Raw genomic sequence first — 57,671 nt, 5'->3', positions numbered from 1 at the left:
AGGCCGACGATGTCGCGGCGCCAGCCGGTCGCGGTGACCTCGTCGCCCCGATGCAGCTTGTCGAAGAGCGGCCCGGAGTCGCTGAACTGCACGACCCTCTGCCAGGAGTCGTCGCCCTTGTCCTTGAGGGTCGCCTTGTAGACCCTGACCTTTCCTGTGAACGTGGACTCAGTCCTCGTGACAGTGAAGTGCCAGGTGGTGAGGCAGTCCTTCGCAGCCACCTCCTGCGGGGTCGCCTGCTCGGAGCATGGCTCGGCAGCCCGGTAGTGCTCGTAGCGCTCCTGTTGGCCTGGCATCCACACCGTGAACGCCAGGTAGCTCAGCACCGCCCCTATCAGAGACAGCACGATCAGCGCCACGCCCGTGAGCCGCGCCCGGCCCGGCGACTTCCGGTCGGGACTGTCCTTCTTGCCCGCCGTGGCCCACGCCCGCTCTGCCATCGCCGGCCCCCTCCACCGATTCTTCATGAGCTGAAGCAGATATAGCACTGGGCCGGAGGGCAGTCGGTGCGAGGGTTACACGTTTTACCTGGTGATGAGACGCAGCCCCGCGTCGAGCACCGCGTCGAGGACGGCCAGGCCGCCCACCTCGCGATTACCGGTAACCGTCATGTCGTCTTTCGGAACGTGAACGTGAACTCGGCCGGTGCGACCTGCAGCCGTTATCGCCGCAGTACCCTTGGGCCCGCACGACTGCGAACCGATGCTCTGCTGAGTGTGGTTGGACCCACGCGGTGCCGCCGGGCGTCAGATCCGCGAGGCGGTGTGCCGCGTCGAGCTGTTCGGAGGTCCAGCGGCGCGACGAGCGAGCGGAAATGCGGTGGTTACTGGTTCGGCAGTCGTCTTCGGTGCCGAAGGGCGACCGGGGAGTCGCTGTACGACCTGTCCAAGCCCTGGCCGCCGGACATCCCGGTGGAGTTGGGCAACGTCAGCTGACCCGTCATTCTGTACGAACGGACATGGTCGAGGGCGGCCCCCGGAACCTCCGGGGCCACCAAGCCGGTGAATCAGTGGACAGAAGGTAACGATGGTCATCGCGCTTGTTCTATGGCTACTGCTGCCCGTCGCCTGGGCGGCGCTGCCCTGGCTGTCTCCGAACCGGACGTTCGGCTGCTTCGTGGCAGCGGCGCAGCTGATGCTGTCCGTGGCGGCCCTCTTCGTCGGAATGCCGGCGGAGAATCTGCCGGCATGGTTCCTCATTCCAGGGTTGGTCTCCTCTGTGGCGCGACTGGCGTCTGTGCCCTTGATGCGCCCGAGGAAAGGATGAGCGACGCCCTCCGGCGATGATCTCGACCGGAGGAGAATCCGAACTGCGACAGAGCCACTCGCGAAACCCGGTGACAGCCGGACAGAGCCGGAGCCTCCCCGCCGTGACCTCGGGTCGGTCCGGCGCTTGTGCGTTCGCTACGCCGCTCTCGCCACGGTGCGGTGACCTGCAAAAAGGGCACTCCCGAGGAGGGCCTGACATGGTGTGGACCGTGTGCCCCCGGCAGGACTCGAGCCTGCGGCCAAGCGCTCAGGCGGCGCGCTGTCCGTCCGGGAGGCCGTCCGGCTCCGGGGCGAGCCGGAGCGAGACGACGTACGCGACCACGACCGAGACGATCACCAGCGGCATGACGGTGAGACCGGGAGATCCCAACAGCAGAGTGGCCAGCAGCACCGAGGTCATCGGCAGTCTGAGCATCGCCACGCACATGGCACCGATGCCCATCGCGAAGCCGGACGTCACGTTCAGCCCGGGCAGATGGGAGAGCGCGATGCCGCCCGCCGCTCCCACGAACATCGCGGGGAAGACGGGGCCTCCCCGGAAACAACTCAAGGACGCGCAGTACGCCAGCCCCTTGCAGACGACAAGCACCAGGAGCGTGCCCACCGTGTATCCGGCGTTCTCGGTAAGCAAGGGGTCCAGCGCGTTCTGCCCCGAGTACAGCACCCCGGAGGCGGCGTTCCCCGTGGCTTCCGCATACGCCAGCGCGAGGACCCCGACGACCAGCCCCATCAGCACGGTGCCCACCACCGTCCGTCGCTCGACCCGCGCCTGCAGGAACAGGGCGAGCCGCCGGATCCCTTCGCCGACGACGGCCGCCGCCAGCCCGACGACGACCGCCCAGCCGAACTGGGCGAGGTCCGGCTCATCGGCCGGCGGCACGTGGTGAAGTGCCAGGGAGTACGTTCCCAGACCGGTCCACGAACCCAGCCCCACGAAGATGAGCGAACCCACACCTGAGGCGAGCAGGCCCGGCACAAGGACCATCCCGAGCACGGCCCCGCCGAGGCCCGACGCCTCCATCAGCAGGAACGCCCCGAGAAGCGGCGACCCCAGCAGCGCGCTGACGGCGGCGAAGCTGCCGGCGGCTCCCACGACGGCACTCGCGTTCGGCTCGATGTCCCGCTTCACCAGGCGCACGGTCCACACGGCAAGCCCGCCGCCGAGGGCGATGAGCGGCGCCTCGGGCCCGAGCACGGCACCGATGCCGAGCGAGGCCAGGGCGGCGATTACGATTCCGGGCAGCTCCACCGCCGTCGGGGCCCCCGTCGTCTTCATGCCTTCGGCCGGCTTGTGCCCGCCTGCGCCGGGCAGGTAACGGATCGTCAGCCCGACCAGCAGGCCGGCAACGACGAGCAGCGGCACCGGCCACCACGTCGGCGTGGAGTGGAAGCCCAGCGCCCTCGGGAGGTCGGAGTAGGTCAGCGACTGGAGTTCGTGGGTGAGTGCGAGGAAACCGAAGGCCACCGCCGAGATCGGAACCCCGAGAAGCGCCGCCACCACCAGCAGTCCCGTGTAACCACGGGTACGGACGAGTGCGAAGGGGTCCCGGGGCGCCGTGGCGGACGCCCCGACGGGCTTGGCCGACATGCTCATTGTCTCCTCAGCGTCGGAGCCCTCAGGCAGGCGCCGGCCCGCGAGCGTTCAGAATGTGATACCACGCGAGGGCGATGCGCCCGGGATGCTGGACCGGCCCCGTGCGGTGGGTCCCGTACTTCCACCCCCATGGACCCGGTCCGGTGTACGGATCACCGCCGGTCGCCGTCCGGCTCGGACGCGGAGAGCCGGCCCGCGCGTACCGCCTCGACCAGAGCCCGATGGTCCCGCTCGTTCAGATCGGCGTACGCCTCGGCGAACGTATGGAGCGCATGGTCGAACGCGTCGCCGCGGCCCAGATACGCGGCGATGGCGATGCGGTCGCCGGATCTCGCGTGGGCACGGGCCAGCGTGGTGCCGCAGACCTCGCCGAACGTCCTCAGGCCGGCCGGCGTCATCAACTCCGGATCGAGGCCGCCCTTCCAGTCGCGCAACTGGCGTACGTAGAAGTCGCGGCGCCGCCCGTCGATCCCGTCCGCCCGCGTCCAGCCCAGGAAGATGTCGCTCGTGGCCTGCATCAGTCGCTGCCCCGCAACCACCCGCTCGCCCTCGCTGCGGTACTCGCCGGCACCGACGTGCGCAGCGAGCACCGATGGGCAGGCCTCCTTGGCCTGCAGGAAGAGCGGGTCGCGGCCGTCCCTGCCGGTCAGGAGGATGATCCAGCATCGGGTGCCGACGCTGCCCACCCCGACCACCTTGCGGGCGGCATCCACGAACCGGAAAGTCCCGAGGAGGGAACGCCGGTCCGACTGGAGACTCCGGGCGTAGCCCCTGATCAGCCCGCGCAGCCGCTCTTCCAGTGCGTCGCGCTCGACCTCGGGAAGCAGATCCGTGAGCGGTACGAGCAGTGGCGGGTCCGCGGCGATCCGGACCTGCCCGTCGACCGTTTCGGTGAGCTTGGCGAAGGCCTGCAGGCTGTCCCGGGTACGGGCCTTGTCCATGGCCCGGTCCAGGTTGCTTCGGCCGCCATCGGTCAACCCTCGGGACGCCATCGCCGCAAGGCGGTCCGCGTCGATCCTCGCGTACCAGACACCGAGGTTGGTCATGCCCGCGAACCGGATCATCGCCTCGCGGTACGACCGCACCGCCGCCGGTACGACGCGGGCGCGCTCCCGGTCCGTGAAGCCGTTCGCTCGTCCCGCGACGGCGAGACTGGCCGCCAGCCGCTTCACGTCCCATTCCCAGGGGCCGGGCAGCGACTCGTCGAAGTCGTTGATGTCGAACATCAGCTGCCGTTCCGGGGAGGCGAGCAGCCCGAAGTTCAAGAGGTGCGCGTCTCCGCACAGTTGGACCCTGATCCCGGAGTTCTGGGTGGTGGCCAGGTCGGCGGCCATGATCGCGGCGGCGCCCCGGTAGAAACGGAACGGCGACTCGGCCATCCGGCTGTAGCGGATCGGGACGAGCTCGGGAACCCTGGTGGCGGACTGGGCGTCGAGGATGTCCATCGGGTCCGGCCGGTCCGACGACGGTGCGAACCCGGCGTGGCTGGAACGGGGTGTGCGGCGGCGGGCGGCCTTCCCCCGGGCGGCCCGCTCCGAGGGCGTCGGGGGCCGTCCGGCACCGAGCGTCGACGCACTGTCCCGGCTCATCGAAGACCCTCCTGACCGCTTCCTTCCCCGATCATCGCGGGTCGTGCAGGTTCCGGCATCATCTGGCGGGCCCGGCCCCGGGTAGCTGCGAAGGGCGCAAGGCCCGAGACCCGCCGCCGATCACTTCCGTCCGTCGTCCCAGGGAGTCCCCAGCCAGCTGTCGAAGCTGCGCAGAAGCGCCACCAGCGCCGCGCCCAGCCGCCAGTCGCACCACTGCGCGTGCAGAAATACGTGATCGTCCTGGAACTCCAGCGCGGTCTCCTTGCCGGTGCGCCAGAAGATCCGGCGCGGCCCACGTGCGACATCGCCACTACCACTGACCATGGCGCCCACGGCGATGGCCACCTGGACGGGGAACAGCAGCCACCACACGAACCACCAGAAAGTCCGGCCCTTGTAGCCGACGGCCTCGGGGCAGCCGGTCTGGGTGACCGTCCAACGTGTCCGCAGACCGCTGCCGGAGAGCGCCTTCTCGCGGACGAACGTGCCCAGTGGTTCGCCCTGCGCGCCGAGCACCTGGTACGTCGCCACACCGTCGGCCGCGGACGTGGTCACCAGTGTGGCCAGCCGAGTCCGACGTTGCGGATCGGCCCACAGGACGAAGGAGCGCGCGCCGCCCTTTCGCGCCTCCAGGTACGCCGGTACGCCGCCCGGCGGCAGTGCGCGCTCCGGATACGCGACGTTCCGGGCCGTACCTCCGGGCGAGTCGGCGTACGTGATGACGTGCCCGACCGGATCGATACCGTCCGGTGCGATGTCCTTCTTCTTGTCCTGAGGGACCGGCTCCATTGTCAGCGCGCTGCTCACCCGCGAACTCCTCCGCCGTCTTCCGCTGTCTGCAGTTCGGAAGTCGCAGAGTAGACCGGAGACTTGAGAAGATCGATTCGTGGAGTTTTCTGAACCGTTGCCCGGGTCCGACATCGAGCCCCTGCCCGGGGCCGGACGGGCCGTGGGCCGCCGGCTGGTCCGTTGCCGCCTCTGCGGCCGCCCGCTCACCGGTACGGACTCGCGCCGCACCGGTCTGGGCCCCGCCTGCGACGCCAAACTGCACCCCGCCGCACCGGACATCCGCACCCGCCGCCACGAGGTCGAACAGGACCCGCTGCCCGGTACCTGAGCGGCGATGGCGGCTATGTGCCGAGGCGGCGGAACAACCCCTCCTGCACCACGGACACCAGCAGATTGCCGCCGCGGTCATATATTCGGCCGCGCGCCAGTCCCCGTCCACCCGTCGCGACCGGTGACTCCTGGTCGTACAGGAACCACTCGTCGGTACGGAACGGCCGGTGGAACCACATCGCATGGTCCAGCGACGCCATGTCGAAGCCGCGCGGCCCCCACAGCGGCTCCACCGGGATGCGGACCGCATCGAGGAGCGTCATGTCGCTCGCGTACGTCAGCGCGCAGGTGTGCACGAGCGGGTCGTCGCCCAGCGGGCCGACCGCGCGCATCCAGACGGCGCTGCGCGGGTCCGCGTCCTTGGTCTCCTCGTGCGTCCAGCGCAGCCGGTCGACGTACCGGATGTCGAACGGCTGGCGCCGGGCCATCCGCTCCAGCGCGTCCGGCAGCGCCCCGAGGTGCTCGCGGACCTCGTCGGCGACCGTCGGCAGCTGCTCGGGGTCCGGGACGGTCCGGGCGGGCGGCAGCTGGTGTTCGAAGCCCGCCTCCTCCGGCCGGTGGAAGGACGCCGTCAGATTGAAGATCGTCCGGCCCTGCTGGACGGCGGTGACCCGGCGGGTGGTGAACGACCGCCCGTCCCGCACCCGTTCCACCTCGTAGACGATCGGGACTCCGGGCCTGCCCGGCCGCAGGAAGTACGCGTGCAGCGAATGGACCGGCCGGTCCCCGTCGGTGGTGCGGCCGGCCGCCACCAGCGCCTGCCCGGCGACCTGGCCGCCGAAGACCCGCTGCAGGGACTCCTCGGGGCTGCGCCCGCGGAAGATGTTGACCTCGATCCGCTCCAGGTCGAGCAGGTCGACCAGGCGCTCGGCGGGGTTCGTCATGCGGTTCGTCTCCACTCTCGCAGCGGTGCCGTGTGTATGGCGAGCGCGGTCACAGCTGGCCGACCGAGGTGACCCTGACGACCGCCCGGCCCTCTTCGTCGGAGGCTGCCAGATCGATCTCCGCGCTGATGCCCCAGTCGTGGTCGCCGTTCGGGTCGGCGAATGTCTGCCGCACCCGCCACAGTCCGTGCGCGGCGTCCTCGTCGATCTTCAGCAGCTTCGGCCCACGGGCGTCCGGACCGGTGCCCAGATCCTCGTACTCGTCCCAGTACGCGTCCATCGCCTCGCCCCACGCGTCCTCGTCCCAGCCCGCGTCGCCGTCCAGGTCGCCGAGCTCGGCGACCTTGTCCAGCGCGGCCAGCTCCACCCGGCGGAACATCGCGTTGCGGACCAGCACCCGGAAGGCGCGGGCGTTGGCGGTGACCGGCTTGACCTCGTCGGCCCGCTCCTGCGCCTCCTCGGCTGTCTCCACCTCCGGGTTGGCGAGCTGCTCCCACTCGTCGAGGAGACTGGAGTCCACCTGCCGCACCATCTCGCCGAGCCAGGCGATCAGATCCTCCAGGTCCTCGGACTTCAGGTCGTCCGGGATGGTGTGCTCAAGAGCCTTGTACGCGCTCGCCAGGTACCGCAGCACGATGCCCTCGGTACGGGCCAGCTCGTAGTTCGAGGTGAACTCCGTGAACGTCATGGCGCGTTCGTACATGTCCCGGATCACGGATTTCGGCGAGACCGGATGGTCGCCCACCCACGGGTGGCTCTTGCGGTACACGTCGTACGCATGCCACAGCAACTCGCTCAGCGGCTTCGGGTACGTGACGTCCTGGAGCAGTTCCATCCGCTCCTCGTACTCGACACCGTCCGCCTTCATCCGGCCGACCGCTTCGCCACGCGCCTTGTTCTGCTGGGCGGCCAGGATCTGCCGCGGGTCGTCGAGCGTCGACTCGACGACGGAGACCATGTCCAGCGCGTACGACGGCGACTCGCCGTCCAGCAGGTCGAACGCGGCCAGCGCGAACGTGGACAGCGGCTGGCTCAGCGCGAAGTCCTGCTGGAGATCGACGGTGAGCCGCACGATGCGGCCCTCCGCGTCCGGCTTGTCGAGCTGTTCCACCACGCCGCCGTCCAGCAGCGAGCGGTAGATCGCGATGGCCCGGCGGATGTGGCGCAGCTGCGCCTTGCGCGGCTCGTGGTTGTCCTCCAGCAGATGCCGCATCGCCGCGAAGGCGTTCCCGGGACGCGCGATCACGGACAGCAACATCGTGTGCGTGACCCGGAAGCGGGAGCTCAGCGGTTCCGGATCGGACTGGATCAGCTTGTCGAACGTGGTCTCCGACCAGGCGACGAAGCCCTCGGGGGCCTTCTTGCGGACCACCTTGCGCTTCTTCTTGGGGTCGTCGCCCGCCTTCTTGACGGCCTTCTCGTTCTCGATGACATGCTCCGGCGCCTGCGCGACGACGAATCCCGCCGTGTCGAAGCCGGCCCGGCCCGCGCGGCCGGCGATCTGGTGGAACTCACGGGCGCGCAGCGTACGGACCCGGGTGCCGTCGTACTTGGTGAGCGCCGTGAAGAGCACCGTACGGATCGGGACGTTGACGCCGACGCCGAGGGTGTCCGTACCGCAGATCACCTTCAGCAGACCGGCCTGAGCGAGCTTCTCCACCAGCCGCCGGTACTTCGGGAGCATGCCCGCGTGATGCACCCCGATGCCGTGCCGCACATAGCGGGAGAGGTTCTGGCCGAACTTCGTGGTGAAGCGGAAGTTCCCGATCAGGTCGGCGATCTTCTCCTTCTCCTCCTTGGTGCACATGTTGATGCTCATCAGCGACTGCGCCCGCTCGACGGCTGCGGCCTGCGTGAAGTGCACGATGTAGACCGGCGACTGCCTGGTCTCCAGGAGTTCGGTGAGGGTCTCGGTGATCGGAGTCAGCCGGTACTCGTAACTGAGCGGGACCGGCCGGGTCGCGGAGCGCACGACGGTAGTGGGGCGGCCGGTGCGGCGGGTCAGGTCCTGCTCGAACATCTTGACGTCACCGAGCGTGGCCGACATCAGGATGAACTGGGCCTGCGGCAGCTCCAGGAGCGGGATCTGCCAGGCCCAGCCGCGGTCCTGCTCCGCATAGAAGTGGAACTCGTCCATCACGACCTGGCCGATGTCGGCGTGCTTGCCGTCGCGCAGCGCGATGGACGCGAGCACCTCGGCGGTGCAGCAGATCACCGGGGCGTCCGCGTTGACCGAGGCGTCGCCGGTGAGCATCCCGACGTTCTCCGTACCGAACAGTTTGCACAGGTCGAAGAACTTCTCCGAGACCAGTGCCTTGATCGGTGCGGTGTAGAAGGTGACCTTGTCCTGGGCCAGCGCCGTGAAGTGCGCACCCGCCGCGACCAGGCTCTTTCCGGAGCCGGTGGGGGTGGACAGGATCACGTTCGCCCCGGAGACCACCTCGATCAGCGCCTCCTCCTGAGCAGGGTAGAGGGTGATGCCCTGGGTCTCGGTCCATGACGAGAAGGCCTCGAAGAGGGCGTCCGGGTCGTCGGTCGGGGGCAGCTGATCGATAAGGGTCACGCCCCCATCTTGCCTGCCTTCTGCCCGGATGAGGGAACCGGACGACCGGACGAAGATCACGGACGATACGCTGCCCACTCAACTCGGCCGCATCGCAACGGCGATGGCGGCCGGACAACTTTGGGGGCGGAAGAACCATGATGGGACCGGCACACTCACTGTCCGGGGCGGCGGCCTGGCTGGGGGTGGGCGCGGCAGCGGCTGCCGCGGGCCATACGATGCCGTGGCCCGTCCTGGTCGTCGGTGCACTGATCACCGCGGGCGCCGCGCTCGCCCCGGACCTCGATCACAAGTCCGCGACCATCTCGCGCGCCTTCGGACCGGTCTCCCGCGGACTCTGCGAGATCGTCGACAAGCTCTCGCACGCCGTCTACAACGCGACCCGGGGTCCCGGTGACCCGCGCAGGAACGGTGGCCACCGGACCCTGACGCACACCTGGCTCTGGGCCGTCCTGATCGGTGCCGGGGCCTCCGCCGCAGCGATCGCCGGCGGCCGATGGGCGGTCCTGGCGATCCTCTTCGTGCATCTGGTGCTCGCCGTCGAAGGACTGATGTGGCGGGCCGCCCGGATGTCCAGCGACGTCCTGGTGTGGCTGCTCGGCGCGACCAGCGCCTGGATCCTGGCGGGCGTCCTGGACAAGCCGGGCAACGGCTCGGACTGGCTCTTCAGCGCGCCCGGCCAGGAGTATCTCTGGCTCGGGCTGCCGATCGTCCTCGGCGCCCTCGTCCACGACATCGGCGACGCGCTGACCGTCTCCGGCTGCCCGATCCTGTGGCCGATCCCGCTGGGCCGCAAGCGCTGGTACCCGGTGGGGCCGCCGAAGGCCATACGGTTCCGGGCCGGCAGCTGGGTGGAGCTGAAGGTGCTGATGCCGGCGTTCATGGTGCTCGGGGGAGCGGGCGCGGCGGCCGCCCTCAACTTCATCTGACCGCCGTGCCGTCCGCGAGCCGATGAGCACCCCGTCGATGACCTGCAGTAGTCGCAGTTTGCACTGAGTTACCGAGATGAAGCGCCGGTCCGACGCAACCGGCTGTCCTTCGGTCCGGACGCACGCGTCCGGAGCGTTCCTTCGCGGCAGTCGTGAGCGGGACGTTCGGTCGGGCCGGTGTCAGCAGGGGAAGTCGTCGGTTGCGCGGGACGGTTCCCAGACCGCGCAGTCGTGCGCGAAGAGCACACGTCGCGGGTCGAAGTCGGCGAGCCTCTCCAGCCACGGTCGATAGGTGGGCAGCGGCCTTCCCAGACCTTCGAGCTCGGCGCGGCGGGCCAGCTGATCCGCTGCGAAGTGAGAGGCGAAGTCGTGTGCCTGACCGGCGAGGACGACGGTGCCGTCGCTCTGCCGTACCACCAGCGACTGATGACCGTCGGTGTGGCCAGGAGTGGGGATGATCCATACTCCTGGCCACACCTCGGCTTCGCCGCTGATCTCCTCGTAGGTCGCGTCAGGGAAGTCGACGAGTTCGTCGATGGTGTAGCCGCCCCGGCGCGCTGCTGCCAGCTCCACGTCCTGCACCAGGATCGGCGTGCCGCCCAGCAACCTGTTGCCCCCGCAGTGGTCGAAGTGGAGGTGGCAGTTCACCACCAAGGAGACATCCGAGAGAGCAACTCCGGCGTCGGCGAGGGCGCTCTCCAGCCCTCGGCGCCGGGGGCGGTAGTGAGCTTCGGTTCCGGGATCGGCGGCACCGATGCCGGTGTCGAAGAGGATCAGTCCTTCGTGGCGCCGCACCACGTAGGCGAGTACGGGTTCGACCCGCGGCTGCGGGCCGCCGGTCTCCGACGCGGGTCGGACGAAGTAGCCCAGGTCGAGGCGGTGGATCGCCGTGTTGTTGGCCATCCGGTCATGGTGGCAGCCGGCCGCTCCCCTCTCCTTCATGTTTCGCTGTCCGGAGAAGCCGGGCGATCCGGCGAAGCCGCCGGACACGCCGGTCAGCCGTGCCAGGACCTCCACAGCGCCGCATAGGCGCCGTCCGCCGCCACCAGCTCGTCATGGCTGCCCAGTTCGCTGATCCGGCCGTTCTCGACCACCGCGATCACATCCGCGTCGTGCGCGGTGTGCAGCCGGTGCGCGATCGCCACGACCGTACGGCCGTCCAGCACCCGTGCCAGTGAGCGTTCCAGATGCCGGGCCGCCCGCGGGTCCAGCAGCGAGGTCGCCTCGTCCAGCACCAGCGTGTGCGGATCGGCCAGCACCAGCCGGGCCAGCGCGACCTGCTGCGCCTGCGCCGGGGTCAGTGACAGACCGCCCGAACCGACCTCGGTGTCCAGCCCCCCGTCCAGCGCCTTCGCCCAGCCGTCCGCGTCGACCGCGGCGAGCGACGCCCACAGCTCGGCGTCCTCGGCACCCGTACGGGCCAGCAACAGATTGTCGCGCAGCGAACCGACGAACACATGGTGTTCCTGGTTGACCAGCGCCACATGCGTACGTACCCGCTCCGCCGTCATCCGGGACAACTCCGCACCACCCAGCGTGACTTCACCGGTGCGTGGGGCGTAGATCCCGGCCAGCAGCCGGCCGAGAGTGGACTTGCCCGCACCGGACGGCCCGACCAGCGCCAGGCGCGTGCCCGGGGCGACGTCCAGCGACACCTTGTGCAGGACGTCGACCCCCTCGCGGTAGCCGAAGTGCACATCACCCGCCCGGACGGCCCGGCCGTCCGGGGCGACCTCCGTCTCGCCCGCGTCCGGCTCGATGCCCCGGACGCCGACCAGCCGGGCCAGCGACACCTGCGCGACCTGCAACTCGTCGTACCAGCGCAGGATCAGACCGATCGGATCGACCATCATCTGTGCGAGCAGCGCACCGGTCGTCAGCTGTCCGACGGTGAGCCACCCCTCGATGACGAACCAGCCGCCGAGCATCAGGACCGCGCCGAGGATCGTCACGTACGTGACGTTGATGACGGGGAACAGCACCGAACGCAGGAACAGCGTGTACCGCTCCCACGCCGTCCACTCCTTGATCCGCCGGTCCGACAGCGCCACCCGGCGGGCGCCGAGCCGGTGCGCCTCCACCGTCCGCCCTGCGTCCACGGTCTCCGCCAGCATCGCCGCGACCGCCGCGTATCCGGCGGCCTCCGAGCGGTACGCGGACGGCGCCCGGCGAAAGTACCAGCGGCAGCCGAGGACCAGCACCGGCAGCGCCAGCAGCACGGAGAGCGCCAGCGGCGGAGCCGTCACGGTGAGCGCACCGAGCAGCAGACCCGCCCACACCACACCGATCGCCAGCTGCGGCACCGCCTCACGCATCGCGTTGGCCAGCCGGTCGATGTCCGTGGTGATCCGGGACAGCAGATCACCGGTCCCGGCCCGCTCCAGTACCCCCGGCGGCAGTCCGACCGACCGGACGAGGAAGTCCTCGCGCAGATCGGCCAGCATCTCCTCGCCGAGCATGGCGCTGCGCAGCCGCATCATCCGTGTGAACACGGTCTGTACCACGAGCGCGATCGCGAACACCGCGGCGGTGCGCTCCAGATGGAGGTCGGCAACCCCGTTCGACAGGTCCTCGACCAGCCCGCCCAGCAGATACGGCCCGACGATCGAGGCGATCACCGCGACTGCGTTGACCGAGATGAGTACGGCGAACGGCTTGCGGTGGCGCCGCATCAGCTCCCGTACATAAGCCCGTACGGTGGCGGGGGTGCCGACCGGAAGGGTCGTCGCCGACTCCGGGGCGGCCGGGTCGTACGCCGGTTGTGCGACGCCGATCATGCCCTCTCCTCGATTTCTTCGATCGATTCGATCTCGTCGATCTTGTCCAGTGCGGTCAGGGCCACGATTTCGTCTTCGGTCTCACGGGTGACGACCGCCCGGTAACGCGGTTCGGTGTGCAGCAGTTCGCGGTGCGCACCGACCGCGACGACTGTGCCGTCGTGCACCAGCACCACCCGGTCCGCGAGGTCGAGCAGCAGGGGCGACGAAGCGAACGCCACCGTCGTACGACCGGTGCGCAGCGCCTTGATTCCGGCGGCGACCCGGGCCTCGGTGTGCGAGTCGACGGCGGACGTCGGCTCGTCCAGAACCAGCGCCTCAGGGTCGGTGACCAGCGAACGGGCCAGCGCGAGTCGCTGGCGCTGGCCGCCGGAGAGCGACCGGCCGCGCTCGGTGATCCTGGTGGTCATCGGGTCGCCGTCGGTGGCGACCGAGGCCTGCGCCAGCGCGTCCAGCACATCACCGCACTGGGCGGCGGACAGCGCGTCCTCGGCGGTCACCAGACCGGACGACGGCACATCGAGCAGCTCCCGCAGTGTCCCGGAGAGCAGCACCGGGTCCTTGTCCTGGACCAGCACGGCGGTCCGGGCGGCCGCCAGCGGAAGCTCGTCCAGAGGCACGCCACCGAGCAGGACGGACGGGGTCCTGTCCGGCGGGCCCTCGCGGGCGTCGTCCGCAGTGTCCGGTTCCGCGCCCACCTCGGCGTGTCCGCCGAGCCGTTCGGCCAGCCGGCCCGCCTCGTCCGGATCGCCGCAGACCACCGCGGTGAACAGACCCGACGGTGCCATCAGCCCGGTGACCGGGTCGTACAGGTCACCGGCCGGCACCGCGTCGACGGTCGAAGGCTCGGCGGTGCGGTGCAGCGAAAGCACCCGGACGGCCCGCTGCGCGGACGGCCGGGAGAAGGAGTACGCCATCGCGATCTCCTCGAAGTGCCGCAGCGGGAACAGCATCAGTGTCGCCGCGCTGTACACCGTGACCAGCTGACCGACCTCGATCCGGCCGTCGTGGGCCAGCGTCGCCCCGTACACGACCAGCGAGATCAGCAGCACGCCAGGCAGCAGCACCTGGATCGCGGAGATCAGCGACCACATCTGCGCGCTGCGCACCGCGGCCTTGCGGACCTCCTGCGAGGCGCGCCGGTAGCGACCGAGAAACAGCTCCTCGCCGCCGATACCGCGCAGCACCCGCAGCCCGGCGACGGTGTCCGACGCCAGCTCGGTGGCCTTGCCGGCCTTCTCGCGCTGGAGGTCGGCGCGCCGGGTGGCGCGGGGGAGCAGCGGCAGTACCGCCAGCGCCAGGAGCGGCATGGCGAGCACCACCAGGATGCCCAGCGACGGCAGATAGAGGACGAGCCCGACGCAGATCAGTACGAGAGCGGCGGCTGCGGCGGCGAAGCGGGAGAGCGCCTCGACGAACCAGCCGATCTTCTCGACGTCGCCGGTGGACACTGCGACGACCTCGCCCGCGGCGACCCGGCGGGTCAGCGCGGCGCCGAGCTCCGCCGTCTTACGGGCCAGCAGCTGCTGGACGCGGGCGGCGGCAGTGATCCAGTTGGTGACGGCGGTCCGGTGGAGCATGGTGTCGCCGACCGCGATCAGCACACCGAGGACCGCGATGAGCCCGCCCGCCAGCGCAAGCCGGCCGCCTGAACGGTCGATCACCGCCTGCACGGCGAAGCCGACGGCCAGTGGCAGCCCGGCGATGGAGCACTGGTGCAGCAGGCCCCAGGACATGGACTTGAGCTGGCCACGGATCTGGTTGCGGCCGAGCCAGAGCAGGAAGCGTGGGCCTGACCGGACATCAGGATCGCCAGGATCTGAATACGGAAGATCGCGAATCTGCATGACGTCCCATGGTTCGGAAGGGCGGAGATCTGTCGAAGACCTCGAGGAACGGGTGGGGGGACCAAACCGTGCAAGGTTCGCGTCCTGCCAGGGGCCGAGGCAAACGGTTTTTCGCTCGACGGTAAAGATTCGGCTCGTATTCGCGGCGGGTCCAGGCGGTGAGCCTGGCCGCTCGGCCGTGGTGCGAATATGGGCGGATGCGAATAACCCGTCCGGTACGAATGGCTGTCGCGGCAGCGGTCTGTGGTCTCATGCTCACTCCTCTGACCGCGTGCGGCAGCTCGCACGAGGGGCAGCAGGACGACACGAAATCCGGCAGCGCGACGAACCGGAAGGCGCCGACCGCCGACCTGAAGCGCATTCCCGACGTGGGCGACCGGCTGTACGCGCAGATACCCGAGAACTCGCGTCAGGTCGTCGCGGTCTACGGCGTGGGCAAGAACTCGGCCGACTCCACCGTCGTGCTGTACACGAAGCACGGCGCCACCTGGGACGCCACCGGCAGCTGGAAGGCCCACAACGGCAGGAAGGGCTGGACCACCGACCATCACGAGGACGACAAGCGCAGTCCGGTCGGCGTATTCACGCTGACCGACGCGGGCGGTGCCCTGGCCGACCCGGGTGCCCTCCTCCCGTACACACAGTCGGCGTCGATCCAGGCACCGCGCTACTGGACGAAGCCGTACTGGCACGACTTCGACTACGTCATCGCCATCGACTACAACCGCGTCAAGGGCACTGCGCCCAACGACCCCACGCGCCCGCTGGGACAGTCGAAGGGTGGCAGCATCTGGCTGCACATGGACCACGGCAGTGGTACGTCGGCCTGTGTGAGCCTGCCGAAATCGGCCATGCAGCTGCTGCTGCGCACCCTCGACCCGAAGCAGCACCCGGTCGTGGTGATGGGCGACAAGGCCACGCTCCGGGCGGCCTGATCACGCCACCCCTCTCGCCCGGCCACTCCTGCGAGAGGGCGCGGATCGCCGCGGGCGTGGGCATGTACGCGGTCGTGCGGGAAGGCGTCAGGGCCGCGTCGCTCGCTCCAGCTCCATCAGGACCGAGTGGTACTCGCGCCCGGTGGCCCGGTCCATGCCGATCTCGCACATCCGGTTGGCGGAGAGATACACGTCGTACTCACGGGAGTTCACCTCGGCAGCCTCCTTCGCCGTCGCCGACGCCGTCAGCTCCTTGTGCAGCATCCCGCGGTCGCCCGCGAACGCGCAGCACCCGGCGTCGTCCGGGAGGACGACCTCCTCCGCACACGCCTCGGCGACCGTACGCAACTGCTCCACGTCACCCAGGTGCTGCATCGAACACGTCGGGTGCAGGACCGCCGAACCGGTCCTGCGCAGGATCGTCAGCTCCGGCAGCAGCTCGTCGGCCGCCCAGACGAGGGAGTCGACGACGGTCAGCTCCCGGTGCAGCTCCCGGTTGTCCTCGGTGAGATACGGCACCACCTCATGGGCGATACCCAGCGTGCACGACGAGGCGTCGACGACCAGCGGAAGCTTGCCGCCCGCCGTCCAGCCCCAGGCGGCCTCGACGATGCGGTTGGCCATCACCGCATTGCCCTCGTCGTACCCCTTGGAGTGCCAGATCGTCGCGCAGCAGGTTCCCGCGACATCCTCCGGGATCCACACCGGCTTTCCGGCACGGGCCGAGACGGAGACGACGGCCTGCGGCAGCGAAGGGCCGTGATGACCGTCGGGGCCGCCGAAGATCCGGTTGACGCAGGCCGGGTAGTAGACGGCGCTCGCTCCGACCCGCGAGGTGCGGGGCAGCTTGCGGGCGGCGGCGCCGGGGATCTCCGGCAGCCACTCGGGCACCAGATCGGGGCGTACGGCCTTGCGGGCGAGCCCGGTGACGGTCTCCAGCAGCCGGTCGCCGATCCTGTCCGCTGCGGCGACCGCCAGCCGCGCCGAGGCCTCCACCGCCTTGAAGTTCTTCGCCGTGAGCGCAGCGATCCGCTCTTCGCGCGGCGAGTGCCGCTGGTGGCGGAAGTCCTTCATCATCGCGCCGGTGTCGATGCCGACCGGGCAGGCGAGCTTGCAGGTGGAGTCGCCCGCGCAGGTGTCGACGGCGTCGTACCCGTACGCGTCGAGCAGTGCGGTCTCCACCGGCGAATCGTTCGGCTGCCGCATCATCTCCCGCCGCAGCACGATCCGCTGGCGCGGAGTGGTGGTCAAGTCCTCGCTGGGACAGGTAGGTTCGCAGAAGCCGCACTCGATGCACGGATCGGCGATCAACTCGACCTCGGGGATGGTCTTCAGTCCGCGCAGATGGGCCTTCGGGTCGCGGTCGAGGACGATCCGGGGCGCCAGCACCCCGTCGGGGTCGATGACCTGCTTCGTGCGCCACATCAGCTCGGTCGCCTTGGGGCCCCACTCCAGCTCCAGGAACGGAGCGATGTTGCGGCCGGTGGCGTGCTCCGCCTTGAGCGAGCCGTCGAAGCGTTCCACGGTCAGTCGGCAGAAGTCGTCCATGAACGCGGCGTACCGGTCGACGTCGGACGGCTTCGCCGCGTCGAAGGCGAGCAGGAAGTGCAGATTGCCGTGTGCGGCGTGACCCGCGACGGCCGCGTCGAAGCCGTGCTCCGCCTGGAGGCGGAGGAGGGATTCGCAGGCGTCGGCGAGCAGCGACGGAGGGACCGCGAAGTCCTCCGTGATCAGCGTCGTACCCGACGGGCGGGAGCCGCCGACTGCGGTGACGAAGGCCTTGCGGGCCTTCCAGTAACCGGAGATGGCCTTGGCCTCGCGGGTGAACTCATTGGTCACCGAGGCGACCGGCGCGACAAGATCCAGCCCCTCGACGGCCGCGGCCGCCGCCCGCTCGTACGCCTCCTGCCCCGGCTCGTCCGGAGCTCGGAACTCCACCAGCAGCGCCGCAGTCTCCTTGGGCAGCTCGGCCCAGTCGGCCGGCACGCCCTGGACGCTCACCGAAGCGCGCAGCGTATTGCCGTCCATCAGCTCGACGGCGATCGCCCCCGCCTCGTTGAAGCGGGGCACGGCAGCCGCCGCGGCGGTCAGCGAGGGGAAGAAGAGCAGCGCGCTGGAGACCTTCCGGTCCAGCGGCAGGGTGTCGAAGACGACCTCGGAGATGAACCCGAAGGTGCCCTCCGAGCCGACCATCAGCCCGCGCAGGATCCGTACGGGCGTCGAGCCGTCCAGGAAGGCGTCGAGCCGGTACCCGTTGGTGTTCTTGATCTCGTACTTCGCGCGGATCCTGGCGGTGAGCTCCGCATCCGCCTCGATCTCCGCCTTGAGGGCCAGCAGTCCCTCGCACAGCCGCGGCTCGGCGTGCGCCAGCAGCTCGTCCGCCGCCGGATCGGCTGTGTCGACGACCGTGCCGCTCGGCAGCACAAAGGTGAGCGAGGAGACGGTGCGATACGAATTACGGGTGGTGCCGGCGGTCATTCCGGAGGCGTTGTTGGCGACGACCCCGCCGATCGTGCACGCGATGGCGCTGGCCGGGTCGGGGCCCAGCAGCCTGCCGTACCGGGCGAGGGTGGCATTGGCGCGCATGACCGTGGTCCCGGGGCGGATACGGGCCTGCGCGCCGTCGTCCAGGACTTCGATGCCCGTCCAGTGATGGCGGACGTCGACAAGGATGTCCTCGCCCTGCGCCTGGCCGTTCAGACTGGTACCGGCGGCCCGGAAGACGACTTCGCGGCCCTTGCCGTGCGCGTACGACAGGATCGCCGAGATGTCGTCGATGTCCTCGGGGACCACGACGACCTGCGGGACGAACCGGTAGGGGCTGGCATCGGAGGCGTACTTCACCAGGTCGGAGACCTTCCACAGCACCTTCTCCGGCCCCAGCAGCTCGGTCAGCTCGCCGCGCAGCGGTTCGGGTGTGCCCGCCGCCCGGCCGTCGAGGACGCGATCGTGGGACGCGGAGCGCGCCGCACCAGGACGGAGGGCTTCGGGCTTCGGCTCCAGCAGCGGCATGGCGATGGTCCCCTCAGCGGATCGGTGCGGTACTCCCACCTTTCTACCAGCGAAGATCCGCACCGCTCACGCTCGGTTCATGATAGGTGCGACGATCGGTACGGCTCGCAGGCATCGGTGGGCCCGCAGCCATCGGTGTGGCTAACAGCGGCGCTCCGGCATTCCGGCGACGAGAGCGGACAGCAGTCCGCCCAGCACCTCGCGCTGATCGGCCGTCAATGGAGCCAGGATCTCCTCTGCGGCGGCCCGGCGCGCGTCGCGCAGCGACCGGAGCGTGGCACGGCCCTCGTCGGTGAGCTCGATCCGGACCACCCGGCGGCTGTCCGGATCAGGGGTGCGGCGCACCCGGCCGCTCGCCTCCAGTGCATCGACCAGGCTCGTGACGGCGCGCGGCACGACATCCAGGCGCTGTGCGAGATCCGCCATCCGGGGTGGTCCGTCGTAGTGGGCGACCGTGCGCAGCAGCCGGAACTGGGCCGGGGTGATGCCTATCGGCTCCAGCTGGCGGCTCTGGATGCGGTGCAGCCGGCGGGTCAGCCGCAGCAGCTGCTCGGCCAGCAGGCCGTCGGAGTCGGGGGAGTCCATGCGGGAACAATATCAGGACTCCGCTCATTGTGAGTATAGGTAACAATGAGCTATGCTCTCCAAAGTTTGACTGCTGCCCGCGGCCGTCACCCTCTGTCACGCCTGTCGAAGGAGCCCATGAAACCCGACGAACCCACGTGGACGCCCCCACCCAGGGACGGCACGCAGCCGCCCGCCGAGCTGCGCCGGATCTTCCGCCTCTTCCACCCTTACCGCGGCCGGCTCACGCTGGTCGGACTGCTCGTCGGCGCCTCGTCACTGGTCTCGGTGGCCTCGCCGTTCCTGCTGCGCGAGATTCTCGACACCGCCATCCCTCAGGGCCGTACGGGACTGCTGTCGCTGCTCGCCCTCGGCATGATCCTCACCGCCGTGGTGAACAGCGTCTTCGGCGTCCTGCAGACGCTGATCTCGACCACGGTCGGCCAGCGCGTCATGCACGACCTGCGCACGGCGGTCTACGCCCAGCTGCAGCGGATGCCTCTCGCCTTCTTCACCAGGACCCGCACGGGCGAGGTGCAGTCTCGCATCGCCAACGACATCGGCGGGATGCAGGCGACCGTCACCTCCACCGCCACCTCGCTGGTCTCCAACCTCACGGCGGTCATCGCCACTGTCGTCGCGATGCTGGCGCTGGACTGGCGGCTCACCCTGGTCTCGCTGGCACTGCTGCCGGTCTTCGTCTGGATCAGCCGCCGGGTCGGCCGGGAGCGCAAGAAGATCACCACCCAGCGGCAGAAGCAGATGGCCGCCATGGCGGCGACGGTCACCGAGTCCCTCTCCGTCAGCGGCATCCTGCTCGGCCGGACCATGGGCCGGGCGGACTCCCTCACCGAGGGCTTCGCCGAGGAGTCCGAGCGCCTGGTCGACCTCGAAGTGCGCTCAAGCATGGCCGGGCGGTGGCGGATGTCGACGATCGGCATCGTCATGGCCGCCATGCCTGCCGTCATCTACTGGGCCGCGGGCCTCGCCCTGCAGTCCGGCGGCCCCGCCGTCTCCATCGGAACGCTCGTCGCCTTCGTCTCGCTCCAGCAGGGCCTCTTCCGGCCCGCCGTGAGCCTGCTCTCCACCGGAGTGCAGATGCAGACATCCCTCGCGCTCTTCCAGCGGATCTTCGAGTACCTCGACCTCAGGGTGGACATCACCGAGCCCGAGAATCCCGTGCGGCTGGAGAAGATCCGTGGCGAGATCCGCTTCGAGGACGTCGACTTCAGCTACGACGAGAAGAGCGGTCCGACCCTCAGCGGTGTCGATGTCGTCGTGCCGGCCGGCGGCAGCCTCGCCGTCGTCGGACCCACCGGCTCCGGGAAGTCCACGCTCAGCTACCTGGTACCGCGGCTCTACGACGTCACCGGCGGCCGGGTCACACTCGACGGCGTCGACGTACGCGATCTGGACTTCGACACGCTCGCCCGGGCCGTCGGCGTGGTCTCCCAGGAGACATACCTTTTCCACGCCTCGGTCGCCGAGAACCTGCGCTTCGCCAAGCCGGACGCGACCGACGCCGAGATCGAGGCAGCCGCCCGCGCGGCACAGATCCACGACCACATCGCCTCGCTGCCCGACGGCTACGACACCCTCGTCGGCGAGCGCGGCTACCGCTTCTCGGGCGGTGAGAAACAGCGCCTTGCCATCGCCCGCACGATTCTGCGCGACCCGCCCGTCCTCGTTCTCGACGAGGCGACCAGCGCCCTCGACACCCGCACCGAGTTCGCCGTGCAGGAGGCGATCGACGCACTGTCCGCCGGGCGCACCACCATCACGATCGCGCACCGCCTCTCCACCGTGCGCGACGCGGACCAGATCGTTGTCCTGGACGGCGGCCGGACCGCCGAGCGCGGCAGCCACGAGGAACTGCTCCAGCTGGACGGCCGCTATGCGGCGCTCCTCCGCCGGGACACCCAACTCGCCCCCGTAGCAAGCTGATCGGGAGTTCCGGACGCACTCCACCCAGGGGTGCGGGGCCGGTTCTCCGTACGGCATGGTCCCCGCCCATGAGGGCTGTGATCGGGGTGGAACTACCCGGATACCGGCCCGTGGACAACGACACATGGGCGAACGACGACGGCGATGTGCTGTCGGTGCACTTCTTCGAGCTGCCGCCGGATCTGCCGGCCGGACTCGACGACCGCCCGACGCTGCGCCACGCCCTCACCCACTGCACAGCACAGGCGGGCGGCGGGCTGATCGAGGCATCGGTGAAGACCCTGGGCGGGCTGCCCGCACTGCGCCAGATACTCAAGCTGCCCCTGCCAGGCCGGCCGAACGGGCAGGCGTCCATCGGCAGTTTCACCGTGCCGCGTGCCGGGCGCAGCACCGTGGTGAAGATCCAGGCGGCCGAGCACGGCATGACGGGGATGCGGGAAGCGGTGGTGCTCGCGAAGGTCGGCGTGGAGCAGTACTTCAAGCCGCACCCCTACGCCCCCGACGTCCAGGGCGGACTGCCGTTCCATGCGGCGGACCATGAACGGTGGGACGCGGAGTTCCCCGACCACCCCGTGACCCGGGTCCGCCGCACCCTCGGCGCGCTCGCGGGGGCGGCCAGCGTGGCACCCGCGTTCGCCGCCCTGCCCGAGTTCACCGGGCCGGGGAGCCGGGGCTGACGCCGGGCACACCTGACTGACGCCGGGCACACGACGGCGCCGCCGCTCCCGTGGGACGGGGAGCGACGGCGCCGGGTGAAGCAATGGTCAGACGAGCCAACCCACGAAGTGGACGATGCCGGCGAGCAGGTTGGTGATGAGGTTCATTCGGTGTTTCTCCTCGTACGTGGTGCATATGTGGGACTGCGCAGTCGCGGTCTGCAGCCAGTCGTTTGCGCTCTGTAATCATCCGGTGCGGCAGAGGAGTTGAGCAACGAATGGCCATACGATCAGGCGTTCCAGCGAACATCCGATCCCCTGTTCGTGTGTTCTGTCGCGCCGTGCGGGGTCCGTGTCGTCCGCGCCGGGGCGTCGGCGCCCGGATACCGTGCCCGCATGGTGAACGAGTCCCCGGACACCCGGCGCCCCCACCGGAGCCGGCCGACCGGTCGCGGGCGTCCGGCGCTGCTCGCAGGCGTCGTTCTCGTCCTCGGTGTCGCGGCAGCCGTCCTCGCACTGCTACTGACCAGGGAGGGGATGGTCGGCCCGCCGCCACGCACCCTTGTCATCCCCGAGGGCCGGCGAGCCTCCCAGGTGTATGCGGCCGTGGACAGGTCCCTCGGTGTGCCGCCCGGCACGACCGAGAAGGCCGCCGGTACGGCGGACCTCGCACTGCCGCCCGAGGTGAAGGGCAACCCGGAGGGCTATCTGTTCCCGGCGACGTACCCCCTCACCTCCGGCACCACTCCGACGAGCCTGCTGACGTACATGGTCGACACGGCGCGGCATCGATTCGGCGCGGACCACATCGCCGCAGGGGCCAGGCGCAATCACGTATCCGTCCATCAGGCCGTGACGATCGCCAGCATCGTGCAGGCCGAGGCGGGCACCACAGCCGACATGGGCAAGGTGTCCCGTGTCATTTACAACCGGCTGTCCAGGGGTATGCCGCTCCAGATGGACTCCATGCTCAACTACGCGCTGAAACGCAGCACTCTGGACACCACCGCCGACGACACCAGGATCGACAGCGCGTACAACAGCTACGAGCACAAGGGCCTGCCGCCCACTCCCATCGGTAATCCGGGGGAGCAGGCGATGGAAGCGGCCATCACGCCGACGCCGGGCCGATGGCTGTACTTCGTGACGGTCGCGCCCGGGGACACCCGGTTCACCGACAGCTACGCCGAGCAGCAGCGGAACGTCCAGGAATTCAACCGCAACCGGTTTGAGGCGAGCGGCAATTGAAGGGCGGCGGACATCCCCGCGGCGGCACGCAGGCCAGCGTCACACCAGCGTGGCGGCGGGTTCGCCGCCACGCTCCACTGCCCTGTCCGCGGCTCTCCTGTCCGCAGTGGCTCTGTCCTCGGGGGCCTTGAGCAGACGGCTGATCGCGCGCACCGCCGCCCGCCCCGCCCGGTTGGCCCCGATGGTGCTCGCGGAGGGCCCGTACCCGACGAGGTGGATACGCGCGTCCCGTACGGCCTGTGTGCCCTCGACCCGGATACCGCCGCCGGGCTCGCGCAGCCTCAACGGTGCGAGATGGTCGATGGCGGCCCGGAACCCGGTCGCCCAGAGGATGACATCGGCCTCCACCGACCGGCCGTCGTCCCAGGTCACCCCGGTCGGAGTGATCCGGTCGAACATCGGCAACCGGTCGAGCACCCCCTCCGCGCGGGCCCGCCGGACGGCGTCGGTGAGCGGCAGTCCGGTCACACTCACCACACTCTGCGGCGGCAGCCCCCGCCGTACGTGCTCCTCCACCATGGCCACGGCGGCCCGTCCCTGATCCTCGCCGAACGGCCCCTCCCGGAAGACCGGTGGCCGGCGCGTCACCCAGAAGGTCTCCGCCGCCACCTCGGCGATCTCCATCAGATGCTGCGTGCCGGAGGCCCCGCCGCCGACCACGATCACCCGCTGCCCGGCGAACTCCTGCGGACCCGGGTAGTTCGCGGTGTGCAGCTGGCGGCCCCGGAAGGTCTCCTGGCCCGGATAGCGTGGCCAGAACGGCCGGTCCCAGGTGCCCGTGGCATTGATCAGGGCGCGGGTGGCGTACGTACCCTCGGAGGTCTCGACCGACAACCGCCCGCCGTCGCCCTCGCGTACGGCGCTCACCTCGACCGGCCGGTGAACCCGCAGGCCGAAGGTGCGCTCGTAGGCGTCGAAGTACTCGCCGATCACCTCGGACGACGCCCGGCTGTCATCGGCGCCGGTCAGTTCCATGCCGGGCAGCGCGTGCATCCCGTGGACCTTGCCGTACGTCAGTGACGGCCACCGGAACTGCCATGCGCCGCCCGGCCGGGGCGCGTGGTCGAGCACGACGAAGTCGCGGTCCGGCTCCAGGCCGACGCGCCGCAGATGATAGGCGCCGGACAGACCTGCCTGTCCGGCGCCTATCACGACCACGTCCACTTCGCGTGCTTCGCCGGCCCCAGAGTTGTTCACGCTTCTACCAACTGCGTGGGGGTCCGGGATCTTCCCGGTCAGCGACCCCCGGCGATCAGCAGCGGTGCCCCGCCCGGCGCGGACGCCGGGCGCCCGTTCGCGGCAGGTACCCCTAGCAGCGGCGAAGCCGGAACGGTGGACAGCAGTCCGCGCGCCGCCAGCTCCGGCGTGACCCCCTCACCGAACCAGTACGCCTCCTCCAGATGCGGGTAGCCGGAGAGCACGAAGTGCTCCACACCCAGCGCGTGGTACTCCTCGATCCGGTCCGCGACATCCGCATGACTGCCGACCAGCGCCGTGCCCGCACCGCCCCGCACCAGACCGACACCCGCCCACAGGTTCGGCGAGATCTCCAGCTTGTCGCGCGAGCCGCCGTGCAGGGCCAGCATCCGCTGCTGTCCCACCGACTCGCTCCGCCCCAGCGCCTGCTGTGCAGCGGCGATCGTCTCCGGATCGAGATCGCCGAGCAGTCGGTCCGCCGTCGCCCACGCCTCCTTCGCCGAGTCGCGCGAGATGGTGTGCAGCCGGATCCCGAACCGGACATCGCGACCCTGCTCCTCCGCGAGCCCGCGGATCCAGTCGATCTTCTGCTTCGCATCCGCCGGCGGCTCGCCCCAGGTCAGATACACATCGGCGTGTGCGGCGGCCACGGGCCCGGCCGCCGCCGACGACCCGCCGAAGAAGATCTCCGGCAGCGGGTCCGGCGGCAGCGCCGTCAGCCCGCCCTCCACCTGATAGTGCTCACCGTCGAAGTCGTACGGCTGCCCGCTCCACACACCCCGGACCACCGAGAGGAACTCGGCGGTCCGCGCGTAACGCCGGTCGTGGTCCAGATGGTCGCCGAACCGCCGCTGCTCGGTCGAGTCGCCGCCCGTCACCACATTGAGCAGCAGCCGGCCCCGGGTGATCCGCTGATACGTCGAGGCCATCTGCGCCGCGAGCACCGGCGAGATCACCCCCGGCCGGAACGCCACCAGGAACTTCAGCCGCTCGGTGTGCTGCGCCAGCGCCACCGTCGTCAGCCAGGCGTCCTCGCACCAGGTGCCGGTCGGTGTCAGCACCGCCTCGAAGCCCAGCTGCTCGGCCGCCTTGGCGATCTGTGCCAGATACTCGATATCGGGCGCCCGGACCCCGCTCACCGGAGTGATCCGGTCCCGTTTGATCCCGCCGTCGGTGTACGCGTGGCGGTCGACGAGCGTGCGGCCGTCGCCGCCCGTGGGCAGGAACCAGTGCAGATGAACGTTCATGACGTGGCCTTTCCGTACGAGCGGGGGGCTGCCGAGGACGCGGGCAGATCGCGGTTGAACCGGGTGTCGACGTAGTCCTTGAAGGTGAACCGGCGCGGAATGAGTTTCAGATCGGCGAAGGTGTCGGCGATCGCCTGCTCGGACGCGATCGCCGCCGGGTCGACGGCAACGGGCACCCGCGTCCCGTAACTGCGCTTCACGGCGTCCAGAGCGACGGCGTACGGCAGCCCGGTCTCCTTCGCCCAGACCTTCGCCCACGCCTCTGGATGCTTGAACACCCAGCTCTGCGCCCGCTCCAGACGGACCAACAGGTCACCGATCGCCTTGGACTTCCTGGCGTCCTTCAGAGCCGCGGGAGAGGCGACCTGGAAGCTCAGGCCGTTGACGATCCCCTCCCCCGTGGTCAGCACCCGCGCCTGTCCACTGCGCAGAATTTGTGAGGTGTACGGATCCCAGATCGCCCAGGCATCGACCTTGCCCCGGCTGAACGCGGCCAGTGCATCGGCCGGCTGAAGGAAGTTCAGCTTTACGTCCGAGAGGCTCAGCCCCGCCTTCTTCAGCGAGGCGACGAGCTGGAAGTGGGCGGAGCTTCCCTGGGCCACCGCAATGGACTTGCCCTTCAGCTGTGCGGGCGTCTTCAGCTCGGAGCCCTTCGGGACCACGATCGCCTCGCCCGCCGACGATCCATGGGAGGCGCCCACCACCACGATCTTCGAGTCGGAACCCGCGGCGAAGACCGGCGGTGTGTTGCCGACACCGCCGATGTCCACAGCCTTGGCGTTCACCGCCTCCAGAAGGGGCGGCCCGGAGGTGAAGGTCGACCATTTGATCCGGTAGTCGAGGTCGTCGAGCTCTCCCGAGGTCCGCAGGATCGCCTCGTAACCTCCTTTCTGGTCACCGACGTTGAGTGTGATGTCGCCCTGGCCGTCGGTGCTGTCCGTGGTGGACGCGGACGAGGCACCACCGCAGGCGGTGAGCAGCAGGGCGAGCGGCAGAAGCAGGGTGGGCAGGGTGCGGCGTCTCATGACATGCCTCTTTCCGAAGGTCGAACACACAGGGAAGGTGCGTTGGTCAGGGGTCGTCCGGTCAGGCGGCCTCGGCCGGAGCGGCGTCCTCCGTGACACCCAGCTCGGTCAGCAGCCGGGAGCGCAGCGCGGCGAACTCGGGACTGCCCACGGTGCGCGGCCGGTCCAGATCAACGGGTGTCCCGTACGCGATGGCGCCGTCCCGCATCACCAGCGCACGGTCGGCGAGCAGCAGCGCCTCGTCCACGTCATGTGTGACGAGCAGTACCGCGCAGCCGCGCCGCTGCCAGAGCTCGGCGACCAGCTGCTGCGCCTTGATCCGGGTCAGCGCGTCGAGCGCACCGAACGGCTCGTCGAGCAGCAGCAGATCGGGTTCGCGCACCAGGGCCCGCGCCAGCGAAGCCCGCTGCGCCTCACCACCTGAGAGCGTCTTGGGCCACGCCCCGGCTCGCTCGCCGAGCCCGACCTCCTCCAACGCCCGCTCGGCCACCGCCCGTTCGGGCTTGCCCGGCAACCCGAGCAGCACATTGCGCCAGACCCGCTTCCACGGCATCAGCCGAGGCGCCTGGAAGGCAACGGCCCGTCGCTTGGGCACCATCACCGTGCCAGTGATGTCGCGGTCGAGCCCGGCCAGCACCCGCAGCAGAGTCGACTTCCCGCAGCCGCTGCGCCCGAGCAGCGCGGTGAACTCCCCGGCGCGGAGGGTGAGATCGAGCCCATCGACGACGGCGCGTCCGTCGAAGGAACGGGTCAGTCCCTCCACCCGCACGGCGGTGTCGTAGAGCCGGGCACTCACTGGCCCGTGAAGGTCGGTCGCCATTGCAGCAGCAGCCTTTCGAGTATCCGGACAATGACATCGGCGGTGAGGCCGAGGAATGCGTAGACGATCAGGCAGACGACGATGACGTCGGTACGGAAGAACTCCCGGGCCTGGTTCATCAGGAAGCCGATCCCGGCGTCGGCGTTGACGGACTCGCCGAAGACCAGCGCCAGCCAGGCGGTGGCGAGCGAATAGCGCAGCCCCGTCATGGCCCCTGGGAGGGCGCCCGGCAGCACCACATGCCGGATGAGCCCCCAACGCCCGAGCCCCAACGACTGTCCCGCTTCGATGAGTTGCTCGTCGACGCCCCGGATGCCGGCGTACACATTGAGGTAGAGATGGAAGGCCACGCCGAGTGCGATCAGCGCCACCTTCGGGGCCTCACCGATCCCCAGCCAGATGATGAACAGCGGGATCAGCCCCACCCAGGGGACGGTCCGCAGCATCTGCACGGTTGCGTCCACAAGATCTTCGCCGAGCCGGGACAGTCCGGACATCAACGCCAGCGCGGTCCCGACGACGCCACCGAGGACCAGGCCCACGGCAACCCGCTGGAGCGAGATCCCCATCGCAGACGGCAGGGTCCCGTCGGCGATCAGATCCGATCCGGCCCGGGCGATGGTTCCGGGCGACGCGAGCAGATCGGGATGCAGGACACCCGTCGCACTGAGTGCCTGCCACAGGGCGAGAAGCAGCACCGGACCGATGGCTCGCCGCAGTGGGCGGGGTACGGACCGCAGCCGTGAGCCGCGGGCGGACTGGGGCACGACGGGCTCGAGTTCGACTGCCGTACAAGGATCGGGTGTATCGATTTCCTCTGATATATCCGGCGGGGCGAGGGCATGGCCAAGGGTCATGAAAGCTCCACGAGCAGTCCACGGACGGGGAGAAGGCACGCCTCGACAGCCCGACGGCGGACCCGCTACGGCACGGGAGCTACGACAGGGGCAGGGCGAGATGGCGTACGACGAGGCGCCTACGGCAACAGAGGGGTGCGCAGGCCAGGTGCGGGCCGAAAGACCCCTTGTTCACCTGCGGAATACGTGCTGAAGGAACGTCAGCAACCGCGACAACACGCGGCGGAGGCCACCCGCAGCAGGTCGATGTGACCGCGCGAAGTGAGCAGAGCTGAACGGAACATGTCGCCGAACGTAGCGACGCACCTCGGAACCGGTCAATGCCGTCTCGGCACGTGGACGCACCATCTCGTGCCAGGAGCGAGAAGATGGGGGCATGCCCGATGCCTTCACCACCAGCGTTCTGCACCTCACGACCGGTGACACCGAGACGGTCACCGACCTGACGGACGACTGCGAACGGTTCCTCACCCGCGCCGCCGTCGGCCGGGACGGCCTCCTCAATATTTTCGTGCCCCACGCAACCGCCGGAATCGCCATCCTGGAAACCGGCGCAGGCAGCGACGACGACCTTCTCGCCACCCTCCACACACTGCTGCCCGCGGACGACCGCTACCAACACCGCCACGGCAGCCCCGGCCACGGCCGCGACCACGTCCTGCCGGCCCTCATCGCACCGCACGCCACTTTGCCGGTGATCGGCGGACGGCTGAAACTGGGTATGTGGCAGTCGGTGTGCCTGGTCGACACGAACGTCGATAATGCGGACCGGCAGGTGCGCTTGAGCTTCTTCGGCTAGCGAGTCGCTTCGGTGGGACTGTAGAGGGGAAGTCCGGCCACGCCAACTGACTGGTGCGCTTGGTCGGGGAGGTGGTCGTCTTGCGACAGTCCACGTGGTCCGCGACCGCGCTGCTGTCCGTCGTGTGGGTGTGGGCTTCGGTGGTCAGTGGCGGCGGTGGGCCAGAGTCTCCGGGCTGACGGTCAGGTAGGTCTCTGGGGTGGTGGCTTCGAGATCGCTGGGCGACAGAGTGAAGTCCAGGCCCGCTTCCAACCTTGCGGTCCATGGCAGTTCTGCTGCCGATACGAAGGCATCGCGGCTCAGGTCGACCATGACACTGGAGTGGCGCCGCCAGGACCCGTTGGTCTGAACAGCCCTGGCCCCGAATTGATTCGGGGCCAGGGCTGTCTTGCGTGGTGCGGGCGAGGATCTCGATGAGCTCGCCCGCGCCGGTTTTCCGCCGGCGTCGTCAGCGTCTGCGGGAAGGGCGGCCGGCTCCGATTCCCGCGACGTGCAGGGCAAGAAGTGCCAGGCCCAGGAGCATGAGGTTCACGGAGGAGAAGACGTCATTGGTGGTGATTTCTGCTGCGTTGATCAGGAAAGCGATGACGAACAGGACGGCTGCGGCTATGCCGAGCATGGGGTGCTCCTCTCGAAGGGGGTGAGGTGCGTGTGCCCGGACATCCCACAGACAGACCTCGTTTCCGCTTCGGCTTCGGGACGTTGGCCGGGCTGCGTGCCGGGGTTGCGGGGGTGTTCCTCGAAGGCGGGGGTAGAAGGGGTGAGGAGTGCCGAGTGAGGGAGTGGCAATGGCGAAGGACACGTCGCTGCGCGCAATGGGATGGGCCCAGTCGTTTCCGGTGTCGCAAGGCGTGCGGGCCGGCCGTCGGTGGACGCGTGAGCACCTGGCGTCCCTGGAGTGGACCAGGGATGCCCCCGAAATAGTGGACGCGATACTGCTCAGTGTTTCCGAACTGGTCACCAACGCGCACGTGCACGCGCACAGTGACGCCCAGCTGGTTCTGACCTGGGACAGCCACTGCCTGCATGTGAGTGTCCACGACTCCGACCCCCTGCCCCCTGCCAGGCAGCCCGAAGACCTCACGACGACCGGGGGGCGCGGACTGGCTCTCGTCGACGCACTCGCCGACGGCTGGGCCACGCATCCGCAGGCGTCGGGCAAGACCGTCACCGCGTGCTTCGTACCACCGGGCGCTCCAAAACCTCGGCATGGCGGGGACGTCAGCTGAGTTCCGGGGCGGAAGCGACCCGTAGCTGGAGGGCGGTGTCCCGGTCCGACCCGTCGCACGCCTTATGCCGGTGCTGCCCTACATGCCTGTGGCCCGGCCGTGCCGGGCCACAGGCATCGCGGAGAGAGTGCGCCGCGCTCTCAGGAGTCAGTGCTACGTCGAGATCCGCGCGCGGTCCGTCCGTGCGCAGGTGCCGGGCGACGTGCAAGGCGGCGTCCTTGCCCGCGTGGATGCGGACGCGGACATCGAGGAGCCTCGTGTGTGTGGCGCACCAGCGCGTGACTGTCCGCCACGCCGACGGATGCCCGGCACGGCGGCGTTCTCGGTCCGGTGTCCCGTCGAGTGCACCTGCCACTCGGGCTCGAGGGCCCGGTCGATTTCGTCTCGCTGGAACAGACGTCAGCGAACCGGCATGTCCTCGCCTGTGCAGTAATCAGCATCGTGTTCTGTCACCGTGTCGGTCCGTCGACGGATGCTGCCGCCAGCGCCTGCCGGAGTTCGCCGAGATCCGGGACCCCGGCCAGGCCGTGTGGCGTGCGGTAGACCCGACAGGCCAGCCCCGGCGAGCGGCCGGGCTCCGCGAACGGGTCTTGGCCGTCGATGTGGATAGTTGGGGAGCCGGTGAAACCGGCCTGCTCGGCCTCGGCCTGCTCGACAATCACACGGGTGTCCCACGCGGTGTCGTGCAGGCCGATGTCGTCGAGGGCTTGCCGCAACTGTTCGGCGGCAGGCTTCTCGTTCGGGCAGTTCGGGACGACCAACAACTCGATGTCCATGTCTCCAGGATCGCGTACTCGCCGTTCAGCGAGAGCCGGTGGGAAGGCGCAGCACTGCGGCGGTCGTCCTGGCCGACGATCCCGGCGGGAACGTGGTCGGCCGACAGCTGTGACCGCCTGCCGCAATCACCATCTGCGCCTGGTCAGGCGCCGGGTCATGAGGACGCGCTGAGTGATGGCCGGCCACGTGCCTTGTTGCCGTTGGTGGTTGGGGCAGCTGTTCCATGGTGTTCCTGGCCAGGTGTGGAGCTCGATTCGCGAACGCGCAGGTCTGAGGCCCTCAGCCGCCGCACTGTTCGATCCTGGATTTCGCTTAGGAGCTGAGGCTCCCGCGGCGGACACGGAACGCGTACGTGGTGCCGTTCGCGTTCGTCTGACGGCTCCAGCCGCCGTCATTCACCTGGACCACAGCCGTGGACAGCATCGGGTTTCAGCCCTCCGGCAGCGCACCGTCCGCTGCCCCCGGGACCACTGGCGCGGGCGAGATGCCCAGCGTCCGGGCGGTACGGACCTGCTGGTGGAATAGCGTCACCGGTGCGGGTCGCGGCCTCGTCAATCGGCGGCGATGATCGCCGCGCCGAGCGCCGCAATCGCGTCGGCGAGCTGATCCATCCATGCCGAGACGGGCCTGCCGCCTTCGGACTGCAGGGCGACGAACGCGCCGTCGTAGCCGGCCATTCCGAAGGGGGCGAGGGCCTCTGCGATCTTGTCGGCGGTCTCCTCGCCCGCGCTCTGGAAGGACGAGCGGATCATGTGCGCCATGTAGGCGCGCCCCTCGTCGCGGACCGCGATCACGGTCTGCAGGGCCTCGGGCGCTTCTGCCGCCTCGCGGCTCATCACCAGCACGAGCAGCAGGCGCAGGAAGTCCTCGCCGTTCTCCATGACGTTGCCGGTCCGGCGCAGATACCAGCGGAGCCGCTCGTGGGGGGTGCCGCCCTCCGAGGGGTTGCGATGGGCTTCGCGCATGGCGTCGAAGAAGCCGTACGCGCCCTGTTCCATGACGGCCGAGAGTAGTCCCGCTTTGGATTCGAAGTGGTGGTAGAAGGCGCTCTTCGGTAGTCCGGTCTCTTTGGCGAGCGCCGACATCGGCGTTCCGGCGTAGCCGCGCACGGACATCACGCGGGCGGCCGCGTCACCCTCAACCCGCAGGACATCGCCCGCACCGTCGAGACCGCCGACTGGAAGCTCCGCTACTACGAGGCGGGCTCCGGCCACCCGGTCATCCTGCTGCACGGCAGCGGCCCCGGCGCCACCGGCTGGAGCAACTTTTCCGGCAACATCGAGGCCCTGGCCGAGCACTTCCACGTGTACGCGGTCGACATGCCCGGCTGGGGCGAGTCGGACGCCGCCACGGTCGACCGTCTCGACCACGTCGAGGCCGCGATCCAGTTCATGGACGCCCTCGACATCGACAAGGCCGCCTTCGTCGGCAACTCGATGGGCGGCCAGACCTCGCTGCGCCTCGCCACCGAGCACCCCGAGCGGATATCCCACCTGGTCACCATGGGCCCGCCGGTCGGCATGCGGCTGCCGACCCTCTTCGGCGCCGGTGACGGCCCGTCCGAGGGCCTCAAGGTCCTGATCGAGACCTACCGCGACGCCAGCCCGGAGAACATGCGCCGGCTCGTCGAGATCATGGTCTTCGACAAGGCCCGGTTCGCCACCCCCGAGCTGTGCCAGGCCCGTTCGGACGCCGCGCTCGCCCGCCCGGAGCACCTGCGCAACTACGTCGATGGCATGCCCCAGGGCGCCCCGCTGCCCAAGTGGGTCAAGCCGGAGCTGCTGCCGACGATCCAGGTGCCGACCCTTCTGATCCACGGCCGCGACGACCGCGTCGTCTCCTACGAGACCTCGCTGTTCCTGCTGGCGAACATCCCGGACAGCCGCCTGGTGGTGCTCAACCGCTGCGGCCACTGGGCGATGATCGAGCACGCCGACGAGTTCAACCGGCTGGTCACCGACTTCGTCGCCAACAACTGAGCCACGGGCCGACCGGCCGGGAGGGGCCTGTACGACACCGCCGAGCCGGCGGCGACGTACAGGCCCCTCTCGTTTGTCAGGGGCCCTCCTCGGCGAGGTCCTGCTCCAGGGCGTGCGCCGCCGCGTTCAGGGTGGCGACCAGGGACCGCAGGCGGTGCGGGTCGTAGCGCACGCTGGGCAGCGACACCGACAGACCGGCCAGCGCGGCGCCGTCCCGGTCACGCACCGGTACGCCGACAGCGACCAGACCGCGTTCGGACCGCCCCTTGTTGACGGCGAATCCGTTGCGCCGCAGCCGCCGCAGCTCAGACCGCAGCTGGTCGGGATCCGGGCGCTCGGAGGGACGCTCCCGGTACCGCTCGGCCGCGTACACCTCGTCCAGCTCCTCGTCCGAGAGGCCGGCGAGCAGTAGCAGGCCCGCCGTGGTGCGGTGGGCCGGGAACACCATGCCCTCGCGTGAGCCGACCCGCAGGGCCTGCCGGCACTCGACGCTGGCGATGAACCGCACTGTGTCCCCGGTGCGCACGATCAGGTTCGCGGTCTCGTCCAGCAGGTCGACGACCCGGTGCAGATGCGGGAGGGCCGCGGCCCGCAGCCGGGAGACCAGTGACTGGGAGTGCGAGGCGAGTTCAAGCACCGGGCCAGCCCGGTAGACGCGGTCCTCGCCCTGGACGGCGAAGTCCCGGTACACCAGCATCGCCAGGATCCGGTGCGCGGTCGACCTCGCGACGCCCAGCCGCTCGGCGATCTGCGACACGCTCGCGCCGCCCTCCATCTGCAGGATGGCCGCGGCCCGCAGCGCGTGGTCCACGCTGGCGATGGGGTAGGGCGGCGGGGTCTTGAGCGGCTTGTCCATGGCATGCTCCCGGGGATGGTTCTGCTCTGCAGAATCTACATGTTCTTCAGAGAGAAACGGCGCACGCTGTGGCTTGTGACTCACTCCTCCCTCGCCCATGACATCGCCTCGGGCTCCCCGGTGCGGCTGCAGGCCGTCGCCGCGGAGGGGCAGCCCGAGGTCACCCCGGCTCTCGAAGAGCTGTACCGGGGCTTCGAGAACGAGCTGCTCGTCCCGCTGTGGACCGAGATCGGCGACCTCATGCCGGCCCACCCGCGCTCGCGCGCCGTACCGCACATGTGGCGCTGGCAGCGGCTGCGCGAGCTGGCCGCCCAGGCCGGCGACATCGTCCCGGTCGGCCGCGGCGGCGAGCGCCGCGCCATCGCGCTGGCCAACCCGTCCCTCGGCGGACGGCCCTTCGCCACCCCCACGCTGTGGGCGGCCATCCAGTACCTGATGCCGGGTGAGGACGCCCCCGAGCACCGCCACACCCAGCACGCCTTCCGGTTCGTCGTCGAGGGCTCGGGCGTGTGGACGGTCGTCGGCGGCGACCCGGTGGCGATGAACCGCGGCGACTTCCTCCCGCAGGCCGGATGGAACTGGCACGCCCACCACAACGCCACCTCCGAGCCGATGGCCTGGATCGACGGCCTGGACATCCCCCTCCAGTACGTCACCGAGGCGCAGTTCTTCGAGTTCGGCCGCGACGAGATCAGTGACGCCGAGCGGATCACGCCGGAGCGGTCGCGCTCCGAGCGCCTGTGGGGCCACCCGGGCCTGCGCCCGCTGTCGGCCGCCCCGGCCACCCCGGGCAGCCCGCTGCTCTCCTACAAGTGGGAGTACACCGACGCCGCCCTGCGCGACCAGCTGCTGCTGGAGAAGGAGGGCTACGGCGGCACCGTCGAGCCCGGCCACGCCGCGGTGCGCTACGCCAACCCGCACGACGGCTCCGACGTGCTGCCGACCATCCGCGCAGAGTTCCACCGTGTCGCGCGCGGCGCCGAGACCGTGCCCGTGCGCGAGACCGGCTCCTCCGTCTACCAGGTCTTCGACGGCTCCGGTGTCGTGACCGTCGGGGAGAAGTCCTGGACGGTCAGCCGCGGCGACCTGTTCGTCGTCCCGTCCTGGGAACCGTTCTCCGCCAGGTCCGAGGCCGGCGGGACCGACTCGGACTCCGGCGCCCTCGACCTCTTCCGCTTCTCCGACGCGCCCGTCTTCGAGGCGCTTCAGCTCAACCGCACCCAGAAGGACACCTGACCATGAAGCTCGCCACCATCCGCACCACCGACGGCACCCGGGCGGTCCGCCTCGACGGCGACGTCCACGTCGACCTCGGTTACACCGACCTGGGTGAACTGTTCGCCGAGGCCGACTGGCAGGCCAAGGCCGCCGCCGCCTCCGGCACCACCTACCCGGGCGAGGGCGCGGACTTCGCGCCGGTCGTCCCGAACCCGTCCAAGGTCGTCTGCGTCGGCCACAACTACACCAACCACATCAAGGAGATGGGGCGGGACCTCCCCAACTACCCGACCCTCTTTCCGAAGTTCGCCGACACCCTCATCGGCGCGAACGACGACATCGTCAAGCCGGCCGAGACCGACGCGTTCGACTGGGAGGTCGAGCTGGCCGTCGTGATCGGCAAGCAGGTCCGCCGCGCCGACGAGCAGCAGGCCGCCGACGCCATCGCCGGCTTCACCGTCATGAACGACATCTCGGTGCGCGACTGGCAGTTCCGCACCATCGAGTGGACCCAGGGCAAGATCTGGGAGGCGACCACCCCGGTCGGCCCGTACGTCGTCACCCCCGACGAGGTCGGCGGCGTCCGCCCCGCCCTGAAGGTCAAGACGGTCGTCGACGGCCAGGTCATGCAGCGGGACGACACCGGCACGCTGCTGTTCGACCCGGTCTTCCTGGTGCAGTACATCTCCACCGTCATCACCCTGCGTCCGGGCGACATCATCGCCACCGGCACCCCGGCCGGCGTCGGCAACGCCCGCGACCCCAAGGTCTTCCTGCTCCCCGGCCAGAACGTGGTCACCGAGATCTCCGGCCTCGGCGCCTGCGCCAACAAGGTCGTCGCAGCGTGACGAACGGCACCCGCACCTTCGCCGACGCCCGCCGCTGGGCCCTGATCGGCGCCGAGCTGACCTTCGACGCCGTCGCCGGACTCGACGACGCCGGGTACGCCGCGCCCAGCACCCTGCCCGGCTGGAGCCGCGCCCACATCGCCGCGCATGTCGCTGCCAACGCCGAGGCCCTGTCCAACCTGGTCCACTGGGCCGCCACCGGCGAACCCACCCCGATGTACGCCTCGCCCGAGGAACGCGCCGCCGGCATCGAACGCGGCCGCGCCCTGCCGGCCGACCGGCTGACCGCCTGGCTGCGCCGCTCGGCGGACGCGCTGGAGGCGCGGATGGACCAGCTCACCGACGAGCAGTGGCGGCACGAGGTCGTCACTGCCCAGGGCCGTACCGTCCCCGCCACCGAACTGCCCTGGATGCGTTCCCGCGAAGTGTGCGTCCACGCCGTCGACCTGGCGACCGGCGTCTCCTTCGCCGATCTGCCGGCCGACTTCCTCGCCGCCCTGTGCGACGACGTCGCCGCCAAGCGCGCCGCGGCCCCCGGCCCGGCCGTGACCCTGCGGGTCCCGGCCACCGGCGCCGGCTGGGAGCTGCCGGGCGACGGCGAGCCCGTCCCGGTCACCGGCGAACTGCACGACATTGCGGCCTACCTCACCGGACGCGACGCCGACCTGCGCGCCGCGGACGGCACCCCCGCCCCCGCGCTGGGCGCCTGGCTCTGAACCCGGGGCCCGCCCCGCACACGCAAGGAACAGCACATGAACCCTGAACCCACGCCTGCCGGACAGCCCGACGTCCTGGTGGTCGGCGGTGGCATCGGCGGCCTCAGCACCGCCTACGCCCTGTCACGCCAGGGACTGCGGGTACGCGTTCTCGAACAGGCCCCGGAGTACGGCGAGGTCGGCGCCGGCCTGCAGATCGCCCCCAACTGCACCCGCATCCTCGCCGAGTACGGCCTGCTGGACGAGGCGAAGTCGCTGGGCGTCGTCCCGGAGAACATGGTGATGCGGGACGCGCTCGACTCCCAGGTGCTGACCCGGCTCGACCTGCGCGACCTCGAACGCCGCTACGGCTTTCCGTACATGGTCATCCACCGCAGCGACCTGCACGGCATCTTCCTGCGCGCCTGCCGGCGCGCCGGTGTCGAGCTGCTGAACGACCAGGTCGTCGTCGGCTACGAGAACACCGAGGGTGGCGCCCGGGTCCTCCTGAAGGACGGACGGGTCGAGTCCGCCCCGCTGGTCATCGCGGCCGACGGACTGCACTCCGTGGCCCGCCGCCAGTTGATCGGCGACGACGTGGTCAGCTCCTCCTACGTCGCCTACCGCGCGGCTGTCCCGATCGAGCAGGTCAAGGACAACGGCATCGCGGAGAACGACGTCACCGTCTACGTCGGCCCGCACCGCCACTTCGTCCAGTACGCCCTGCGCGGCGGCGACATGTTCAACCAGGTCGCCGTGTTCGAGTCGCCCAAGGCCCTGGCCGGCGAGGAGGACTGGGGCACCCCCGACGAGCTGGACGCGGCCTTCGTGGGCAGTTGTGACACCGTCATCAAGGGCATTCCGCTGATGTGGCGGGACCGCTGGTGGCGGATGTTCGACCGCGACCCGATCGAGACCTGGGTGCACGGCCGGATCGCCCTGCTCGGCGACGCCGCGCACCCGCCGCTCCAGTACATGGCGCAGGGCGCGATCATGGCGATCGAGGACGGCTGGGTGCTCGCCCAGCACTACGCCCGGCTGGCCGAGGCCGCCCCGGCGGGCACCGAGCCGGACTGGGACGGTGCGCTGGCCGCGTACGAGGCGGTCCGGGTGGAGCACTGCCGCCGGGTGCAGACGACGGCCCGCGCCTGGGGCGAGCTGTGGCACCTCGACGGGGAGTCCCGGCTCCAGCGAAACGCGATCATGCGGGCGCGGGACGCCGACGACTACTCCTTCACCGACTGGGTGTACGGTCCGACCGCGCTGACCCCGGACGAGGAACCTGAGATGTTCACGCCGATCCCGCTCTCCTCGGCGGCCGTCGAGGACCGGGCGGCCTGACCACCCACACGCCCCGGACCGTGGCCGGGTGTGACGCGAAGTGCGTCGCACCCGGCCACGGCCGGTTTCAGGGGCGCCGGCGGGCGAGGGCGGAGCCCAGGGCCGTGGCCGCGGCGCGTACGGCGTTCGCGCAGGACCGCCCGGTCCGGGTCGACCGCGAGACCCTCACGCTGGGCTACGCGGGTGTCTATTCCAGCTTCCTGCGGCACGCGGAGACCGCCGCGCAGCGGTACGAAGTCGACGTGCGCGACATCCTGATGGAATGCGGCCGGCGACGACTGGTCGGCGGCCAGGAGGACATGATCGTCGACATCGCCCTCGGCCTGGCGGCCGGCCGCTGAGGTCTGCGAGTCGCAGCGTGGGAGCACCCTCATCGAACCAGGTGTGCGGCATATTGACCTGTTACTTCCCTCGACGGCCTCGCCCGGAGCCCTGGCGTGTGGTTGACAGGCCGAAGCGGCGCGTGCGTCGTGAATGATTGATGAGCGCGGTGGCAACCATGTGGCCGGAGCTGCCGCCGAGCCCCGGCCCTGGATGCGTCGAGGCTCCGATGTGCCAGAGCCCGGGGACGGTGGTCGCGTGGCGCCCGGAAGAGAGCAGGGGGCGCCACAGGAAGCTCTGGTCCAGTTCCAGGGAGCCACCATACGGGTCGCCCTCGACCGAGTTCGGGTTGTAGCGGGCGAGCTGCGGGGGCGTGACGACATCGACGGCCAGGATCCGGTCGTGGAGATCCGGTGCTTGCTGGGCTAGCCGCTGCAGAACCCGGTCGGTGTAGCCCTGCACGAGTTCGGGGGTCCAGCCCTGGGTGGTGTCCAGTTCGTCGGCCGCGTCTCCGCGTGGTGAGAACGGCACCTCCTGCAACTGCAACCACAGAGCGGCGGCTCCGGTCGGCACCCGGCTGGGGTCCAGGACGTACTGCTGCCCGACGACCACCGAAGGGCGGCGGGGCAGCAGACCTGCCTCGGCTTCTGCGCAGGCGATACCGGTGCTTCCCGACCCGTCGGTGAGATGGACGAGCGGGATCCGACTCAGGCGCTCGTCCTGCCAGCCGATCGGCCGGGACAACGCGACATGGATCTGCATAGCGGCACGGCCATAGCGAAAACGTGCGGCCTCGGCCTGCAGTCCCGGGCTCACCGAGTTGTCCGGGAGGAGACTGCCGTACAGGGCGGTGGGAGTGACGGAGGCGAGCACCGCGCGGCGGGCACGCAGCACACGGCCGGCCGCCACCACTCCCACCGCGCGACCCCGCTCGACGAGGACGCGCTCCACCGGCGTGCTGGTCTCCACCCGTACGTTCAGGAAACCGAGCAGCGATCTGAAGGCGTCGAGAAAGCAGCCCGAACCTCCGGCCACCACCGGCAGGCCGAATCCATGCAAAGTTGCGGCAAGCAACGGCACCATCAATCCACCCGCTGCGTGGTCGGGCGACAGTCCCGCGTGCAGCAGCCACGGGGCGAAGAGATGGTCGACCTCGGACCCCCGGAATTCCGTGCGCGCATACCCCCGGCCGCTGCTGGCCACCGAGCGCAACCACTGCTCCACACCGGCGCGCCCACCGTTGCGGAGCAGACCGGCAAGGTGCCGGAAAGGTGCTGGTGAGCGGAGTTCGCTGGCCATCAGCCCACCGATCGACTCGATGTTGTCATTCAGCCGACTCAGGCCGGCCAGATACGCGATTCGGTCCGTCTCGTGCGCGAAACCCGCGACGGTGCGCTCCGGGTCTCGATGCGCGAGTGTGACCCGTCCGTCATCGGCCACGCTGGCAGTGACCCAGGCGTCAGTGTTGCGGTATTCCAGCCCGTGCCGGCGCAACAGCTCTCCGAGGCCGGCAAAGGCCGGGCCGGAAACGAAGAGCGGGTGCCAGGAAGAGTAGGTGTCATGGAGGTAGCCCGGCAGCGTGCGCTGCTCAGTCGCGATGAATCCGCCGATGTCCGGGTTGCGCTCGACCAGGACAACTGACCATCCGGCACGAGCCAGTTCAGCCGCGGCCACGAGGCCATTGACACCGGAACCGATGACGACGGCATCGACTTCCGTCACTTGGTACCTCACCTCCCAGTGGTAGAGGCGGCCTTGTGCACGAGGTGCGGGCAGCGGTTGTCCGCGGCTGACAGCAATTTGTTCACGGGCGCGGGTGGCGCCCCAGAGTGGCAGGGAGCAAAAGTGCACGCATCTGGGAGGTGTTGCGGACCGACATGCGCGACCGGAACCGCAGTCGAAACGCTGCTCCCTGTCGCCGTACAGAGCCGGTACGGGTACCGACTGCATGCGCCACGATGGGTGATTTTCATGCAATTTATTCCGTGCTGTGCCGTCATTGGCTGCAGTGGCTTGAGTTCATCGAGCAGGATGCGGTGAGGCATGCACGGTTCCCGGCCGGTCCGGGCAGGCGGTAGGGGACAGCGGTCTCGCTTGCTGCCGCTCACCCAGGACGGTGCGACACATGGCTCAGCGCTCTCACCTCCACATGCTGGGTGGTATCAACACTTTCGTCCGGTTCCCCATGTGCCGCAACACAAAAGCCTCTGAACTGCATAAATGCTCGCGGAGCTGGCACCCTGGGCTCTCGCAGCGCGGGGTGCCCATGGGACCTCGCCGGTCCTCCGGCATACCGGCAGCCGGAGCGGGGTGGGTCTCTGGGCAGCCGCCGAGGGCCGCCCGTGTGACCTGCCCAGCTCTACGGCAAGAGGATTACCGCTGCCCTGGCTCACGGCGCCTATCGTGAAAAGCGACATCAGTGCGTCGAGGCGGGAAAGACGTGACGGAACCGGAGAGCGACTGGGCCCGAGGGACCACCCACGGCCGACTTCTGCGCTCCACAGTGGCGCTCCAGCCGCCGTGGTCATCCCGACAGGGGATGACCACGGCAACGGCGCTAGTGCGCGTTCGCAATCCGGTTAGTTGGCCTGGGGTGAACGGTTCGCCCCGACCGTCACCCGTCACGAGGGCTTCCCGGCGGGGCCGGGCGACAGGGACGGGAACGGTACAGGTACGTGTGGAAGCGACCAACCGACGGCCGGCGCGAGGCCATCGAACCCTACCTGGACGGCGTCCTCACAGCCTGATGGTCGCTTCGCCCCGGATCGCCGACGCGAGCACGCGGAATCCCGTGGGCGAACGCTCCCCGAGCCGTGCGGGCCTTGGCGGCCGGAATAAGATCGCGTCGATCGGCCAGGGGGGTCGGATCTTTGAAGGCCTCTGGGGGCGACGCTGTGGGTGTCATCATGGGTGCGATTGTTGCGGTATTTGTCGTTGCGGGCGGGTGGTGGGTTGTTCGGACCTACAACCGGCTCGTTCGGCTGCGGAATCAGACGCAGGCTTCGTGGGCACAGATCGATGTGCAGTTGAAGCGGCGGCATGAGTTGATACCGAATCTCGTCGAGGGGGCGCGCGGCTACGCCGCTCACGAGCGCGGCACCTTCGAAGCAGTCACCACCGCGCGCGGGAGGGCCGTAAGCGGCGGGCTCGGTGTTACGGACCGGGCAGCCGCCGAGGACGCGCTCACCGCGACGCTGGGGAGGCTGTTCGCGCTCGGGGAGAGCTATCCGGAGCTCAAAGCGGATCAGCACTTCAGTACGGTGCAGGCCGAGTTGAGGTCGGCGGAGGACAAGATCGCGTACGCGCGGCAGTTCTACAACAGCGCCGTGCAGAGCTACCACACCGCCCTCGAGAGCTTCCCGGGGAACGTCGTGGCGAGGCTGGGCGGCGCACATGGGCGGCGGGAGTACTTCGAGGCTGCCGGCGTGGCGCAGGATGCCGTCCAGGTGAGATTCGCGTGACGCTCACCCAACAGCTCTATTGGGGCGGCGCCGGCCTGATCGTGCTCTGGCTCGCCGCCTTCGGGCTTGCGCTGGTCGCCACCCGGAACGGCGCGGTCACGCCGGGGCCCGCGACCCAGGAGTTCGGGGCCGACCCCGAACCGCCGGCCGTGGTCAGCCTGCTCGGCAATCAGTGGCGGGGAGTGGAGCATGCCGCCGCGGCCACCCTGCTGGATCTCGCGGCCCGCGGGCTCGTCGAGCTGCGACAGCCGGGCGACGACCCGGCCCGTAGCACCGTGCACCTCACCGAGGCGGGCCGGGCGGCGCCGGGGCTGATGCCGTACGAGCAGCGGGTACTGGACCGCGTCACCGCCCGCGCGGCGAACGGCAGCGCGCCCATCGGGGCGATCGCCTTCCGTGACGACGAGCGCGCCGCCTCCTGGAACACGGCGCTGCGCCGGGAGATCATCGCCGAGGCCCGGCTGCGCGGCCTGTCACGGCACCGGTTCGCGCCGTTGCTCGGCAGTGCTTTGCTGATCGGTGCCTTCGTGCCCGGAGCGCTGTTCGCCGTGGCCGCGGTCATGGGAGGGCACGGCGTACGCGCCGCGCTCTTCGTCGGTGTGGCCCCGGGGGCCGCGCTGGCCTTCCTGCTCGGCAAGGCGCTGGGCGAGCGGGCGACACCGAAGGGCCTCGAACGCGCCGGACATTGGGCCGGACTGCGAGCCTGGCTGACGGCGCATGAGGACTTCGCCCAGCTGCCGCCCGCATCCGTGACGGTCTGGGACCGCTATCTCGCGTACGGGACCGCGCTCGGCGTCACCGTCCTGACCAGCCGGCTTCTTGGCTTCGACTCCGGAGACCGGCGACGCGTCTGGTCCTCGTACGGAGGGACCTGGCGCCCGGTGCGGATCCGCTACCCGCGGCTGCGCCCCGGCTTCGGCGGCTCGACGGGCCGGCTGCTGCAGTGGGCGGCCGCGGCGGGCGCGGTCTCGGTGGGACTCTGGGCCTTCGCGATGCTGCGGCAGCCCGACTGGGCGGTCGCGGTCGACGCGCACAGCGGCGGCTCGCTGCGCCGTCCGGGACTGGTGCTGAGCGCCGGCTGGGTGGGCACCGCGCTGCTCGGACTTGTGGTGGCCGGCAAGTTCAGCCGCTGGACGCCGCTCGTGGCGTTCCTGGCGATGATGCCCGGCAACTTCGCGAGCGGCAGCCACGGCTGGTTCAGCGACGCGGCGGCCCACGAGGGGCCCCTGCTCGGCGAGTTGGCGGCGATCGCGGCCTTCGGCGCGCTGGCGACGTATTTCCTGGCACTCGCCTGCCTGGAGCGGCGGGAGCCCGACACGATCACCGGTGAGGTGCTGCGGATGGAGTCGCGCAAGGGCAAGGAGGTGGCCCGGTTCCTGGCTCTGGACGAGGGGAACACGGACCTGACCACCGCCTGGGCGCTGCCCGCGGCCTCGCAGGGCATCGCGACCGGCGCCCAGGTGCGGCTGAGAGTCTCGCGGGGCACCCGCACCATCCGCTCCGCGGAGCTGGTGAGGGCCGCGATGTCGGAAGGTGACCGAGTGAAGGCCCCCAAGCAGGACGCCTCTTAAGGAAGAAGATGCTCTGGAGCGCCTTCGCGGTGAGGCGCTCCGGACGCCTGTCCACGTGCTCACCGCGGCCAGGATCTCCGGCAGCCGGGCCGTCGCCCGGGAGGCCGCAAGTCGCCGCTCCAGCAGCGCGATCCCGTACCGAGGGGGCGCTCATGCCGCGTTCGGGAAGTCGCGGACCAGCTCGGTGAATTCCTCTGACGGGTAGTCGGGGGCGGTGCTTTCGTCCCCGTACGCCCCCGTGAAGCGTCCGCGGGCCGGCACTTTCGTGCGTCCGGGGTCTTTACGCCGTCGCCATGGATGGTCTAGAACGAAAGTCATCCGATGTTACGCGAGTCCGGGGTCTGATTTCTGCACGCCACAGTGGAGTCATGTGCAGAGGCAGGCACATTCATCGGACCACTAAGTCGACACCGTTGACTGAGAGCCGTACCGCCCTGGAGGGCATCGTGCAGAAATTCCCCCGCCGCCGCCGGCGGGTTCCGTACAGACGGGCCGTCGCGCTCTGCTCGGCGGTGCTCACCGTCCTCGCGGGTGCCGCCGTGGTCGACGGCGGCACCGCCGCCGCGGCCGCGGGACCGACCACCGCCTGGCAGCACGGAGACTTCGCGCTCGACCCGGCAGGTGTCGTCAGCCGCTCCGACATCGTGCTCGGTTCGCCGAACTCCGACCCGACCGCGTCCATGCCGCTGGGCAACGGATCGCTCGGCGTGGCGGCCTGGGCGGCGGACGGCTTCACCGCCCAGCTCAACCGCTCCGACACCATGCCGGACCGCAAGTCGCCCGGCCGGCTCAACATCCCCGGCCTGTCCGTCATTTCACACGCCGCCGACTTCCGCGGACAGCTGGACCTGACCGACGGCGTGCTGCGTGAGTCCGGCGGCGGCATGTCGATGAAGGCCTGGGTCGCGGCGGAGAAGGACGAGCTGATCGTCGACGTCTCCGGCGCGGACCCGGGCGTGGCGCAGACCGCCACCATCAACCTGTGGTCGCCGCGGAAACCCACCGCCGCCGTGTCCGGCACCGTCGGCACCCTGGCCGAGACCTGGGCCGACGGCAGCCCGCCGATCGGCAGCGGAAAGACCTTCGGCTCGCTCGCCGCCATCACCGCGGGCGGCCGCCGGGTGAACACCACCGTCAGCAGCCCGACGCAGGTCAAGGTCAGCTTCACCCCGCACGCCGACGGCACCTTCCGGGTCGTCGTCGCCTCGCCGGGCTGGACCGGCGGAAACGCCGCCAAGACCGCCGCCGAGGTGATCGGCCATGACGCGACCGCGTCCGTGAGGACCCTGATGTCCGCACAGGACCGTTGGTGGAAAGGTTTCTGGGCGCATTCGGGCCTGATCGCGATGAGTTCGGCGGACGGCAGCGCCGAATACATCGAGAACCTGCGCACGCTGTACCTCTACGAAGAGGCGGCGTCCATGAAGAAGGGGATCTACCCGGGCAGCCAGGCCGGCGAGGCCGACATGTTCGCCTGGAACAAGGACACCCAGACCTGGACGCCGTCCGCATACTGGCTGTGGAATCTGCGCACCCAGATCGCAGCGAACATGAGCTCGGGCAACGACCAGCTCAACACCCCGATCTTCGACATGTACGCCGACGACCTGCCCGCCATCGAGGCGTGGACCAAGCAGCAGATGGGCGGCCGTCCTGGCGCCTGCCTGCCGGAGACGATGCGCTTCAACGGCAACGGCATCTCCCCCGGCGTCGGCGAGAACGGCTCGTGCAGCGAGCCGGGCAGCCCCAACTGGAACGCCCTGGACATCTCCTCGGGTCCTGAGGTCGCTCTCTACATGTGGGAGCAGTACCAGGGCACCGGCGACAAGGCCGCGCTGAAGCGGTACTGGCCGTTCATCAAGTCGGTCACCGAATTCCAGCTGGCCTACCAGACCGTGCGCGACGACGGCCTGCTGCACGCCGAAGCCAACGCCCACGAGACCCAGTGGGCAGTCCAGGACCCGACCACCGACATCGCGCTCGACCAGGCGGTCTTCCCGCTGATCGGCAAGATCGCGCGTGTGCTCGGTACCGACCGCGGCGCCGACAAGGCCCTGGTGACCCGCGTCGCCACCGCGCAGACGCAGATCCCGCCCTACCCGCGCACCGACCAGGCCACCCGCGGCAAGCTGCTCAACCCCGGCTACACCGCGGCCGAGACCGCCGCCGCGGACGCCACCGGCACGGACATGATCGCGATCTCGTACGAGCCGGCGGCCGAGCGCAGGAACGGCGAGAACATCGAACTGGAGCCGCTGTGGCCCTGGAACACCGTCAGTGACCAGGACGCAAACCTGTTCTCGCTCGAGCAGCGCAGCTACGCGCACCGGCCCAACAAGGGCGGCAACGACTGGTCGATGGACGCCATCGACGCGGCCCGGCTGCAGAACCCCGCCGAGGTGCGCGGCAACCTGATCTCGCTGACCGAAGGGCACCAGGTCTACCCCAACGGCTTCGCCGACCTCGGCAGCTCGGTGGGCTTCCAGCCCTATATCGAGCAGGAGGCCGGCGTCGCGACCGCGGTCGGCGAGGCGCTGGCCCAGGACTACGACGGCATCGTCCGCTTCGCACCGGCCTGGCCGGACGAGTGGGACGGCGCGGGCAGCGTCTACTTCCAGGGCAAGAACAAGGTGGACGTGCAGGTACAGGGCGGCAAGCTGGTCACCGCCGCGATCGAGGCCGGCACCTCCGCCACTCTGCGGGTGAAGAACCCGTGGCCCGGGCAGCTCACCGAGGTCGTGGACGGCAGGAGCGGCCATGTCGTCGTCCACGCGAGCGCCGCGGACCTGCTGAACGTCCCCGTGAAGTCCGGCAAGTCCTACCTGGTGCAGCAGGTCGCCGCGCCCACCGCCGCCCTGCCGTTCGCGCAGGTCACCGGTAGCGCGCCGACCGCGGCCCGGCACCTGGGCGGCGTACAGCTCGGCCTGGACGCGGCCACCCGGTCCGGCAGCGCCACCGTCGGAACCGTGCTGGGCGGCACCAACCGGGACTACGGCCTCAGCCAGACCGAGGACGCCGGCTCCCCCACCACCGCGGATGACGTGGCCGGGCTCACCGCCCGCACCACAGAAGGCGACCTGTCCTTCGACGTCGCCGACGACGTGGCCGCGACGGGGTCCTACGACGCCAAGGTCACGGTGTCGTACTACGACTCCGGCACCGGCTCGCTGTCCGTGCAGTTCGACGCCGGGGCCAAGGACCGCTACCACGAGGCCGGCACCATCGCGCTGACCGGTACCGACACCTGGAAGACCGCAGACGTCAATCTCAGCGGTGCCTGGTTCGGCGGGCTGCAGAGCGCGGGCGGCGACCTGCGGCTGCACTCGGCGGCCGGCCCCTTCACCGTGCACAGCGTGGGCCTGACAGTCACCGGCGCCCGGGTGCCCGACCGGCACGCCTTCCCACCGGCCCCGGCGATCACCACCCCGCGCGGCGGAGCCACCGTCAAGCTGGGCTCGGCGGTGTCCGGTACGGCGATCCCCGACGGCAAGGTGACCGTGCGCGAGGCGTCACGGGTGCTGTGCACCGCCACCGCCGACGACAGCGGCGACTGGAGCTGTGCTCCCGACGGCGGCTTCACCCCGGGGCGGCAGACCGCCACCGCGACGGTCGCCGACCCGGGCGGCATGGTCAGCGAAGCCTCGGCCGGGGTCGCCTTCGACGCCTCCGACCTGCCGCCCGGCACCGCTGTGGTCGGCTCGGTCGTCGGCGCCACCGACCACGCGTACGGGATGAGCGAGGACGAGCGGCCCTCGGGCGGCTTCGACGGCCCGACGACCGCCTCGGTGGTCGACGGCCTGTCGGCGCGCACCAGCACCCAGGGCAATATCTACTTCGACGTCGACGACTCGATCGCGCACGCCGCGTACTACACGGCGACCTTCACTCTCTCCTACTACGACCAGGGCACTGGTTCCTTCTCGGTGCAGTACGACAACGGCGGCTCCGACCCGTACAAGTCCACCGCGGGAATCGCGCTGACCGGCAGCAACACCTGGAAGACCGCGACCGTGACGGCCCCCGACGCCTACTTCGGCGGCCAGCAGCACTCGGCGGCCGACTTCCGGCTGCGCAACGGCAGTGGTCAACTGACGGTGCACAGCGTGGCGGTGAAGATCAGCGGTGACGGCGTCCCGAACGTCACCCACTTCGCGCCGCCGGTGACGGTAGCCTCGCCCGCGGCGGGCGACACCGTCGGTGCCGTCTCGGGCTCCGCGGAGCCCGGCGCGACGGTGACCGTGAAGTCCGACGACGCGGCGCTGTGCAAGGCCACCGTTTCCGACAGCGGCAGCTGGACCTGCACCGGGTCCGGCGAACTCGCCGCGGGGCCGCACACGTTCAAAGCCACCGCCGCCGACCCGACCGGCACCCCGGCGGAACCGGCCACCGTACAGGTGACGGTGGCGTAACCAGCAGCGCGGGAAGGAGCGGTCCGGCCGAACGGCCGGGCCGTTCCCGTGCGTCGGGCCGGGCGGGTTTACGCGAAGCCGACGATGCCGCGCGGGCTGTAGTGCTCCTCGAGGCGCTTGCACTCGTCGTCGCTCAGCCGCAGGTCGACGGACGCGACGGCGTCGTCCAGGTGCTGCGGCTTGGTCGCACCGACGATCGGCGCGGTCACCCCCGGCTGCCGCAGCAGCCAGGCCAGCGCGACCTGGGCGCGGGCGACACCGCGCTCGTCCGCGATCGCCGCGACGGCGTCCACGATGTGCCGGTCGGTGTCCTGGTAGAGGGCCTTGCCGAACTCGTCGGTCTCGCTGCGCGCGCTGGTGGTGTCCCAGGCCCTGGTGAGCCGGCCGCGGGCCAGCGGGCTCCACGGGATGACCCCGACACCCTGATCGGCGCACAGCGGCAGCATCTCCCGCTCCTCTTCGCGGTAGAGCAGGTTGTAGTGGTTCTGCATGCTGACGAAACGGGTCCAGCCGTGCCGCTCGGCGACGTACTGCGCCTTGGAGAACTGCCACGCGTACATCGAACTCGCCCCGATGTAGCGGGCCTTGCCCGCCTTCACCACGTCGTGCAGGGCCTCCATGGTCTCCTCGATCGGCGTCGCCCGGTCCCAGCGGTGGATCTGGTAGAGGTCGACGTAGTCGGTGCCCAGCCGGCGCAGGCTGTGGTCGATCTCGGTCATGATCGCCTTGCGGGACAGCCCGCCACCGTTGGCCCCCGGCCGCATCTGGCCGTGCACCTTGGTGGCCAGCACGATCTCGTCGCGGCGGGCGAAGTCGGCAAGCGCCCGGCCGACGATCTCCTCGCTGGTGCCGTCGGAATAGACGTTCGCGGTGTCGAAGAAGTTGATCCCTGCCTCGACGGCCTGCCGTACGAAGGGCCGGCTGGCCTCCTCGTCCAGCGTCCAGCTGTGGGTACCGCGGTCGGCGACGCCGTAGCTCATACAACCCAGACAGATGCGGGAGACGTCGAGACCGGTCGTGCCGAGTTTCAGATAGTCCATGGCCACCCACCCTACGTCGACGTCCGGTCGCCCTCATCGGAGGCGAGGAACCGGTCGAGCACCGCGGGCCAGGGACCGTACCCCGAGACAGGGTTGAGACGGCCGCCACCGTGTGCGGCACGGAGCAGCCCTGGACTCCCTGTTCGTCACCCGCTTTGCTCTGCCGTACTGCCCTGCGGCTAGTTTGTGTGCAGGACAGGTACGCAGGCCCGTGGTGGCAGAGGTGCACGGGGGACGGGAGGTCGGGAAGAGTGTCCCTGCGCGGAAGTGATCCAGCGGAGATCGGCGGTTATCCACTTGAGGCGCGGCTCGGCTCGGGTGGCATGGGCACGGTCTTTCTGGCCCGTACGAGTTCGGGGCGACCTGTCGCGATCAAACTGATCCACCAGCAGTTCGCGGGGGACGACGAGTTCCGCATCCGTTTCCGACAGGAGGTGGCGGCGGCGAGACGGGTGAGCGGCGCGTTCACCGCCGCCGTGGTCGACGCTGCCCCTGAGGCCGAGCAGCCGTGGATGGCGACGACCTATATCGAGGGGCACACGCTCGCGCAGCGCATCGCCACGAAGGGCCCGCTGAACGGAGCGGAGCTGAGAAGGCTTGCCATCGGGCTGGCGGAGGCACTGCGCGACATCCACCGGGTGGGGGTCGTCCACCGTGATCTGAAGCCCTCGAACGTCGTGCTCTCGCCCGAGGGCCCGCGCGTCATCGACTTCGGCATTTCGCGCGCCGTGGACCAGCAGACGCTGACGATGACAGGGCGGGTCATCGGTACGCCGCCCTTCATGTCGCCGGAACAGTTGCAGGCGCCGCGTGGTGTGGGACCGCGATCCGATGTCTTCTCGCTGGGGACGCTGCTGGTGTACGCAGCGACGGGCCACGGGCCCTTCGACGCGGACAGCCCATACATGACGGCTTATCAGGTAGTGCACGAGGAGCCGTCACTGGGTGCCGTGCCGGTGGCTTTGCGCGCGGTCGTCGAGTCGTGCCTGGACAAGGAGCCCAAGGGGCGCCCCTCGGCGGACGAACTCCTCGTGCTGCTGCGGGACCTGCCTGCCGACCTCGGCGCGACCGACGCGAGCGGGGTCGGCGCGGGCCGCACTCGCGACGTGATCACCCAGCATCACTTCGCGACGCGGGCCACCCCGGCGCCGACTGCCCCGACCACCGCCCCGGCCGGTCCCGATACAGGGAGCACCGGCACCTCCATCGGCCGCCGTCTGCGCAGCCGATGGCGGCCTGTGCTCGCGGCCGCGGTCGCGGTGGCAGCGATCGGCGGGGGAGTCGCCGCGCTGAAGGCGGGCGGCTCCGGGGGGAACAGCGGCGGCGACAAGGGCAACAGCGTTGCGGCGCCGGGTGCCGCACTTCCGGACGGCTTCGAGCCGTGGCGCAAGACCGTGCAGGGCGGTCGCGAGGACATCCCCGACGAGCTGCGTTGCGTCGCGCGCGGCGACGCGCTGTTCTGCGGGGGCGGCGGTGTTGTCGCGACCCGTATCAGGGCCCTGGACGGCTCGCGGGTGTGGACGGTGAAGAGCCCGGGCATCCCCGTCCAGGGCATGCACCTGGTGGGCGCCACCGACGACACGGTGCTCGGTTACCGCTTCGCCGCCCAGGACGCCTCGCAGAACCCTCCCAGCGAGGTGGTGGCCATCGACGCGAACAACGGCCGGGAGCTGTGGTCCGTGCCGTCCGGCGCCCAGTCGATGGCCGTCATGGGTCGGACTCAGGACGCCATGGTGGTCGGCTCCGCCGTCGTGACGGTCGACGCTTCCAACTCCCGCTTCGAGGCCCGGGACGCGCACAGCGGTGAGGTCACCTGGACGACGTCGTTCCCCGCTGGTACACAGTGCGCTCCCGTCCCGGTGGGCCCACAGCTCTTCGCGATGTGCGCGACGGATGCGGAGGTGGATGCCTCAGAGGTGCGCCACCCCACCCTGTACAAGGTCGACCACGCCTCGGGGACGCTGGGCAGGCCCATCGCGGTTGACGGCCCCGCCGTGCCGATGGGCGTCGCCAACGGCACGCTCGTACTCCTTCAGGAGCACATGGAGGGAACGGCGCTGGCCGGGTACGACGGGGTGGCGCGGGTCGACCCGGCCTCGCGGAAGGTCACGTACTCCCGACTGGCCAAGACGTACGCGGGGACGCCCGGCATGGCGGACGGCACCGTCTACGTGAGCGGGCAGGCCGGTCTCGTCACGGCCCTCGACCCCGCGACCGGCCGGAAGAAGTGGTCGCGGCAGACGGGCGTGGAGGGAGCGTCGGGTCCCGTGGCGGGAGCCGATGCGCTGTATTTCAGCTCGGCCACGGGCCGGGTGGTCGCGCTGTCGCCGTACGATGGCAAACCCCTGTGGACAACAGATCCGCAGGCCGATGGTTTCACGGGCGAGCAGGGCGCAAGCCCGCGCGTGACCGTTGCGGGGCGTGCGGTGATCGTGGCCGCGGCCAAGAACACTCTCTTCGCCTTCGACGCGCAGAAGCCGCCGAAGTCGGGCTGACTCGGACGCCACCGATCCGATGACGCGCCCGAAGTTTGGCCCCTGGCTCCGTGACGAGAACGGCCCCTACGACGGCCTCGTCGCTGCCGCGGTGGACCGACTCGGCCGGCCGGGAGGCAACCGGTCGGCCGCCGAGGACGCCGCGCGCGCATCTCCAGGACTGCCCGTGTTTGACCCGTCGGAGTGAAGTTGCCCGGCACTCCCGAGTACGTCAGATCTCTCTGGATGAAGGGGAGATGAGAGACATTCACCCGCCATGCCGACTTGTGGTCCCCTTCGGATGAACTCTTCTCAGAGGATCCTCATCCCGGACGCCCGGATGGAGTACCGACGGGGCGGCGCGCCGCGGCTCTTGGCGAAACCGGTCTGAACGAGGGCCCGGGACATCGTGATTCCGCGCCGGAACGCCCGGCGCGGAAGGGACGAACGAACAATGAATCTCACCATCAAGCGCGCCGTCGTTACCGCGGTCGCCGCGGTCTCGGTACTCGCGGGATCGGCGACCGTCGCGGGCGCCGTCTCCCCGCACGGCGGCCCGAAGCATCACTGCAAGCACGGGAAGTTCACCCAGCACGGGAAGTCCACCAAGATTCGCCACGGCGTCCGGTACCACCACACGCTGCACCTGAAGGGCCACCGCCTGCCCGTCAAGATCCTCATGACGAAGGGGCTCGCGAACCGGTCGCATTGATTCCGGCCCTCTTCACGGCGCCCCTGTGCGAGCCACGCACGGGGGCGTCGCCGTGTCCCGATATGGCATGTGACGACAGCTTTGAACGGTGTCTGTCATGCGCTCCGCCAAGGCCGTGGTGGAGGGTGAGAGCCCGCCGGCAACCAGATCAGCGGTAGTACGACTTTCACGACACCCCGGAAGGGCGGCGAGAGGAGCATCGCGGAGCGCTCGGAGTGTGAGATGACCCAAGGCTTGGGAGCCGTCTCGCCGGCCACCATGTGCCGGAACACCACGACGATCACCGCCGCAACGAACGCGATCGCGTAGGTGAGCGAGCTGGGCAGCCCCAGCTCGTGCAGCAGGGGGTCGAGTTCGTGGGAGATTGCGGGCTTGGAGACCGAGCCCAGCCCCAGCGGGCAGATGGTGATGCCGAGCTCGGGCGCCTGCGAGCATCAGGGACAGCTCGCGCATACCGGCGAGCGACCCCTTGGGGCCCCGGTGGCCGTCGGAGGTGGCCCTCTCCATGCGGTGCCGCTCGGCGGCGATCAACGCGAACTCGGCCACCACGAAGAACCCGCTGCCGATCCCGACGTACCAGCACGGCCCCAACCGGCACATCAGGGCCAGGTCCGCCGATCAGGTGCCGATACCGCGATTCTGCGTAATCCCTTCGAGTAATGCGTTACTCGTAAAGGGCGAACCGGAACAATAGGGGACGGGTGACGGAAGGGAGATCGACGGGAGAGTGGTGCATGCCCCTGCGGAAACGTAAGGCGCAGCTGAAGACCCGGGCCGGGAAGGCAGCGGTCAGTGGATACGGTGCGATGGATGCGCGCCTGCCCGTCAGCGAGCTGGGCAGGCAGTTGCTGCGCAAGGCCTTTCCCGACCACTGGTCCTTCCTCCTCGGCGAGATCGCCCTCTACTCGTTCGTGGTCCTGCTCCTCACCGGCGTGTACCTCACCCTGCTCTTCGACCCGAGCATGAGGGAGAGCGTCTACACCGGTTCCTATGCGCCCCTTCAGGGCGTGAGGATGACGCAGGCCTACACCACCACCCTCAACATCAGTTTCGACGTGCGCGGAGGCCTGCTGATCCGTCAGATCCACCACTGGGCGGCACTGGTGTTCGTCGCCGCGATCGCCGTCCATTTGCTGCGGATCTTCTTCACCGGCGCCTTCCGTAAGCCGCGGGAGGCCAACTGGGTCGTGGGCGTGACCCTGTTCGTACTCGCGCTCCTCGAAGGATTCGCGGGCTACTCGCTGCCCGACGATCTGCTGTCCGGTACGGGCCTGAGGACGGCGGCCACCATTGTGGGGTCGATCCCTGTCGTCGGAACGTACGTGGAGCTGTTCGTCTTCGGAGGACAGTTCCCGGGCAGTGACGTGATCCCTCGTCTGTACGCCGTGCACATCCTGCTCGTGCCCGGCCTGATCGTGGCGCTGATCACCGTTCATCTCATGCTGGTGGTCTACCTCAAGCACACCCACTGGGCGGCGCAGGGGAAGACCAACAAGAAGGCCGTCGGCTCACCGGCGTTCCCGCAGTTCACCGCGAAGACCACAGGCTTCTTCCTCATGGTGTTCGGCGTACTGGCCCTGCTGGGCGGGCTCGCCCAGATCAACCCCGTATGGAACTACGGTCCCTACCGTGCCGACCAGGTCTCCGGTAACGCACAGCCGGACTGGTATGTCGGGTTCCTGGAGGGCGCGCTCCGGCTGATGCCGCCATGGGAGACCAACATCGCGGGTCACACCATCATGTGGAATGTGTTCATTCCGACGCTCGTGCTGCCGGGCGTGGTCTTCACGGCGCTGTTCCTCTATCCCTTCTTCGAGGAGTGGGTGACGGGCGACCGCAGGGAACACCATCTGTGCGACCGGCCGCGCAATCGGCCTACCCGCACCGGGCTCGGCGTGGCGGCCATCGTCTTCTACGCCGTTCTCCTGGTCGCCGGCGGCAACGACGTCGTCGCCTTCTCGTTCAGGGTTTCGATCGAGGTCATGATCTGGATCCTCAGGATCGCGCTGATCGCCGCCCCGCTCCTGGCGTTCGCACTGACCAAACGCCTCTGTCTCGCCCTTCAGATGCGGGACCGCCGCCGGCTGAGCGAGGGCGAGGAGACCGGCCAGGTGACCCAATCGGTGAGCGGCGACCTCTCGGAGAGCCACCGCGGCCTGAGCCCGACAGCCCGCTACCGCATTCTGATGCGTGATGTCCCGACGCCTCTGGAGCTCCCCGAGGAGGGCCCGGTCTCGCGTCGGCGACGGCTTCGGACCGTACTGAGCGGGTGGTACTACAGGGACCTCGTGGACCTGCCCGCCACGGACGAGCAACGGTCCCGGATCGCCGAGCGGACGGCGCCGCCGGAGCCGGTTCGCGAGCCCGAGGACTGAGAGCCGTCCTCAGCCCTGCACACGCGCGTACTGGAAGACCATTCCGAACACCCCCGCCAGGACCACGCCCAGGCCGATCAGGAAGAGCCACAGACCGAACACCACACCGAGAGCGAGCAGGGCCACCCCCGTGGCCGTCAGCGACGGCCAGATGCTGTGCGGGGAAAAGAAGTCCACCGGACCGGACCGCTCATGGATCTGCCCGTCCGCGCGGTCCTCGGGGCGAAGCCCCTTCCTCCGGTAGTTGGTGGCGAAGAAGAACGTGACCAGCAGCGCCATGAGGAACGAGACGGTAAGTGCCGCCGTCCCTGTCGGATCCCGGGACCACACGGCGTAGAGAACATCGGTCACGAGAAAGAACCCCGCGACTCCGGCGAAGAGAACGGCCTCGGTCTTCATCCGCCCGACTCCTCCTCGGCGCCCGGAATGGAGTGGGACCCGCTTCGGCCGAGGCCCGACTTCTCCTTCAGTGGGTGGTGCAGGTCGAAGGCCGGTGAGTCGGAACGTACGCGGGGCAGAGCCCGGAAATTGTGCCTCGGGGGTGGACAGGAGGTCGCCCACTCCAGGGAACGGCCGAACCCCCACGGGTCGTCCATTTCGACCTTCGGTGCGTAACGGCTGGTGTGCCACACGTTGTACAGGAACGGCAGTGTCGACAGACCGAGCACAAAGGAGCCGACGGACGAGATCGTATTGAGCACGGTGAAGCCGTCCGCTGCGAGATAGTCGGCGTAACGGCGGGGCATTCCGGCCTCCCCCAGCCAGTGCTGGACCAGGAAGGTCAACTGAAAGCCGACGAACAAGGTCCAGAAATGGATACGTCCGATGCGTTCATCCAGCATGCGTCCGGTGAACTTGGGCCACCAGAAGTAGAAACCGCCGAACATCGCGAAGACCACTGTGCCGAAGAGCACGTAATGGAGGTGGGCGACGATGAAATATGAATCGGTGAGGTGGAAGTCCAGCGGGGGCGAGGCGATCAGCACCCCGCTGAGGCCGCCGAGGAGAAATGTCACGAGGAAGCCGATCGCCCAGAGCATGGGTGTCTCGAACGTGATGCTGCCGTGCCACATGGTGCCGATCCAGTTGAAGAACTTGACACCGGTGGGCACGGCGATGATGAACGACATGGCGGAGAAGAACGGTAGGAGAACGGCTCCCGTGGCGAACATGTGATGGGCCCAGACAACCGCCGAGAGCATGGTGATGCTGATCGTGGCCATGACCATTCCGAAATACCCGAACATCGGCTTCCGGCTGAACGCGGGAATGATCTCGCTCACCACTCCGAAGAAGGGCAACGCGACAATGTAGACCTCGGGATGGCCGAAGAACCAGAACAAGTGCTGCCACAGCAGTGCCCCGCCGTTGGCGGAGTCGAAGACATGCGCCCCGAACTTTCGGTCGGCTTCGAGGGCGAGCAGCGTGGCAGCGAGCACCGGAAACGCGAGCAGCGCGAGGATCGAGGTGAACAGAACGTTCCAGGTGAAGATCGGCATCCGGAACATGGTCATACCGGGGGCGCGCAGACAGACGATCGTAGTGATGAAATTGACTGACGCCAGGGTCGTGCTGATCCCCGACAGCACCAGGCCCATGGTCCAGAGGTCTCCGCCGGCGCCGGGCGAGAAGACGGCACTGTTCAGCGGAGCGTAGGCGAACCAGCCGAAATGTGCCGCGCCGCCGGGCACCACGAATCCGGACACCACAATGATTCCGCCGAAGAGGAAGAGCCAGTAGGTGAGCGCGTTCAGGCGAGGGAAGGCGACGTCGGGTGCACCGATCTGCAGCGGCATGATGGCGTTCGCGAAGCCGCCGAACATCGGCGTGGCGAACAGCAGCATCATGACGGTGCCGTGGATCGTGAACAGCTGGTTGTACTGTTCCGCGCTGACAATCTGAAGTCCTGGCCGGGCCAGCTCCGCTCGCATGAGCATGGCCAGTACCCCGCCCAGCAGGAAGAACCCGAACGCGGTGACCATGTAGAGATTGCCGATGACCTTGTGGTCCGTGGTCGTCAGCCACCCCATGAGTCTCACACCGGCACTGATGCGCTTGTCGGCCACCGGCTCGGCCGGCGCGGCTTCCTGCAGGTCCTGCGCCATCGGTTCTCCGTCCCTCCCGGTTGACTCGATGGTGGAGCCTGCCGGCGAGGACGGCCGTACGACTGGCGGTGTCACCCTCGAATTTCACCGGATCACCGGTGCACCCGCTCGGAGCCCCCGGATGCCGCAATGGATCTCGTGGACCGGGCCAGGACCGATGCGGCACGCGCAACTGATCGATGGCGGCCTCAGTCCGCTCATCCGGCGCCGCCGGGACTCATTGTTCGGGGGACGCCACAAAGACGGCGAAGTCCTTGCTCCCGTGCAGCGGTGGCAGGGATTCGGGGCGCCAGGCGCGGGCGTAGGCGGGTGACTTGTGCCCGGGAGCCACGATCACCGCGACAGGTGTGCGACGGGCTGCCGCGCGCAGGCCGTCGGCGGTGATGCTCCCGTCGTGGCCGCCGATCTGTCGCGACGCGCAGCCGGCGTAGTAGCCGATCGGCACCGCGTCGAAACCGGTGACCACACAGGGTGGGCGTACCCCCAGATGGTGCAGCCGGTCGGCGATCGCCGTGTACTCCTGCCGCGCCACGCGGCTGCGGGCGACGACATGGCCGAGTACCCAGTACTGGACGGCGAGGTGACTGGCCAGGGCGTACGCGAGCAGCACGGCGACCGTCGGCCGCCACCCGGGGCGGGCGGAGGTGAACAGACCGCGCAGGCACTCGGCGACGGGAAGCGCCAGCAGAGCGTAGGTGGGAAGCAGGAACCGGGGGGCAGCGTAGTCGATCATGAACAGGTAGGGCGTCGCCATGGACGCCGCGACCAAGGTCGCGAGGACGGCGGCAGGGCGGCGCGGGCCGGCGGCGACGATGCCGCCCGCCGTGAGCAGCGGCAGCGCGAACCACCACGCCGCGGTGACCGGGTGATTCCAGGGCACATCGCACGGGCGGCACAGAGTCCGCCCGTCCAAGGCGCGAATCTGATCGTCGACGGCGAGATGCCGGCCCAGGCCGCCCTGAATCTCGCTGGCGCGGTGCAACCGGGCGGCCACGCCGCCGTAGTGCAGCTGGGCTTCGATGATCCACGGTGCCGAGCCGAGGAGAAGGGCGGCCACGAGCACGGCGGGCACGGCCAGGCATCGCCAGCTCGGGACCGCCACGGCTGCCACGGCCAGAGGCAGAACCAGGTAGCAGGCGTCCGAGGGCCGCATGAGGGCGACCAGAACCACACCGGCGCCGAGGCCGACGAGCGCCTTGCCGTCGGCCGTCTCCCTGACGGCTCGTAGGAAGCAGCCCACGGCGGCCAGCGACCCCAGGGCGCACCACAGGTTGGGCATCGCCATCGGGCCGTAGTACAGGGTGATCCATAGCCCGGCGAACATCGCGCCCGCCCCGGCGAGAACCGGGGGTGGCAGAAGGCGACGCCAGACCCACAGGGCGACGA

General features: G+C 69.6%; 47 protein-coding genes and 2 pseudogenes (2 of these 49 cut by a window edge). 21 read left to right on the top strand and 28 right to left on the bottom strand.

Annotated features, from left to right (window positions below; translation table 11 throughout):
• Positions 1-440 carry the 5' portion of a hypothetical protein gene (locus ACWCP8_RS22230; protein ID WP_451117642.1) on the bottom strand. Its footprint begins 388 nt before the window's first position, so the window shows 440 of its 828 coding nt (coding positions 1-440); its start codon is at positions 438-440; its stop codon lies beyond the left edge, outside the window.
• Positions 441-1,026: 586 nt separating this feature from the next.
• On the opposite strand from ACWCP8_RS22230, the gene ACWCP8_RS22225 reads away from it, so the two are divergent.
• Complete coding sequence (locus ACWCP8_RS22225; protein ID WP_352269438.1) at positions 1,027-1,266, top strand: hypothetical protein; 240 nt, start codon at positions 1,027-1,029, stop codon at positions 1,264-1,266.
• A 249-nt stretch (positions 1,267-1,515) separates the two neighbouring features.
• Here ACWCP8_RS22225 and ACWCP8_RS22220 read toward each other — a convergent pair whose 3' ends face one another.
• The 3 genes from ACWCP8_RS22220 to ACWCP8_RS22210 all read right to left on the bottom strand — a co-directional run bounded on the left by ACWCP8_RS22220 (position 1,516) and on the right by ACWCP8_RS22210 (position 5,258).
• A complete protein-coding gene (locus tag ACWCP8_RS22220; RefSeq protein WP_451117640.1) occupies positions 1,516-2,856 on the bottom strand; it encodes a chloride channel protein in 1,341 nt (446 codons plus the stop codon).
• Between the two features lie 158 nt (positions 2,857-3,014).
• Positions 3,015-4,451 carry a DUF2252 domain-containing protein gene (locus ACWCP8_RS22215; RefSeq protein ID WP_451117638.1) on the bottom strand — a complete coding sequence of 479 codons (1,437 nt, stop codon included), beginning with the start codon at positions 4,449-4,451 and terminating at the stop codon, positions 3,015-3,017.
• Positions 4,452-4,571: 120 nt separating this feature from the next.
• On the bottom strand, positions 4,572-5,258 hold the full coding sequence (locus tag ACWCP8_RS22210; protein ID WP_352269442.1) for a hypothetical protein: 687 nt from the start codon (positions 5,256-5,258) through the stop codon (positions 4,572-4,574).
• Positions 5,259-5,337: 79 nt separating this feature from the next.
• On the opposite strand from ACWCP8_RS22210, the gene ACWCP8_RS22205 reads away from it, so the two are divergent.
• On the top strand, positions 5,338-5,568 hold the full coding sequence (locus tag ACWCP8_RS22205; RefSeq protein WP_451117636.1) for a DUF6011 domain-containing protein: 231 nt from the start codon (positions 5,338-5,340) through the stop codon (positions 5,566-5,568).
• 13 nt (positions 5,569-5,581) lie between these two features.
• Here ACWCP8_RS22205 and ACWCP8_RS22200 read toward each other — a convergent pair whose 3' ends face one another.
• Both ACWCP8_RS22200 and ACWCP8_RS22195 read right to left on the bottom strand, forming a co-directional pair.
• Positions 5,582-6,454, bottom strand: coding sequence for an acyl-CoA thioesterase (locus ACWCP8_RS22200; RefSeq protein ID WP_352269443.1), 873 nt, complete (start codon positions 6,452-6,454; stop codon positions 5,582-5,584).
• A 49-nt stretch (positions 6,455-6,503) separates the two neighbouring features.
• The gene (locus ACWCP8_RS22195; RefSeq protein ID WP_352269445.1) at positions 6,504-9,017 is read right to left on the bottom strand and encodes a DEAD/DEAH box helicase; all 2,514 of its coding nucleotides are present in this window, start codon (positions 9,015-9,017) and stop codon (positions 6,504-6,506) included.
• A gap of 137 nt (positions 9,018-9,154) precedes the next feature.
• Between ACWCP8_RS22195 and ACWCP8_RS22190 the strand changes: the two genes are divergently transcribed.
• Positions 9,155-9,946: a metal-dependent hydrolase gene (locus tag ACWCP8_RS22190; protein WP_451117633.1), complete on the top strand. Its 792-nt coding sequence runs from the start codon at positions 9,155-9,157 to the stop codon at positions 9,944-9,946.
• A 180-nt stretch (positions 9,947-10,126) separates the two neighbouring features.
• On the opposite strand, the gene ACWCP8_RS22185 is transcribed toward ACWCP8_RS22190, so the two are convergent.
• The 3 genes from ACWCP8_RS22185 to ACWCP8_RS22175 form a co-directional block, all read right to left on the bottom strand.
• Positions 10,127-10,849: an N-acyl homoserine lactonase family protein gene (locus ACWCP8_RS22185; RefSeq protein WP_451117631.1), complete on the bottom strand. Its 723-nt coding sequence runs from the start codon at positions 10,847-10,849 to the stop codon at positions 10,127-10,129.
• A 92-nt stretch (positions 10,850-10,941) separates the two neighbouring features.
• Positions 10,942-12,723 carry an ABC transporter ATP-binding protein gene (locus tag ACWCP8_RS22180; RefSeq protein WP_451117629.1) on the bottom strand — a complete coding sequence of 594 codons (1,782 nt, stop codon included), beginning with the start codon at positions 12,721-12,723 and terminating at the stop codon, positions 10,942-10,944.
• Positions 12,720-14,570 (bottom strand): ABC transporter transmembrane domain-containing protein, encoded by a 1,851-nt coding sequence (locus tag ACWCP8_RS22175; RefSeq protein WP_451117628.1) that lies wholly within the window; start codon positions 14,568-14,570, stop codon positions 12,720-12,722. The genes ACWCP8_RS22180 and ACWCP8_RS22175 overlap by 4 nt, the downstream gene beginning before the upstream one ends.
• Positions 14,571-14,821: 251 nt before the next feature.
• Between ACWCP8_RS22175 and ACWCP8_RS22170 the strand changes: the two genes are divergently transcribed.
• Positions 14,822-15,505 (top strand): hypothetical protein, encoded by a 684-nt coding sequence (locus tag ACWCP8_RS22170; protein WP_451117626.1) that lies wholly within the window; start codon positions 14,822-14,824, stop codon positions 15,503-15,505.
• An 87-nt stretch (positions 15,506-15,592) separates the two neighbouring features.
• On the opposite strand, the gene ACWCP8_RS22165 is transcribed toward ACWCP8_RS22170, so the two are convergent.
• Positions 15,593-18,517, bottom strand: a complete 2,925-nt coding sequence (locus ACWCP8_RS22165; RefSeq protein WP_352269453.1) for an FAD-binding and (Fe-S)-binding domain-containing protein — start codon at positions 18,515-18,517, stop codon at positions 15,593-15,595.
• A 141-nt stretch (positions 18,518-18,658) separates the two neighbouring features.
• Positions 18,659-19,102, bottom strand: a complete 444-nt coding sequence (locus tag ACWCP8_RS22160; protein ID WP_030980048.1) for a MarR family winged helix-turn-helix transcriptional regulator — start codon at positions 19,100-19,102, stop codon at positions 18,659-18,661.
• A 117-nt stretch (positions 19,103-19,219) separates the two neighbouring features.
• Here ACWCP8_RS22160 and ACWCP8_RS22155 point away from each other — a divergent pair, with 117 nt between their 5' ends.
• From ACWCP8_RS22155 to mltG, 3 genes are all read left to right on the top strand, one after another.
• Positions 19,220-21,025 (top strand): ABC transporter ATP-binding protein, encoded by a 1,806-nt coding sequence (locus tag ACWCP8_RS22155; RefSeq protein ID WP_352269454.1) that lies wholly within the window; start codon positions 19,220-19,222, stop codon positions 21,023-21,025.
• Positions 21,026-21,093: 68 nt separating this feature from the next.
• A complete protein-coding gene (locus ACWCP8_RS22150; RefSeq protein WP_352269456.1) occupies positions 21,094-21,702 on the top strand; it encodes a hypothetical protein in 609 nt (202 codons plus the stop codon).
• A gap of 375 nt (positions 21,703-22,077) precedes the next feature.
• Positions 22,078-22,929 (top strand): endolytic transglycosylase MltG, encoded by an 852-nt coding sequence (gene mltG, locus ACWCP8_RS22145; RefSeq protein WP_451117623.1) that lies wholly within the window; start codon positions 22,078-22,080, stop codon positions 22,927-22,929.
• A gap of 39 nt (positions 22,930-22,968) precedes the next feature.
• On the opposite strand, the gene ACWCP8_RS22140 is transcribed toward mltG, so the two are convergent.
• The 6 genes from ACWCP8_RS22140 to ACWCP8_RS22115 form a co-directional block, all read right to left on the bottom strand.
• Positions 22,969-24,126, bottom strand: coding sequence for an NAD(P)-binding domain-containing protein (locus ACWCP8_RS22140; RefSeq protein ID WP_451117621.1), 1,158 nt, complete (start codon positions 24,124-24,126; stop codon positions 22,969-22,971).
• A gap of 38 nt (positions 24,127-24,164) precedes the next feature.
• A complete protein-coding gene (locus ACWCP8_RS22135) occupies positions 24,165-25,373 on the bottom strand; it encodes an LLM class flavin-dependent oxidoreductase (protein WP_451117619.1) in 1,209 nt (402 codons plus the stop codon).
• Complete coding sequence (locus ACWCP8_RS22130; protein WP_451117617.1) at positions 25,370-26,398, bottom strand: ABC transporter substrate-binding protein; 1,029 nt, start codon at positions 26,396-26,398, stop codon at positions 25,370-25,372. The genes ACWCP8_RS22135 and ACWCP8_RS22130 overlap by 4 nt, the downstream gene beginning before the upstream one ends.
• 61 nt (positions 26,399-26,459) lie before the next feature.
• Complete coding sequence (locus ACWCP8_RS22125; protein WP_451117615.1) at positions 26,460-27,218, bottom strand: ABC transporter ATP-binding protein; 759 nt, start codon at positions 27,216-27,218, stop codon at positions 26,460-26,462.
• Entirely contained in the window at positions 27,191-28,075 is an 885-nt protein-coding gene (locus ACWCP8_RS22120; protein WP_451117613.1) for an ABC transporter permease, read from the bottom strand. Before ACWCP8_RS22120 ends, ACWCP8_RS22125 begins: the two co-directional genes overlap by 28 nt.
• Before the next feature lie 200 nt (positions 28,076-28,275).
• Positions 28,276-28,359: a putative leader peptide gene (locus ACWCP8_RS22115; RefSeq protein ID WP_311307964.1), complete on the bottom strand. Its 84-nt coding sequence runs from the start codon at positions 28,357-28,359 to the stop codon at positions 28,276-28,278.
• A gap of 92 nt (positions 28,360-28,451) precedes the next feature.
• On the opposite strand from ACWCP8_RS22115, the gene ACWCP8_RS22110 reads away from it, so the two are divergent.
• Complete coding sequence (locus ACWCP8_RS22110; protein WP_451117611.1) at positions 28,452-28,874, top strand: YjbQ family protein; 423 nt, start codon at positions 28,452-28,454, stop codon at positions 28,872-28,874.
• Positions 28,875-29,018: 144 nt separating this feature from the next.
• Here the strand turns inward: ACWCP8_RS22110 and ACWCP8_RS22105 are convergent, their stop codons facing one another.
• Positions 29,019-29,186 (bottom strand): hypothetical protein, encoded by a 168-nt coding sequence (locus ACWCP8_RS22105; protein ID WP_352269467.1) that lies wholly within the window; start codon positions 29,184-29,186, stop codon positions 29,019-29,021.
• Positions 29,187-29,322: 136 nt separating this feature from the next.
• The gene (locus tag ACWCP8_RS22100; RefSeq protein ID WP_329165044.1) at positions 29,323-29,493 is read right to left on the bottom strand and encodes a hypothetical protein; all 171 of its coding nucleotides are present in this window, start codon (positions 29,491-29,493) and stop codon (positions 29,323-29,325) included.
• A 169-nt stretch (positions 29,494-29,662) separates the two neighbouring features.
• On the opposite strand from ACWCP8_RS22100, the gene ACWCP8_RS22095 reads away from it, so the two are divergent.
• The gene (locus ACWCP8_RS22095; RefSeq protein ID WP_355998342.1) at positions 29,663-30,103 is read left to right on the top strand and encodes an ATP-binding protein; all 441 of its coding nucleotides are present in this window, start codon (positions 29,663-29,665) and stop codon (positions 30,101-30,103) included.
• A gap of 449 nt (positions 30,104-30,552) precedes the next feature.
• On the opposite strand, the gene ACWCP8_RS22090 is transcribed toward ACWCP8_RS22095, so the two are convergent.
• Both ACWCP8_RS22090 and ACWCP8_RS22085 read right to left on the bottom strand, forming a co-directional pair.
• Positions 30,553-30,879, bottom strand: coding sequence for a hypothetical protein (locus ACWCP8_RS22090; RefSeq protein ID WP_382835646.1), 327 nt, complete (start codon positions 30,877-30,879; stop codon positions 30,553-30,555).
• Positions 30,880-31,431: 552 nt separating this feature from the next.
• A complete protein-coding gene (locus ACWCP8_RS22085) occupies positions 31,432-32,094 on the bottom strand; it encodes a TetR/AcrR family transcriptional regulator (RefSeq protein ID WP_451117673.1) in 663 nt (220 codons plus the stop codon).
• Between ACWCP8_RS22085 and ACWCP8_RS22080 the strand changes: the two genes are divergently transcribed.
• The gene (locus ACWCP8_RS22080; RefSeq protein WP_451117671.1) at positions 32,032-32,859 is read left to right on the top strand and encodes an alpha/beta fold hydrolase; all 828 of its coding nucleotides are present in this window, start codon (positions 32,032-32,034) and stop codon (positions 32,857-32,859) included. The genes ACWCP8_RS22085 and ACWCP8_RS22080 overlap by 63 nt on opposite strands.
• Before the next feature lie 76 nt (positions 32,860-32,935).
• Here the strand turns inward: ACWCP8_RS22080 and ACWCP8_RS22075 are convergent, their stop codons facing one another.
• Positions 32,936-33,715 (bottom strand): IclR family transcriptional regulator, encoded by a 780-nt coding sequence (locus tag ACWCP8_RS22075; RefSeq protein ID WP_352269473.1) that lies wholly within the window; start codon positions 33,713-33,715, stop codon positions 32,936-32,938.
• A 75-nt stretch (positions 33,716-33,790) separates the two neighbouring features.
• Here ACWCP8_RS22075 and ACWCP8_RS22070 point away from each other — a divergent pair, with 75 nt between their 5' ends.
• The 5 genes and pseudogenes from ACWCP8_RS22070 to ACWCP8_RS22050 form a co-directional block, all read left to right on the top strand.
• Complete coding sequence (locus ACWCP8_RS22070; protein WP_451117608.1) at positions 33,791-34,951, top strand: cupin domain-containing protein; 1,161 nt, start codon at positions 33,791-33,793, stop codon at positions 34,949-34,951.
• A 2-nt stretch (positions 34,952-34,953) separates the two neighbouring features.
• Positions 34,954-35,781: a fumarylacetoacetate hydrolase family protein gene (locus ACWCP8_RS22065; RefSeq protein WP_352269476.1), complete on the top strand. Its 828-nt coding sequence runs from the start codon at positions 34,954-34,956 to the stop codon at positions 35,779-35,781.
• Positions 35,778-36,497: a maleylpyruvate isomerase family mycothiol-dependent enzyme gene (locus ACWCP8_RS22060; protein ID WP_451117605.1), complete on the top strand. Its 720-nt coding sequence runs from the start codon at positions 35,778-35,780 to the stop codon at positions 36,495-36,497. The genes ACWCP8_RS22065 and ACWCP8_RS22060 overlap by 4 nt, the downstream gene beginning before the upstream one ends.
• Before the next feature lie 36 nt (positions 36,498-36,533).
• On the top strand, positions 36,534-37,817 hold the full coding sequence (locus ACWCP8_RS22055; RefSeq protein ID WP_352269478.1) for an FAD-dependent oxidoreductase: 1,284 nt from the start codon (positions 36,534-36,536) through the stop codon (positions 37,815-37,817).
• A 131-nt stretch (positions 37,818-37,948) separates the two neighbouring features.
• Positions 37,949-38,158 (top strand): annotated as a pseudogene (locus tag ACWCP8_RS22050) (4-hydroxy-2-oxovalerate aldolase); the annotation flags it as partial.
• Positions 38,159-38,219: 61 nt separating this feature from the next.
• Here ACWCP8_RS22050 and ACWCP8_RS22045 read toward each other — a convergent pair.
• Positions 38,220-39,860, bottom strand: a complete 1,641-nt coding sequence (locus ACWCP8_RS22045) for a phytoene desaturase family protein (protein WP_451117603.1) — start codon at positions 39,858-39,860, stop codon at positions 38,220-38,222.
• A gap of 1,184 nt (positions 39,861-41,044) precedes the next feature.
• Between ACWCP8_RS22045 and ACWCP8_RS22040 the strand changes: the two genes are divergently transcribed.
• From ACWCP8_RS22040 to ACWCP8_RS22030, 3 genes are all read left to right on the top strand, one after another.
• Positions 41,045-41,599, top strand: a complete 555-nt coding sequence (locus ACWCP8_RS22040) for a LemA family protein (protein WP_451117601.1) — start codon at positions 41,045-41,047, stop codon at positions 41,597-41,599.
• Positions 41,596-43,170 (top strand): DUF2207 family protein, encoded by a 1,575-nt coding sequence (locus tag ACWCP8_RS22035; protein WP_451117599.1) that lies wholly within the window; start codon positions 41,596-41,598, stop codon positions 43,168-43,170. Before ACWCP8_RS22040 ends, ACWCP8_RS22035 begins: the two co-directional genes overlap by 4 nt.
• Before the next feature lie 413 nt (positions 43,171-43,583).
• The gene (locus tag ACWCP8_RS22030) at positions 43,584-47,579 is read left to right on the top strand and encodes an Ig-like domain-containing protein (protein ID WP_451117597.1); all 3,996 of its coding nucleotides are present in this window, start codon (positions 43,584-43,586) and stop codon (positions 47,577-47,579) included.
• 68 nt (positions 47,580-47,647) lie between these two features.
• Here ACWCP8_RS22030 and ACWCP8_RS22025 read toward each other — a convergent pair whose 3' ends face one another.
• Complete coding sequence (locus tag ACWCP8_RS22025; RefSeq protein WP_352269491.1) at positions 47,648-48,619, bottom strand: aldo/keto reductase; 972 nt, start codon at positions 48,617-48,619, stop codon at positions 47,648-47,650.
• 251 nt (positions 48,620-48,870) lie between these two features.
• On the opposite strand from ACWCP8_RS22025, the gene ACWCP8_RS22020 reads away from it, so the two are divergent.
• Positions 48,871-51,114 (top strand): protein kinase domain-containing protein, encoded by a 2,244-nt coding sequence (locus tag ACWCP8_RS22020; protein ID WP_451117595.1) that lies wholly within the window; start codon positions 48,871-48,873, stop codon positions 51,112-51,114.
• 433 nt (positions 51,115-51,547) lie between these two features.
• Entirely contained in the window at positions 51,548-51,805 is a 258-nt protein-coding gene (locus ACWCP8_RS22015) for a hypothetical protein (protein ID WP_451117593.1), read from the top strand.
• Between the two features lie 146 nt (positions 51,806-51,951).
• Here the strand turns inward: ACWCP8_RS22015 and ACWCP8_RS22010 are convergent.
• Positions 51,952-52,405, bottom strand: a pseudogene (locus ACWCP8_RS22010) (CNNM domain-containing protein); the annotation flags it as partial.
• A gap of 134 nt (positions 52,406-52,539) precedes the next feature.
• Between ACWCP8_RS22010 and qcrB the strand changes: the two are divergent.
• Positions 52,540-54,180 (top strand): cytochrome bc1 complex cytochrome b subunit, encoded by a 1,641-nt coding sequence (gene qcrB / locus ACWCP8_RS22005; RefSeq protein ID WP_352269494.1) that lies wholly within the window; start codon positions 52,540-52,542, stop codon positions 54,178-54,180.
• A gap of 9 nt (positions 54,181-54,189) precedes the next feature.
• Here qcrB and ACWCP8_RS22000 read toward each other — a convergent pair whose 3' ends face one another.
• From ACWCP8_RS22000 to ACWCP8_RS21990, 3 genes are all read right to left on the bottom strand, one after another.
• Positions 54,190-54,579, bottom strand: coding sequence for a cytochrome c oxidase subunit 4 (locus tag ACWCP8_RS22000; protein ID WP_352269495.1), 390 nt, complete (start codon positions 54,577-54,579; stop codon positions 54,190-54,192).
• Entirely contained in the window at positions 54,576-56,285 is a 1,710-nt protein-coding gene (ctaD, locus tag ACWCP8_RS21995) for an aa3-type cytochrome oxidase subunit I (RefSeq protein WP_451117591.1), read from the bottom strand. The genes ACWCP8_RS22000 and ctaD overlap by 4 nt, the downstream gene beginning before the upstream one ends.
• Positions 56,286-56,502: 217 nt before the next feature.
• A protein-coding gene (locus ACWCP8_RS21990) for a hypothetical protein (RefSeq protein WP_451117589.1) crosses the window boundary here: on the bottom strand, positions 56,503-57,671 show its 3' portion. The gene runs 325 nt beyond the window's last position; the window shows 1,169 of its 1,494 coding nt (coding positions 326-1,494); its start codon lies beyond the right edge, outside the window; it ends in the stop codon at positions 56,503-56,505.

Source organism: Streptomyces sp. NPDC002206 (genome assembly GCF_053593595.1).
The sequence above is the reverse complement of the archived record's forward strand: the minus strand, read 5'-3'. Positions and strand labels throughout refer to the sequence as shown.

Excerpts from the sequence above, each read along its gene's own strand:
- ACWCP8_RS22190 (WP_451117633.1), top strand. The coding sequence starts at position 9,155 with ATGATGGGACCGGCACACTCACTGTCCGGGGCGGCGGCCTGGCTGGGG.
- ACWCP8_RS22105 (WP_352269467.1), bottom strand. The coding sequence starts at position 29,186 with ATGGTCGACCTGAGCCGCGATGCCTTCGTATCGGCAGCAGAACTGCCA.
- ACWCP8_RS22000 (WP_352269495.1), bottom strand. The coding sequence starts at position 54,579 with ATGAAGACCGAGGCCGTTCTCTTCGCCGGAGTCGCGGGGTTCTTTCTC.
- ACWCP8_RS22125 (WP_451117615.1), bottom strand. The coding sequence starts at position 27,218 with ATGGCGACCGACCTTCACGGGCCAGTGAGTGCCCGGCTCTACGACACC.
- ACWCP8_RS22150 (WP_352269456.1), top strand. The coding sequence starts at position 21,094 with ATGAGGGCTGTGATCGGGGTGGAACTACCCGGATACCGGCCCGTGGAC.
- ACWCP8_RS22165 (WP_352269453.1), bottom strand. The coding sequence starts at position 18,517 with ATGCCGCTGCTGGAGCCGAAGCCCGAAGCCCTCCGTCCTGGTGCGGCG.
- ACWCP8_RS22170 (WP_451117626.1), top strand. The coding sequence starts at position 14,822 with ATGCTCACTCCTCTGACCGCGTGCGGCAGCTCGCACGAGGGGCAGCAG.
- ACWCP8_RS22095 (WP_355998342.1), top strand. The coding sequence starts at position 29,663 with ATGGCGAAGGACACGTCGCTGCGCGCAATGGGATGGGCCCAGTCGTTT.
- mltG (WP_451117623.1), top strand. The coding sequence starts at position 22,078 with ATGGTGAACGAGTCCCCGGACACCCGGCGCCCCCACCGGAGCCGGCCG.
- ACWCP8_RS22100 (WP_329165044.1), bottom strand. The coding sequence starts at position 29,493 with ATGCTCGGCATAGCCGCAGCCGTCCTGTTCGTCATCGCTTTCCTGATC.
- ACWCP8_RS22135 (WP_451117619.1), bottom strand. The coding sequence starts at position 25,373 with ATGAACGTTCATCTGCACTGGTTCCTGCCCACGGGCGGCGACGGCCGC.
- ctaD (WP_451117591.1), bottom strand. The coding sequence starts at position 56,285 with ATGGCGCAGGACCTGCAGGAAGCCGCGCCGGCCGAGCCGGTGGCCGAC.
- ACWCP8_RS22160 (WP_030980048.1), bottom strand. The coding sequence starts at position 19,102 with ATGGACTCCCCCGACTCCGACGGCCTGCTGGCCGAGCAGCTGCTGCGG.
- ACWCP8_RS22215 (WP_451117638.1), bottom strand. The coding sequence starts at position 4,451 with ATGAGCCGGGACAGTGCGTCGACGCTCGGTGCCGGACGGCCCCCGACG.
- ACWCP8_RS22120 (WP_451117613.1), bottom strand. The coding sequence starts at position 28,075 with ATGACCCTTGGCCATGCCCTCGCCCCGCCGGATATATCAGAGGAAATC.
- ACWCP8_RS22015 (WP_451117593.1), top strand. The coding sequence starts at position 51,548 with ATGAATCTCACCATCAAGCGCGCCGTCGTTACCGCGGTCGCCGCGGTC.
- qcrB (WP_352269494.1), top strand. The coding sequence starts at position 52,540 with ATGCCCCTGCGGAAACGTAAGGCGCAGCTGAAGACCCGGGCCGGGAAG.
- ACWCP8_RS22175 (WP_451117628.1), bottom strand. The coding sequence starts at position 14,570 with ATGCAGATTCGCGATCTTCCGTATTCAGATCCTGGCGATCCTGATGTC.
- ACWCP8_RS22055 (WP_352269478.1), top strand. The coding sequence starts at position 36,534 with ATGAACCCTGAACCCACGCCTGCCGGACAGCCCGACGTCCTGGTGGTC.
- ACWCP8_RS22155 (WP_352269454.1), top strand. The coding sequence starts at position 19,220 with ATGAAACCCGACGAACCCACGTGGACGCCCCCACCCAGGGACGGCACG.
- ACWCP8_RS22065 (WP_352269476.1), top strand. The coding sequence starts at position 34,954 with ATGAAGCTCGCCACCATCCGCACCACCGACGGCACCCGGGCGGTCCGC.
- ACWCP8_RS22220 (WP_451117640.1), bottom strand. The coding sequence starts at position 2,856 with ATGTCGGCCAAGCCCGTCGGGGCGTCCGCCACGGCGCCCCGGGACCCC.
- ACWCP8_RS22200 (WP_352269443.1), bottom strand. The coding sequence starts at position 6,454 with ATGACGAACCCCGCCGAGCGCCTGGTCGACCTGCTCGACCTGGAGCGG.
- ACWCP8_RS22075 (WP_352269473.1), bottom strand. The coding sequence starts at position 33,715 with ATGGACAAGCCGCTCAAGACCCCGCCGCCCTACCCCATCGCCAGCGTG.
- ACWCP8_RS22130 (WP_451117617.1), bottom strand. The coding sequence starts at position 26,398 with ATGAGACGCCGCACCCTGCCCACCCTGCTTCTGCCGCTCGCCCTGCTG.
- ACWCP8_RS22040 (WP_451117601.1), top strand. The coding sequence starts at position 41,045 with ATGGGTGCGATTGTTGCGGTATTTGTCGTTGCGGGCGGGTGGTGGGTT.
- ACWCP8_RS22090 (WP_382835646.1), bottom strand. The coding sequence starts at position 30,879 with ATGGACATCGAGTTGTTGGTCGTCCCGAACTGCCCGAACGAGAAGCCT.
- ACWCP8_RS22225 (WP_352269438.1), top strand. The coding sequence starts at position 1,027 with ATGGTCATCGCGCTTGTTCTATGGCTACTGCTGCCCGTCGCCTGGGCG.
- ACWCP8_RS22180 (WP_451117629.1), bottom strand. The coding sequence starts at position 12,723 with ATGATCGGCGTCGCACAACCGGCGTACGACCCGGCCGCCCCGGAGTCG.
- ACWCP8_RS22115 (WP_311307964.1), bottom strand. The coding sequence starts at position 28,359 with ATGTTCCGTTCAGCTCTGCTCACTTCGCGCGGTCACATCGACCTGCTG.
- ACWCP8_RS22025 (WP_352269491.1), bottom strand. The coding sequence starts at position 48,619 with ATGGACTATCTGAAACTCGGCACGACCGGTCTCGACGTCTCCCGCATC.
- ACWCP8_RS22110 (WP_451117611.1), top strand. The coding sequence starts at position 28,452 with ATGCCCGATGCCTTCACCACCAGCGTTCTGCACCTCACGACCGGTGAC.
- ACWCP8_RS22185 (WP_451117631.1), bottom strand. The coding sequence starts at position 10,849 with ATGGCCAACAACACGGCGATCCACCGCCTCGACCTGGGCTACTTCGTC.